Consider the following 53,417-nt stretch of genomic DNA (forward strand, 5'->3'; position numbering starts at 1 on the left):
AATAAGAAGTGCTCGACTATGGACGGTCAAACGGGCATTTTTATGGTGGTTCATCCGGGCTCTTTGGGGTCTGGAGAGGTGTGGTAACCACCATTTTCCAAAGATGTCCCGGATGAACAACGTACAGAGAGATCACAACTACCGCACCCGCGACATCCTGCTGGTGGAAGCGGTGGCCACGCTGGTGGCCGGCGTCTGCGGTGGCGTGGCGCAGACCACGCCGTACATCGGCCAGCCGGCGTACAAGCACATGGGTGCGCGCAGCGGCTACACGCTGCTGACCGGCCTGTTCGTCGGCATCGGCGGCATGCTCGGCATCATCTCCGGGCTGGTGCAGTGGCTGCCGCTGGCGGTGCTGGCACCGATCATCGTGTACGTGGCCATCGATATCACCACCCAGGCCTTCCAGGCCACGCCGCGTCACCACACCGGTGCGATGGTGTTCGGCTTCCTGCCGTCGGTGGCCTACCTGCTGGCGATCAAGGCACCCGGCTGGATCGCGCCGGACCAGCTGCCGCAGCTGCTGACCAAACTGGATGGCCACGGTCTGCCCGAGCTGGCGGTGATCTTTACCCTCGGCAACGGCTTCATCATCACCTCGATGCTGTGGATTTCGGCGGTGGCGGCGATGGTCGATGGCCGCCTGCGCCGTGCCTGCGGCTTCCTGCTGGTGGCTGCGGTGCTGACCCTGTTCGGCCTGATCCACTCGGTGGATCCGCGCGGTGGCATCTACCTGCCGTGGGAGCTGGACGGCCTGGCGCGCATCATCAGCTGGCAGTTCGCTGGTGCCTACGTGGCACTGGCGTTGCTGCTGGGGTTGCTTTCGCTGCAGAAGCAGCCGGTGCAGCCGCTGGGTGAAAACAACTGACCCAACGGTAGTGCCGGCCGCTGGCCGGCATCCTCATGGGCTTCGGTCGGATCGTGCAGCTGCCGGCCAGCGGCCGGCACTACCGCTCTCCATCCAGTTCCGGGTAGTGGCGGAAGATGCCGTTGGTGTTGAACGGCAACCGCCGCTCCGAGGCCAGATAGGCGGCGATGTTCGGCCGCTTTGCCACCCGCTCCTGCAGCGCACGCAGCAGGGGCAGGGTCGGCGCCAGTGCCTGCATGCGGCGCGGGAACATGTAGTCCAGTCCGCTCAGCAGCTGGAACAGCGACAGATCAACATAGGAATGCTCGCGCAGTGCGTGGCGGCCACCATTGGCGGCCAGCACCTGCTCGAAGTAGCCGAGGAACTTCGGCAGCCGTTCGCCACGCAGGGAGGCGGCCCGTGCCTTGGCTTCGGTCTTCTGCTCTTCGTAGTACTTCGATGCGGCGATCGGATGGTGGGTGTCGTGCACCTCGGCTACCAGATCAGCGATGGTCAGCTGCAACTGCAGTGCCTGCATCCGCCGCGAGGCCGCCTGCGGCACCAGGTCAAGCGGCGGGCCGAGAAAATCCAGGATCGCGGCGACCTGTGCAATGACCTGGCGGCCCGCCTTCAGGAATGGCGGCGCGAAGGGCTGCGCACCTTCACTGCTGCCATCGAGAAACGGCTGCATCACCGCATCGCCGTGCTCCCGCGCCATGTCGATGTAGTCGGCACCGGCATCCTCCAGCGCAAGCCGCACGAACTCGCCACGGCCCTGGATGCCGGTCCAGTAATACAGCGCGTACTGCATCGCAGTGCCTCCACAGAACAAGGCTCACAGCCTCGCGCGCTGCATGCAAAGCAAGTGTGAGCACGGCCTTGCTGCAGGCCTCAACCCGAACGGCAGCGGAACAGGCGGGGAACCGGCTGCAATCGGTGGGGTCACACCTTCATCATGCGTGTGAAACGAGGTGCTGCATCATGCAGAGTGGAAAGGCGGTATGGCCCTGGGTGTTGGGCGTGGTGGTGATCGGTGGTGCCGGTGGTTGGCTGTTCCGCGATCAGCTGAAGCGCCTGGCAGACGGTGTTTCGGTGCCGGTGCAATCAACCCCCGCCAGTACCGGCGCGCCGCCACAACCGCAGGCGGCCGCGGAACCCGCGCCAGCACCGCCCGCGATCAGGCATCCGCTGGATACCGAGGCCGCAGCCGATCCGGCGCTGCCGAAGCTGGCTGACAGCGATGCCGCGGCCTGGGGCGCATTGAGCCAGCTGTTCCAAGGCGAAGGTCCGCTGACCCTGCTGCTGCGCGATCATCTGATCCAGCGCCTGGTCACCCAGGTCGACAACCTGGACAAGCCCAGCGTGCCGCCGACTGCGCTGGCCGCGCGGCCGCTGCCGGGCAACCTGCAGGTCGAACCCGCCGAGGGCGGCGAACGCATCGCCGCCAGCAACGCGGCGCGCTACGCGCCCTACGTGCAGGCCTTCACCGCGCTGGACCCGGCGGCAACGGCCACCGCCTACAAGCGCTTCTATCCGCTGATCCAGCAGGCCTATGTGGACCTGGGCCGGCCCGACGGGTACTTCAACGACCGCCTGGTCGCGGTGATCGACCACCTGCTGGACACCCCGGAACTGGCCCAGCCCCCAGTGGTACAGCGCGATGAACGCGGCCGCTACCGCTTTGTCGATCCCACCCTGCAGTCGCGCTCGATCGGGCAGAAGGCGCTGCTGCGGATGGATGCCGCCCAGGCGCGGGCGGTCAAGCAGCAGCTGCGGGCGATCCGCAGCGCGATCACCCGCTGAGCCCGTTCACCGCGTGGAACTGATCGGGATCAACGCGCCGACCACACCGGTTCCGGCATGCTGGCCGAAGCCTGACTGGCCTCGGGGTGCAGTCGCAGCCACCCTTGAAACCGGGTGGGGCAACCGCATCTTTCCAGCATCGCCGGCGCGGGCCGGCCCTGATGACCGATGAGGATTCGCAATGCGGATGGACAAGCTCACCTCGCGTTTCCAGCAGGCGCTGGCAGACGCACAGTCGCTGGCCGTGGGCCGCGACAACAGCATCATCGAACCCGTTCACCTGTTCAGCGCGCTGCTGGACCAGCAGGGCGGCAGCACGCGTCCGCTGCTGGCCCAGGCCGGGGTGAACGTGCCGGTGCTGCGCGAGCGCCTGACCGAGGCGCTGGATGCGCTGCCGAAGGTGTCCGGCCAGGCTGGCAACGTCTCGATGGGCAACGACCTGGGGCGCCTGCTGAACCAGACCGACAAGCTGGCCCAGCAGCACGGGGATGCCTTCATTGCCAGCGAGTGGTTCGTGCTGGCGGCGCTGGACGACGGCGGCACGCTGGGCATGGCGCTGCGCGCCGCCAGTGCCGACAAGACCCGCCTGCAGGCGGCGATCGACAAGCTGCGCGGCGGCGAGAACGTGCAGTCGGAGAATGCCGAGGAACAGCGCCAGGCGCTGGAGAAATACACCATCGACCTGACCGCGCGTGCCGAGAGCGGCAAGCTCGACCCGGTGATCGGCCGTGACGAGGAAATCCGCCGCACCATCCAGGTGCTGCAGCGCCGGACCAAGAACAACCCGGTGCTGATCGGCGAACCCGGCGTGGGCAAGACCGCGATCGTGGAAGGGCTGGCCCAGCGCATCATCAACGACGAAGTGCCCGAAGGCCTGCGCGGCAAGCGCGTGCTGTCGCTGGACATGGGCGCGCTGATTGCCGGGGCCAAGTTCCGCGGCGAATTCGAGGAGCGCCTGAAGGGCGTGCTCAACGACCTGGCCAAGAACGAAGGCCAGATCATCCTGTTCATCGACGAACTGCACACCATGGTCGGCGCCGGCAAGGCCGATGGCGCGATGGATGCCGGCAACATGCTGAAGCCAGCGCTGGCACGCGGCGAGCTGCACTGCATCGGCGCCACCACGCTGGACGAATACCGCAAGTACATCGAGAAGGATGCTGCGCTGGAGCGTCGTTTCCAGAAGGTGTTCGTGGGCGAGCCGTCGGTGGAGGACACCATCGCGATCCTGCGCGGCCTGAAGGAAAAGTACGCCGTGCACCACGGCGTGGAGATCACCGATCCGGCCATCGTCGCGGCTGCGACGTTGTCCAACCGCTACATCACCGACCGCCAGCTGCCGGACAAGGCCATCGACCTGATGGACGAAGCCGCCTCGCGACTGCGCATGGAGATCGACTCCAAGCCGGAAGAGCTGGACCGCCTTGAGCGCCGGGTGATCCAGCTGAAGATCCAGCGCGAGATGCTGAAGAAGGAGAAGGACGAAGCCTCGCGGCAGCGCCTGGCCGACCTGGAGAACGACATCGACGGGCTGGAGCGCGAGTTCTCCGACCTCAATGAAATCTGGAAGTCGGAGAAGGCCGCGCTGCAGGGCGCGACCAAGATCAAGGAACAGGTCGAGCAGGCCAAGCTGGAGCTGGAGGCCGCGCAGCGCCGCCAGGATTTCGCCAAGATGAGCGAGATCCAGTACGGGCTGCTGCCGCAGCTGGAAAAGCAGCTGGCCGCGGCCCAGGAGGCCGAGCACAAGGACTTCAAGCTGGTGCAGGACCGCGTGACCGACGAGGAGATCGCCGAGGTCGTATCGCGCTGGACCGGCATCCCGGTCAACAAGATGCTCGAAGGCGAGCGCGACAAGCTGTTGCGCATGGAAGAGGTGCTGCACAACCGCGTGGTCGGCCAGGAAGAAGCGATCAAGGTCGTCTCCGATGCCGTGCGCCGTTCGCGTGCGGGCCTGTCCGATCCGAATCGCCCGGCCGGCTCGTTCCTGTTCCTCGGCCCGACCGGTGTCGGCAAGACCGAGCTGTGCAAGTCGCTGGCCGAATTCCTGTTCGACAGTGCCGACGCGATGATCCGCATCGACATGAGCGAATTCATGGAGAAGCACAGCGTGGCCCGCCTGATCGGCGCGCCTCCGGGCTACGTCGGCTACGAGGAAGGTGGCTACCTGACCGAGGCCGTGCGTCGCCGTCCGTACTCGCTGATACTGCTGGACGAAGTGGAGAAGGCGCATCCGGATGTGTTCAACATCCTGCTGCAGGTGCTGGACGATGGCCGCCTGACCGATGGACAGGGCCGTACCGTGGACTTCCGCAACACTGTCATCGTGATGACCTCGAACCTGGGCTCGCACCAGATCCAGGACATGAGCGCCGACGACAGTCCGGAGGCCTACACGCAGATGAAGGCGGCGGTGATGGGCGTGGTACAGGCGCACTTCCGTCCGGAGTTCATCAACCGCCTGGACGACATCGTGGTGTTCCACCCGCTGGACAAGCAGCAGATCAAGCAGATCGCGCGCATCCAGATGCGTGGGCTTGAGAAGCGGCTGGCCGAGCGCGGGTTGAAGCTGGCGGTCTCCGATGCGGCGTTCGACCTGCTCGGCAACGTCGGCTTCGATCCGGTCTATGGCGCGCGCCCGTTGAAGCGTGCAATCCAGTCGCAGCTGGAGAATCCGCTGGCACAGCAGATCCTGTCGGGTGCTTTCGTCAACGGCGATACCATCGAAGTCGGAAACGACGGCGGCCGCCTGGTGTTCGCCAAAGCGTGATTCACACGGGGCGCCGCCTGGCCGCAGCGCCCCGTTTCCTGCGAAGTATGCCGGGCCATGCCCGGCGCTCACTCAGAAGCGGTGCGTATAGCCGCTCATCAAGCCGAACTGGTTCGCCTTCTGCACGATCGGGCTGTCGGCGGCATCACCGAGCAGGCGCGTGCCTTCGGCCGAGATGTACCAGTTGCCGTTGCGGCCCACGCGGTGGCTCCACTTCAGGCCGACACCGGCACTGACCAGGCCGGCTTTTGGCTTGTGCTCGGCAAAGCCGGTACGCGCCGCCTGTTCCGGGCTGACGCCGTACCAGGTCTGCATGTAGCCGCGGTTGCCGTAGTCGGTGGACACGCTGCCGCTGACCACGCCGCCGGCCAGGTCGAACAGCGGCATGCTCAGGTTCAGATGGATCTGCTGGGTGGCCAGGCCGTTCTCTGCCTTGTCCTCGTCCTTGCGGGTGAACTGCCAGGAGCCGCTCAGCACGGCTTCGCCCAGCGTATAACCAGCCGAGACGCCGACCAGGGGACGGGCATCGATATCACCCATGCCGCGCAGGAAGTCGGAACCGCCGAGCAGCGAGTCCTTTTCCTTGCGGATGCCGCTGGCGCCGACATACGCGCGCACGCGGGTGTGCTCGCCGATGGAGGTGCCCCAGCCAATGCCACTGGTGCCCAGAAACCATCCACCCGGCGAGGTGACATCAAAGGACAACGACGGCGTCGCACGATACTCCTCGCTGCCGCTGTAGCGCGGCGCCACGCCACCGCCGGCAGCGACCTCGAAGGTCCAGTGGTCATCCTTGGCGTGGGCGATCGGTGCGGCGAACAGCGGCAACAGGGCCAGGCAGAGCAGGGCGGGGGAACGGCGGAGCTGGGACATGGAAACTCTCGACAATGGGAGGAAGGCAGCGCGCGCATCCGGCGAGTGCTGCAGGGTCGCTAGCGTGGCGATACGCCGGCGACCGATCCGTCCGCAGTTGTGCGGGAGTTGTAATCAACTGTAATCGCGCCCAGGGGCGTTCAGCTGGCAGCCAGCGGCCAGTGCATTTCCATGCGCGCGCCGCCCAACGTGGCGCGGCTGATGCGAAGTTCGCCGCCGTGGCGGACGGCAATGCGGCTGACGATGGCCAGGCCCAGGCCGAAGCCCCCGGTATCGCGGCTGCGGCTGTCATCCAGGCGGGTGAACGGGCGCATCACCTTCTCGCGATCGGCTTCGGCAATGCCGGGACCGTCGTCATCCACACGCAGGCAGGCACGGCCGCTGACACCGACCAGCGAGACTTCCACCTGCGAACGCGCATGGCGCAGCGCATTGCCCACCAGATTGCTGAGTGCCAGCTGCAGCAGGCGTGGTTCGGCATCCACCCGCGGCAACGCACTGGGCTGCACGCGCAGTACCACCCCGGCACGTTCGGCATCACGGCGCGCATCGGCCAGGCAGGCCTGCAGCCAGTCGTTGGCTTCGATGCGCTGCATCGGCTCGCCCTCGCTGGGATGCTCCAGCCGTTCATAAGCCAGCAGTTCGCTGACCAGCCGGTTGAGCTCGGCCAGGTCACCGTGCAGGCCCCGCGCCAGCCGTTCGCGGCGTTCGCGGTCATCGCTGTCCTGCATCAGGTCCAGGCCGAAGGCCACGCGCGCGATCGGCGTGCGCAGCTCGTGGGAGATCGCATGGGTCAGGTCGCGCTGGCGCTGCACCAGTTCGGCCACGCGTGCCGCCATGCGGTTGGAGTGGTCGACGATGACCCGGATCTGCGAGCGTGGCGAGACCTGGGCACGTGCCTGCAGATCGCCCGAACCGATGCGGTCGGCATGCCGGCGCAGCGCTTCCAGGTCGCGCCAGAGCAGGCGCACCCACGCGTACAGGCTGGCGCCCACCAGCAGCAGGATGCTGAGGTAGGCGGCGATGGTCATGTACGTCGTCATCTGCACCGCGCCAGGCAGGCGCAGGTGCAGCCAGCGGCCATCGCTGCCCTCGATGGGCAGCAGGACCTGCTGGTATTGATCGCGCACGATGAAACCATCGGCCTTCACGGCCACCTGTTCCTGCGCGTCGAGTGCGGGAGGTTTGTCGAGCAGGGTCAGGGCGATGCCGTAGTGTGGCTGCCACTGCTGCAGGCGCTCACGCTGCTGGTCGGCATCCAGGCCGGCCAGGCCACTGCGCAGGGCGTACACCTGACCACGCACCTGCTGGACGAAGACGCGATCCTGCACGGGCGTGTAGATGCCGTCCAGGATGTGGTTGAGGAAGAACACCGACACCAGGAAGCAGGCACCCGTGATAAACCACAACCACAGGAACAGCCGCTTCATGCCGTCCAGGCCGACGGATTGAACTGGTAGCCACGGCCCCACACGGTCTTGATCCGCCGCGGTTCGCGCGCATCATCGCCGAGCTTGCGGCGCAGCTTGCCGATGCTGACATCGACACTGCGGTCCAGGCCGTCAAAGCCGATGCCGCGCACCGCCTGCAGGATCTGGTCGCGCGAAAGGATCTGCCCCGGCTGGCTGGCCAGCAGCCACAGGATCTCGAATTCCGTGGTGCCCAGCTCGACCGGCTGACCGTGCAGGTGCACTTCGCGCTGCATGCGGTCGATCAGCAGTTCGCCATGCATCAGACGGCTGGGTGTACCGGTGTTGCTGCTGCCATGACGGCGGCGCAGCAGGGCGCGCAGGCGGGCCAGCAGCAGGCGCGGCTCGATCGGTTTGTGCACATAGTCATCGGCGCCCGATTCCAGGCCCAGCACCTGCTCGATGTCGTCTTCGCAGGCGGTCAGCATCAGGATCGGCACGTCGGAGAAACCGCGGATCTGCCGGCACACGTCGATGCCGCCGAGGCCGGGCAGCATCAGGTCCAGTACCACCAGCTCGGGCGCATGCTGGCGGCAGGCCGCGCCGGCAAGGTCACCGCGCGCCACATGCTGCACGGCGAAACCATGTTCGTGGAGATAGTCGCTGACCAGTTCGGCCAGGCGACGGTCGTCCTCCACCAACAAGACCTGGGTCGGGGTACCGTTGGCGGTGGGTGTCCAAGGGGATGGCTGCATGCGCGTGGGGCCTCCGTGCCCGGGCAGGAGCGCCCGGCGGCGAAGCCTATCAACGCCCCGTGACCGCTGCCTGAATCGCGGCCAACCTGATAACCCCCGGTATGGACGTCATCGCCAGCAGCTTTCAGCGGCCGGCGACGGCTGGCCTATGGTGGCGGTTTCCCCGGATGGAGCCTGGCGCAATGAGCGACCCGCAGTGGCAACTGGAAACCCTGGCCGTACACGGCGGCTACCGTCCCGACCCGACTACCCGCGCGGTGGCGGTGCCGATCTACCAGACGGTGGCGTATGCCTTCGATGACACCCAGCACGGCGCCGACCTGTTCGACCTGAAGGTACCGGGCAATATCTATACGCGCATCATGAACCCCACCACCGACGTGCTGGAGCAGCGCCTGGCCGCGCTGGAAGGCGGCATCGGTGCGCTGGCGCTGGCCTCGGGGCAGGCCGCGATCACCTATGCCATCCAGACCATTGCAGAGGCCGGCGACAACATCGTTGCCTCCAGCGCGCTGTACGGCGGCAGCCTCAACCTGCTGGCGCACACGCTGCCGCAATACGGCATCCAAGCGCGCTTTGCTGATCCGGCTGATCCTTCTGCGTTCGCCGCGCTGATCGACGAGCGCACCAAGGCGGTGTTCGTCGAATCGATCGGCAACCCGCGCGGCAACGTCACCGACATCGCTGCGATTGCGGAGGTCGCGCACGCCGCTGGCGTGCCGCTGATCGTCGACAACACCGTGGCCACGCCGTTCCTGCTGCGCCCATTCGAGCACGGCGCCGACATCGTGGTGCATTCGCTGACCAAGTACCTGGGCGGCCACGGCACCAGCCTCGGCGGCGCGATCATCGATTCCGGCCGCTTCGACTGGACCGCACAGCCCCAACGCTTCGCGCGGCTCAACCAGCCCGACCCCAGCTACCACGGCGTGGTCTATACCGAAGCCCTGGGGCCAGCGGCCTACATCGGCCGCGCGCGGGTGGTGCCGCTGCGCAATACCGGCGCTGCGTTGTCGCCGTTCAATGCGTTCCTGATCCTGCAGGGCATCGAGACCCTGGCCCTGCGCATGGAACGCATCAACGCCAACGCACTGGCCGTCGCGCAGTTCCTGAAGTCACACGCAAAGGTGGCTTGGGTGCGCTATGCCGGGCTGGCCGACGATCCCGAGCACGCCGCCGCGCAGCGCTATCTGGGTGGGCACGGCTCGGGCGTGCTGACCTTCGGCCTGCCGGGCGGGCGCGAGGCAGGCGCACGTTTCCTTGACGCGCTGAAATTGTTCACCCGCCTGGTCAACCTGGGCGATGCGAAGTCACTGGCCACCCATCCCGCCTCGACCACCCACCGCCAGTTGGATGCGGCGGAGCTGGCCAAGGCCGGCGTCAGTGAAGACACCGTGCGGCTGTCGATCGGCATCGAACATATCGGCGACCTGCGTGCCGACCTGGAGCAGGCCCTGGCCGGCGCCTGATAGCCACACGCTTGGTCGTCATCGCCACAGGCGATCACCACCGGCGCCGCGATGGGTTACGGTGGAACTGCCTCTCCAAGGCGTGGCAACGTGGCGATCCAGATCCCCGGTCGATGCGGGTCGACCGGGGATTTTTTTGTTTCCGGGGTCAGATCCGTTTTCCTGTGGAAAACGGATCTGACCCCATGCGCCGCCGTGTCGACCAAGGTCGACACCCACCAACAGCAGCCGGGACGCGCCCCGCCATCCAACGGAGAGTGAGCTTTTGCCGTTGCCGTTGACGTTGATTCGGCAGGTGCAGGGCTGCAAGCCCTGCCGCACGCACACCCCTCACACCACCGGAATACTGTGCTGGCCCAACCCGCGATACGGCGGCGTGGCCATCACCATCTCCGCCAGCGAATACGCCAGCTCGCGCTCGGCCATCACCGTGCCATCGGCGCCATGCTCCAGCAGATGCTTCACCTCGGCGTCGCTGTGCGCACGCGCCAGCAGGGTCAGGTCCGGGTTGATCGCCCGCAGCTTGGCCAGCGCCTCACCGGCTTCCAGCGGCTGCGGAATCGCCAGCACCGCGATCTTGGCCCGCTCCGGATGGGCCTCGGCCAGCACCCGGTCGGCAGCGGCACTGCCGCGGATCGCCGCCAGGCCCTTGGCGTGCGCCTGCTCGACGTGTTCCTTGTTGTCATCGATCACCAGCACCGGCACGCCACGGTCGCGCAGCACCTGCGCCAGTTCGCTGCCCACCCGGCCATAGCCGATCACGATGGCGTGGTCATGCAGGTCGCGCGACGGGCCGATCGCTTCGGGCGGCTCGGGTACCTGCGGAGACTGCTCCTGCTTGGCCTGCCAACGGTCGAGCAGGCCGAACACCAGCGGGTTGAGCATGATCGACACCAGTGCCCCGGCCAGCACCAGCGACTGGCCTTCCTTCGGCAGGATCTGCAGCGCCACGCCGAGGCCGGCGATGATGAAGGCGAACTCGCCGATCTGCGCCAGGCTGGCCGAGATGGTCAGCGCGGTGCTGGTCGGGTGGCCGAACGCACGCACGATGAAGAACGCGGCGGCCGACTTGCCGAACATGATGATCAGCACCGTGGCCAGCACCTGCCACGGGTGCTGCACGATGATGTTGGGGTCGAACAGCATGCCGACCGACACAAAGAACAACACCGCGAACGCATCGCGCAGCGGCAGCGAATCATGCGCGGCCTTGTGGCTCAGCTCCGATTCGTTGAGCAGCATGCCGGCAAAGAACGCGCCCAGCGCGAACGAGACGCCGAACAGCATCGCCGAGCCGAACGCCACGCCCAGCGCGATCGCCAGCACGGACAGGGTGAACAGCTCACGCGAACCGGTACCGGCGATGCGTTCCAGGATCCACGGGATGACCCGGCGCCCGACCACCAGCATCACCGCCACGAACAGGCCCAGCTGCACGAAGGTCCAGCCGATGTCGGCCAGCACGCTGCCCAGCGAGTGCGATTCCTTGGCCGCGTCGGGGCCGAACACGCCGGCCATCACCGGCATCATCACCAGTGCCAGCACGCAGGCCAGGTCTTCGACGATCAGCCAGCCGACCGCGATCTTGCCGCGCATCGTCTCCAGCAGGCGGCGTTCTTCCATCGCCCGTAGCAGCACCACGGTGCTGGCGGTGGCCAGCGAGAAACCGAAGATGACGCCATGGATGGCCGGCCAGCCCATCAGCGAGGCCACGCCCCAGCCGAGCAGGGTGGCCACTGCGATCTGCCCAATGGCACCGGGAATGGCGATGGCCTTGACCGCCATCAGGTCCTTCAGCGAGAAGTGCAGGCCGACACCGAACATCAGCAGCATCACGCCCAGTTCGGCCAGCTGGTTGGCCAGCGCCTGGTCGGCGACGAAGCCGGGGGTGAACGGACCTACGCAGATGCCAGCAACCAGGTAACCGACCAGGGGAGACAAGCGGAGCTTGTTGGCCAGCGCGCCGAAGATGAAGGCGAGCCCCAGGCCAACGGCCACGATGTTGATCAGGTCGGTGTCATGGTGCATCGGCACTCGCAGAAAGCAGGGGGATACCCCGATTTTCACCGAAGCGGCCAGATACGGCAAACCCGCCGTCCACGTGCCGTGGCCGGAGGGTTTGCCCACGCATTTCTCTTCTACCCCCGCCTTCGGAGCGCCCCTTCAACAAGAAGGGGCTCTCCTCCAGATGCGGCGAGGGGATGCCGGCCAGCGGCCGGCACTACCAGAGCGGCGCCGGGCAGGGCCCGGCACGCCCGTTACCGCTTACCAGGTGTACTTGATCCGCCCGTACACATACGCGCCGTTGAAGCCGAACGGCGAGTAGTTGCTGTACGGCAGCATGCCGAAGGTCGAGTTCTGCAGGTCTTCGGTGCGGTCCGGGTACTTGTCCAGCAGGTTGTCGGCGCCCACGGTCAGGGTCCAGTTGCTGCTCGGCTTGTAGCTGGCCGAGGCATCCACCACCCAGGCGTCGCCGTAGGTCTGGTCACGCAGCGCGGTGGCCGAGTTGCGCACGGTGAATTTGCCGTAGCGGGTGGCGGCCAGGCCCAGTTCCCAGTGGTCCGAACGCCAGGTGCCGCTCAGGATCGCCTTGTCGCGCGGGTAGCTGTCCTCGATGCGGCCAATTTCGTCGCGACCGATCAGCGACTGGGTCAGGCCCAGCGTTCCGAACACCGCCGGGGTGCCGCCAACGCGGCGCACTTCGGTGTCGTTGTAGCTGTATGCAGCGGTCAGCTCCAGGCTGCTGGCGTTGAACGGCACCGTATAGCTGGACACGAAGTCGACGCCACGGGTGCGCGTATCCAGGCCGTTGGTGAAGTAGGAGAACGCGGTCACCTGCGGCAGGCCCAGGGTGCCCAGCAGCGCGCTGGTGGCCGCGTTGGTGGTGATGCTGGACGACAATGCGATGCGGTCATCGATGTCGATCTGGTAGGCGTCGACGGTGATGTACAGGCGGTCGACCGGCTGCAGCACCAGGCCCAGGCTGTAGGAGGTGGAGGTTTCGGCCTTCAGCGGCGAGGCGCCCAGCGCCTGTGCGGCCGGGCTGGTGGTCGGGAAGGTACCGCGCTCGACGAACACGCCATTGAGGAACTGGCTGGTGACCGCCTGGTAGCCCTGCTGCGCCAGCGACGGTGCACGGAAGCCACTGGAGGCGGTGGCCCGCAGCGCGACCTTGTCGGTGAATGCATAGCGCGCCGACAGCTTGCCGGAGAAGCGGTCGCCGAAGTCCGAGTAGTCCTCGTAGCGGCCGGTGATGCCGGCCGAGAACTTCTCGGTCAGGTCCGCTTCCAGGCCAGCATAGACCGCGTAGTTGTGGCGGTCGGCATGCACTTCATTGGTCGGGGTGAAGCCCGCGAAGCCCTGCGCGCCGCTGCCGGTGTACGAGTTCAGTTCGCCCGGGTTCTGGTCCCACTTTTCCTTGCGGTACTCACCACCGAAGGACAGCGTGACCGGGTAGGCCAGGCCCCAGTCCAGCGACTTGGTCAGGTCGGCATTGAAGATGTCCTGCTGGTACTTCAGCGTGCCGTCATAGAACGAGCGCGGGCTGGTTGCGCCGAGGCTGTAGTTGATGCTGTTGCGGGTGTGGAAGTCGAGGGTGTTCTCACCGTGGTTCAGGCTCAGGTCCCAGGTCCAGCCGTTGTCGGTGTTGCCCTTGACCCCGGCCACCAGCGAGCGGTCCTTCGAATACTGGTTGATCTCCGGCACGAAGCCGTCGGGGTAGGTCTGTGCCAGCAGCGCGCTCTGCCCGCTGTGGTTGCGCGAACGGTAGAACGCGAACGAGGTGATGTCGCGGTTGCTGAGCAGCGCGCTGGCGTAGCCGGTCACGTGGTCGCTGAAGTCGAAGCTGGCGTTGGCCGACGCGGCGGTGGCATCCACGCGCGGGTCGCCGACGATGAAGGTCTTCTGGCCGATGCTGGGGAAGTTGCCGGTGTTCGGGGTGGTGCCGCGGTACGGGCCGGCGCGGTTGCTCTCGTCCTGCTGGCTGATCTGGCCAGCCACGTGCACGCGACCACGGCCGTTGCCGAACTCGACGCCGGTATCGCCGGAGAGCTGGTACTTGTTGCCGTCACCGGCCGAGTACTGGCCGTAGTCCACGGCCAGGCTGCCGCCACGGCCGCTGCCCTTGAGCACGATGTTGATGACGCCTGCAATGGCGTCCGAGCCGTACTGTGCCGACGCACCGTCGCGCAGCACTTCCACGCGCTCGATGGCGGCGATCGGGATCGCATTGATGTCCACCGCCGACGAGCCACGGCCGATGCTGCCGTTGACGTTGATCATCGCCGAGGTATGGCGGCGCTTGCCGTTGACCAGCACCAGCACCTGGTCCGGCGACAGGCCGCGCAGCTGCGCCGGGCGCACGCCACTGGTGCCGTCGGTCAAGGCCGGGCGCGGGAAGTTCAGCGAGGGCAGGGCGCGTGACAGTGCGGTGGCCAGTTCACCGGTGCCGGTGGACTGCAGCACTTCAGGGGTGATGATGTCGATCGGCGACTGCGATTCGGCGACGGTGCGGTCGGCCACGCGGGTGCCGGTGACGATCACCGTGTCCAGGGTGTTGGCGGCGGTGCCGGCCTGCTGGGCAGCGGCAACGAACGGAGAGCCACCGAGTGCGACAGCGACGGCGGCGGCGATCAGGCTGGTCTTGCGGGTCATCGGGATGGGGCTCCGGTTGGCGGGGGTGGCACCGGAATCGACATCACGGGGGTGAGGCGGACGGCGGTTGTTGCGGTGCGCAAGGCAGGAATTAACGGGATATTCAGTGCCTGTCAAATGGTTGCAACAGGAAAAAACGTTGCAGCAGCAACCATTTAGCGGCAGAGGGCAGCGGCGGGAGGTGGGGCCCGGGGGCTGCGCGGGGCCGACGAGGGAGAGAGTTGGCCTGCCGCCGCGCATCCCGGGGCGCGTCAAGTATTCGTTAACGCTAGAATTACGTCGCAGGAACAGTGCTCACCAGCACATTCCATCCGGTTATATGGACCCCTCCCCCGATGATCTCCCTTCGTAATTTCGCCTTGCGCCGCGGCGAGCGGCTGCTGTTGTCCAATGTCGACCTGACCCTGCACGCCGGTTACCGGGTGGGCGTGGTCGGCCGCAACGGTGCTGGCAAGTCCAGCCTGTTCGCGGCGGTGAAGGGCGAGCTGGAGGCCGACAAGGGTGACGTCGACCTGCCCGGCAAGGTCCGTATCGCCAGCGTGGCCCAGGAAACCCCGTCGCTGCCGGACCCGGCGCTGAGCTTTGTGCTGGGCGGGGATACCGATGTGGCTGCGGTGCTGGCTGAAGAGGCTGAAGCAACCGCGCGCGAAGATTGGGAGGCGGTGGCCAACGCGCACACGAAGATGGCCGAGATGGGGGCCTACGACGCCGAAGCGCGCGCCGGCAAGCTGCTGCACGGCCTCGGTTTCCCGGCCGAGACCCACCACCGCGCGGTGTCCTCGTTCTCCGGCGGCTGGCGCGTACGCCTGAACCTGGCCCGCGCGCTGATGATGCCCAGCGACCTGTTGCTGCTGGACGAACCGACCAACCACCTGGACCTGGACGCGGTGTACTGGCTGGAGCAGTGGCTGCTGAAGTACCCCGGCACCCTGCTGTTGATCTCGCATGACCGCGAGTTCCTCGACAACGTGGCCACCCACACCCTGCACCTGCACGGCGGCGGCGCCAAGCTCTACCCGGGCGGTTATACCGATTTCGAGCGCCAGCGCGCCGAACAGCTGCGCCAGCAGCAGATCGCGCACGAGAAGGAACAGGCCGAGCGCGCCCACCTGCAGAGCTTCATCGACCGCTTCAAGGCACAGGCCAGCAAGGCCGCGCAGGCGCAGAGCCGCATGAAGCGCCTGGCCAAGCTGGCCGGCACCGAAGCAGTGCGCGCCGAGCGCGAGTTCCGCATCGAGTTCGCGCCGCCGGCCAAGCTGCCGTTCTCGCTGATCCGCCTGAACCATGTCGAGGCCGGCTACGGCAAGGATGCAGTGATCCTGCACAACGTCGGCTTTGGTCTGGAAGCGGGCCAGCGCATTGGCCTGCTCGGCCCGAACGGTGCCGGCAAGACCACCCTGGTGAAGACCCTGGTGGGCGAGCTGGCGCCGATCGTCGGCGAGCGCATGGCGCACCCGGACCTGAAGATCGGCTACTTCGCCCAGCACACGGTGGAGTCGCTGCACGAAGGCCAGTCGCCGATGGAGCACTTCCGCGAGATCGCCCCGGACGCACCGAACCAGTCGTTCCGCGACTTCCTCGGCAAGTGGAACTTCCCGGGTGACCGCGCGTTCGAGCCGGTCGATGGCTTCTCCGGTGGCGAGCGCGCACGCCTGGCGCTGGCGCTGATCGCCTGGCAGCAGCCGAACGTGCTGCTGCTGGACGAACCGACCAACCACCTTGACCTGGAAATGCGCGAAGCGCTGGCCGAAGCATTGGCCACCTTCGAAGGCGCGATCGTGATGGTCTCGCACGACCGCCATCTGATCGGCCTGGTCTGCGATACCTACTGGCGCGTGGCCGATGGCGTGGTCGAGCCGTTCGATGGCGACCTGGATGCCTACGCCGCGTGGCTGCGTACCCGCCCGCAGGCGCAGGGCACCAAGGCGCGCATGGAACAGGTGGAAGAGCCGGTGGTGGTCAAGACCGCCCCGGTGGCGCAGGTGGTGCAGAAGAAGCCGGTGAACCCGCACAAGCTGGCCGCCGCTGAAGCCAAGGTGGCCGAGCTGGAAGGTGCCCTGGCCGAGCTGGACCGCCAGCTGGCCGACCCGGCCAACTACGCCGATGCCACGCGCATGGCCGTGCTTGGCCGCGATCGCGAAACCGCCGCCGCGCAGCTGGAAAAGGCCGAAGCCGCCTGGATGGAACTGCTCGAGTCCTGACCGGTAGTGCCGGCCGCTGGCCGGCAGCGCGATGCGCCCACAACGATCAAGGGATTGCCGGCCAGCGGCCGGCACTGCCTACCCGCCCTGTGCCTGCAGCCATTCGCGAAAGCGCCTGGCCGGCTCACGTTCGGCACGCGATCGCAGCCGCGTCAGCCAGTAGCGCCCCAGCTCCAGCGTGGTGCTGAACGGCTGCAGCAGGCGACCCTCGGCCAGTTCCTGCTCGAACATGCGCAGCGGCAGCAAGGCCACACCGGCGCCACCGGCGGCCGCCATCGCGACCGTCAACGAGGAATCGAATACCGGCCCGCGCGCTTCCACGCCGCTGACCCCGGCCGCCTGCAGCCAGCGCGGCCATTCGTCGCTGCGGTAGGAACGAAGCAGCGGCAGCGTGCCCAGGTCGCGTGGCTGTTTCAGGCGCCGCGCCAGCGCCGGTGCGCACAGCGGTGCAAACGGCGCGTCGAGGATCGCCGTGCACGCCTGGCCCTGCCAGTCGCCATCACCAAAGCGGATCGCCAGGTCCAGCCCTTCTCCGGCCAGGTCGATGCGGTTGTTGTGGGTCTGCAGGCGCAGCTCGATGTCCGGGTGCGCTGCCTCGAACGCGGCCAACCGTGGCAGCAGCCAGCCGGTGGCGAAGGTGCCGACCACGCCCAGGGTCAGCACTTCACGCGCAGGTCCGCCGGTGTAACGCGCGATGCTGGCGGAGATGCGCTCGAACGATTCGTTGAGCACCGGATACAGGGCCGCGCCTTCATCGGTGAGCGCCACGCCGCGCGGGAGGCGATGGAACAGGCGGATGCCGAGCCGGTCCTCCAGCCCACGGATCTGGTGGCTCAGTGCGGCCTGGCTGACACACAGCTCCAGCGCGGCACGGGTGAAGTTCTGGTGGCGGGCGGCGGCCTCGAAGGCGCGCAGCGCGTTCAGTGGCAGGGTAGGGTGCAACATCGCGCAGTCGTGAGCTGGAATGATGGATGATCCTAACGCTTCAACGAGACATTTCGGAAAATTAAGGGGTTGAATGCGTCAGGCATTAATTGAACTAATGTCTCTCGCAGATTTTTTGCGCTGGTCGCCCCCGATCAAGGCTTCAATAATCGAGCAGTCCCCCAGGAGAACCCGCATGCTCGCCCGTCGCCGATTCCTGCAGTTCAGTGCTGCCGCCGTGGCTTCCTCGCTTGCCTTGCCGCTGCTGGCACGTGCAGCGGGCAAGGCCACCGCCAACGCACCCACCGATGCCGCCATCACCGCCGCCAGTGATTTCGCCGCGCTGGAAAAGGCCTGCGCCGGACGCCTCGGCGTGACCCTGCTGGACACTGCCAGCGGTCGCCGCATCGGTCATCGCCAGGACGAGCGCTTCCCGATGTGCAGCACCTTCAAGAGCATGCTGGCGGCCACCGTGCTCAGCCAGGCCGAACGCATGCCGGCATTGCTGGACAGGCGCGTGCCGGTGGGCGAGGCCGATCTGCTCTCGCATGCACCGGTCACCCGCCGCCACGCCGGCAAGGACATGACCGTGCGCGATCTGTGCCGTGCCACGATCATCACCAGCGACAACACCGCCGCCAACCTGCTGTTCGGCGTGGTCGGTGGCCCGCCCGCAGTGACCGCGTTCCTGCGCGCCAGCGGCGACACGGTGAGCCGCAGTGACCGCCTGGAGCCGGAGCTGAACAGCTTTGCCAAGGGCGACCCGCGCGACACCACCACGCCGGCGGCGATGGCCGCGACCCTGCAGCGCGTGGTGTTGGGCGAGGTACTGCAACCGGCTTCGCGGCAGCAGCTGGCCGACTGGCTGATCGACAACGAAACCGGCGACGCCTGCCTGCGCGCGGGCCTGGGCAAGCGCTGGCGCGTGGGTGACAAGACCGGCAGCAATGGTGAAGACGCGCGCAACGACATCGCCGTGCTGTGGCCCGTAGCCGGGGGCGCCCCGTGGGTGTTGACGGCTTATCTGCAGGCAGGTGCGATCAGCTACGAGCAACGCGCTAGCGTGCTGGCACAGGTGGGGCGGATTGCCGACCGGTTGATCGGATGAGGTAACCGGGGTCATTCAAACGTGGCTTGCCGGATCGGTTCGGCGCGCGCATCCTGCGCGCGTTCGAACCACACGGAAGTCCCCCATGAGCCATGAACTGATCTACCTGCTGCTGATCTTCGCGCTGCTGGTGATCCCGCGCGCGCTGCAGCGTTTCAGCCTGCCCGCGCCGCTGACCTGCCTGCTGTTCGGCATCATCGGCATGCTCTGGCTGGGCGACCAGGCCCATGATGCGGTGATCGGCCTGCTGGCCACGCTGGGCATTTCCTCGCTGTTCCTGTTCGCCGGCCTGGAAGTGGACCTGCAGGCGCTGCGCCGTGGCATGTGGCCGCTGCTGGCGCACCTGGTGATCCGTACCGGCACGCTGTTCGGCGTGGGCTGGCTGGCCTGGCGTTATGCGGGGCTGCCGTGGCAGGCCGCCGGCCTGCTGGCGCTGGCGCTGCTGACGCCGTCCACGGGCTTCATCATGGACTCGCTGTCGCGGCTGGGCCTCAGCGAAGACGAGCGGTTCTGGGTGACCAGCAAGGCCATCGCCGGTGAACTGCTGGCGCTGGCGGCGTTGTTCATCGTGCTGCAGGCCGGTGATCCAGGGCACATGGCGTTGTCCAGCCTGGCACTGCTGGCGATGATGATCGGCCTGCCGCTGCTGTTCATCGCGCTGGGCCGCTGGGTGGCACCGCACGCGCCGGGCTCGGAATTCTCGCTGCTGGTGATGGTCGGCATGGTGGCGGCCTACATCACCTACCTGCTGGGCGTGTACTACCTGGTTGGCGCGTTCATCGCCGGCCTGGTCGCGCGCCTGCTGCACCAGCGCATGCCGCTGCTGGCCTCGCACGAGAACCTGCACGCGCTGCGCCTGTTCGCCTCGTTCTTCGTGCCGTTCTACTTCTTCAACGCCGGCACCAAGGTGCCCGCCGAAGCGCTGAGCTTCGAGGCGCTGGGGCTGGGCATCGTGATCACCCTGGTGGTGCTGCCGCTGCGCATCGGCGTGGTCTGGCTGCAGCGCCGGGTGATGTTCGGCGAGAGCTTCCGCAGCAGCTTGCGGGTCTCGCTGGCGCTGGCACCGACGCTGATCTTCACCCTGGTGCTGGCGGCGATCATGCGTGAGCGCTTCCAGATTCCGGCGGTGCTGTTCGGTGCGCTGCTGCTGTACGCGGCGCTGACCACGCTGCTGCCGTCGCTGGTGTTCCGTACACCGTTTGACGTTGATCCGGTGGAGCAGGAGCCGGCCGGCGAGGGCGAGGCCGCACCGGTGGCGGCGACCGAAGCACTGCCGGCAGCACCGTCTGCCGAGCGCTGAGCGGGACTGGCGCGCGGTTTGCGCCCATCGTCCATGGCCGTTAGGGTTGGGGCATGAGACCGATTGCCGTTGCCACTACCGCCGCCCTCCTGCTCAGCCTCGCTGCGTGCACGCAGCGCTCCGATACAGTCGCTCATGACCTGGCGACCGCACCGGCCGATGCGTTCATGGCCGCCGTCGCCGCACATTGCGGCCAGGCCTACGTCGGCAAGGTGGTGGAGGACACGCCTGCACCGACCTCCAAGGATCCGTTCGCCGGGCAGCGCCTGGTCATGCATGTGCGCGGCTGCGCCGACCCGGCGCACGAGCTGCGCATCCCGTTCCATGTCGGTGATGACCACTCGCGGACCTGGGTGCTGACCCGCACGCCGAACGGGCTGCGGCTGAAGCACGACCATCGCCACGAAGACGGCAGCCCCGACGCGATCACCCTGTACGGTGGCGACAGCACGCCGCCGGGCACCGCCGAGCGCCAGCAGTTCCCGGCCGATGCCGATTCGGTGGCGATGTTCCGCCGTGCCGACATGCTGGCTTCCACGCACAACACCTGGGCGATGGAGATCGATCCGGACCAGACGTTCGTCTACGAACTGACGCGCCCGGATGGCCGCCGCTTCCGCGTGCAGTTCGACCTGAGCAAGCCGGTCGACCTGCCGCCTGCACCGTGGGGCGACGACACAGCACCCGCGCCGTGATCCCGGGGTCGGATCCCTCCTGCGGAGGGCTCTGACCCCAACCCTGCACTCATCGCGTGCCGAAGCGCGCCCGGCAGCCGTTGCTCACCCACACCTGGCCACGCGAATAGCCCCAGCTGCGGCCTTCCTGGCAGGCGCTGCCCGACAGCTGCTGCTGCAGCACCGGCCGGCCCTGGCGCTCGTCCCAGTCGCAGGTCTGCGAGCGGTTGTTGTTGCTGCTGCAGGTGATCGAATAGTTGCTGTTGCCGCCTCCCCAGCCACCGCCACCACCGCCCCAGCCGCGGGCTTCGGCGAACTCCGCGCGGCAGCCGCTGCTGACCCACACCGCGCCGTTGCGCACGCCCCAGGTGCGGCCTTCGTCGCAAGGGCTGCCGGACAACTGGCGGACCAGGCGGGCATTGCGCCAGCCGACCGGGCAGCTGCGCTCGCGGTTGTTCTGGCTTTCGCAGCGGATGGTCTCGCCGGGCCGACCGTTGTTGCCTCCCCAGCCACCGCCATTGCCGCCGCCCCAGCCACCACGGGCCTCGACGAACTCGGCGCGGCAACCATTGGTGACCCAGATGCTGCCATTGCGGCTGCCCCAGGAGCGCCCTTCCTCGCAGGGGCTGCCAGACAACTGACGGACCAGCTGCGCGCCGCGCCAGCCGGTGTTGCAGACCCGTTCGCGGTTGCTCTGGCTTTCGCAGCGGATCACCCCGTTCTGCGCAGAGGCGGACGGGGCGGGCAGGGCAAGGGTGCCCAGCGCACCCAGGCTGAGGGTCACGGCCAGGCTGGCCAGGGACAGCGGTTTCATGTCGGCATCCCATACGGTGGCAGGTGCCCGACTATAGGGAGGGGGACGATCAAGCCGGTGTGACTGGCCGGATTTGCCCCAGCCGGGGCCTCGGCCGCAGAATACGAGGCTTTCCGGCCCCCATCCGGTGCCGGCGTTCTCCAGCGGAGCTTCCCCCCATGCGTACCCACTTCTGCGGCCTGGTCGACGAGACCCTGATTGGCCAGACTGTCACCCTCGCCGGCTGGACCGACGTGGCCCGTAACCAGGGCGGCGTCTGCTTCATCGATCTCCGCGATCATGAAGGCATCGTGCAGGTGACGGTGGAGGTCGACAATGCCGAAGTGTTCGCGGTGGCCGCGTCGTTGGGCTACGAGGATGTGCTGCAGGTGGAAGGCGTCGTGCGTGCCCGCCACGCGGTGAACGACAAGATGCGCACCGGCAAGGTGGAAGTGATCGCCACCGCCATCACCGTGCTGAACAAGGCTGCGCCGCTGCCGTTCCACGCCCACGAGAACCCGGGCGAGGAAACCCGCCTGAAGTACCGCTACCTGGACCTGCGCCGCCCGGAAATGCAGCGCATGCAGCGCACCCGCATCAAGCTGGTGCAGGCGCTGCGCCGCCACCTGGACGAAAAGGGCTTCCAGGACATCGAAACCCCGATCCTGACCAAGGCCACCCCGGAAGGCGCACGCGACTTCCTGGTGCCGGCGCGCATGCACCCAGGCGAGTTCTACGCACTGCCGCAGAGCCCGCAGCTGTTCAAGCAGATCCTGATGGTGGCCGGCTTCGACCGCTACTACCAGATCGCGCGCTGCTTCCGCGACGAGGCCCTGCGTGCCGATCGCCAGCTGGAGTTCACCCAGCTGGACATGGAATTCGCCTTCGTCCGCGAGCGCGACGTGCAGGATTTCGTCGAGGACATGATCCGCGCCATCTTCAAGGAAGTGGTGGACGTGCAGCTGGACGCCAGCTTCCCGCGCATGACCTGGGCCGAGGCCATGCGCCGCTACGGCTCGGACAAGCCGGACCTGCGCATCGCGCTGGAGCTGGTGGACGTGGCCGAACTGGTCAAGGACAGCGAGTTCCCGGTGTTCACCGGCCCGGCCAATGATGCCGAGGGCCGCGTTGCCGCGCTGCGCATCCCGGGCGGTGCGTCGCTGTCGCGCAAGCAGATCGACGAATACGCCGCGCATGCCGCCAAGTACGGCGCCAAGGGCCTGGCCTACATCAAGATCGCCGACAACGGCGAAATCAGCTCGCCGATCCAGAAGTTCTTCAGCGAAGCGTCGTTCGCCGCGCTGGTCGCCCACGTCGGCGCCGGCAACGGCGATATCGTGTTCTTCGGTGCCGGCGGCTACAACAAGGTCTCCGACTTCATGGGCGCGCTGCGCCTGAAGGCCGGCAAGGACTTCGGCATGGTCGCCGACGGCTGGGCGCCGCTGTGGGTCACCGACTTCCCGATGTTCGAGTGGGACGAGGAAGAACAGCGCTACGTCGCCCTGCATCACCCCTTCACCGCACCGGCCGTGGACGACATCGCCGACCTGCGCGCCAATGCCCGTACCGCCGTTTCGCGCGGCTACGACATGGTGCTCAACGGCAATGAGATCGGTGGCGGTTCGATCCGTATCCACCGTCCGGACATGCAGAGCGCGGTGTTCGAGCTGCTGGGCATCGGTGCCGAAGAAGCCCGTGCCAAGTTCGGCTTCCTGCTCGACGCGCTGAACTACGGCGCGCCGCCGCACGGCGGCATCGCCTTCGGCATCGACCGCATCGCCGCGCTGATGGCCGGCACCGAGTCGATCCGCGACGTCATCCCGTTCCCGAAGACCACTGGTGCACAGGATCTGATGACCGACGCGCCGTCGCCGATCGTCGACGCGCAGCTGGCCGAAGTGCACATCCAGGTTCGCCCCAAGACCAACTGATCAGGAGATCCAGGCAATGACCGAGTTTGCGTTTTCGCTGGAGTGGGAAAAGCTGGGCAATGAAGGCTCCGAGGCCAACCTGGTCACCGAGCGTGCACGCGTGTTCGGCGGTTGGCTGGTCCGCGTCGGTACCAACCCGGCCGCGATGGCCCTGACCTTCGTCGCCGACGGCGAAGGCCGTTGGGATGGAGAAGACTTCGGCGTCGAAGATTACGAGGACGACGAAGAGGAAGAGTACGACGAGGACGAGGAAGGCGAAGAAGACGAGGACGAAGAGGAATACGAGGAAGAGGACGAGGAAGACGAAGAAGCGGAATCGTCGGAAAAGGCTTGACCGCCCCTTCGCGCTGACGTCAACTTGCTGCATGTATTCCATCCGCCGCGCCACCGTGGACGACGCGCCGACCCTGTCGGCGCTGGCCGCCCGCACGTTCACCGAAACCTTCGGCCATCTGTATCCGCCGCAGGACCTGCAGGCCTTCCTTGAGGAGGCCTACACGGTCGAGCGCCAGCGCGTGATCCTGGCCCACCCGGATTACGCGGTGTGGCTGCTGGAGCTGGACGGGGAGGCGGTCGGCCATGCCGCTGCCGGCCCCTGTGGCCTGCCGCACCCGGACGTGAAGCCCGGTGACGGCGAACTCAAGCGCCTGTACCTGATCAAGACGCAGCAAAGCTGCGGCTGGGGCAGCCGCCTGCTGGAAACCGCGCTGGCCTGGCTGGAACACGAGGGCCCGCGCACCCTGTGGTTGGGCGTGTGGTCGGAGAACTTCGGCGCACAGCGCTTCTATGCCCGCTACGGGTTCGAGAAGGCCGGCGAATACCTGTTCCCGGTGGGCGACACGAACGATCTCGAATTCATCCTGCGCCGCGCACCGCGCGCGGCCTGATGTTCACTGCCGCTTGCTGCGCGCGCGTGTTCAATCACCGTACGTTCCTGCCCCGCTGACCGCCAGGCTGTTTGCATGACTCCCCCCGTATTGCTGTTGCATGGCATCTGGAATGCCCGCGCCTGGGTCGGGCCGCTGGCCTGGCGCCTGCGCGCGCGCGGCTTCCAGGTGCACGCGTTTGGTTATTCCTCGGTGTTCGGTGGCCCGGACGTGGCCGTGCCGCAGCTGCTGGAGCGGCTGGCCGATGCCGGCCCACTGTCGCTGGTCGGCCACAGCCTGGGCGGACTGCTGGCGCTGGAAGCGCTGCGGCGCAATCCGCAGCTGCCGGTGCAGCGCGTGGTCTGCCTGGGCTCGCCGCTGCGCGGCAGTGGCACCGCGCGCTCGTTGTCCGATCATGGCTGGGGCCTGGCGCTGGGCCGCAGCAGCGAGCTGCTGCTGGATGGCCTGCCGGACTGGCAGGGCAAGGCCGAGGTTGGGCTGATCGCCGGCTCAGTGCCGCATGGGCTGGGCAGCCTGCTGGGCGCGATGGACGACGCCTCCGATGGCACCGTGGCCCTGGCCGAGACCCGCCTGCCGGGCCTGGCCGATCATTGCGTGGTGCGCACCAGCCACAGCGGCCTGGTCGTGTCGCCGGATGCCGCGCGGCAGACCGCGCATTTCCTGCGCCACGGCCAGTTTGACCACAGCCGCGACGCCGCCGCCGCGTAATCTGGTAGGGGCGACCGCCTTGGCTCGGTGGGTGCGGACCGTCCTGCCTTGGTGGGTGCGAACCGTTGGTTCGCACGCTCTTCGCCGGGCCATGCGCGACGGCATCTCCGCCCTAGACACGGTTGCCGCCCCCGATCAGGTAGAATCCGCGCCTTGATCCTGAAGCAGCCAGACGGTAGCACCCATGGGTAGAGGCCCCTCCATCGAAGCCCGCAAGAACGCGTCCGACGCGAAGCGCGGCAAGATTTTCACCAAGATCATCCGCGAGATCGGCGTTGCCGCGCGCGGCGGTGGAGGCGACCCCAACAACAACCCGCGCCTGCGCGTGGCGATGGACAAGGGCCTGTCCGTGAACATGTCCAAGGACGTGATCGAACGCGCCATCAAGAAGGCCACCGGTGAACTGGAAGGCGTCGATTACGAGGAAATCCGCTACGAGGGCTACGCCCCGGGTGGCGTGGCCGTGATCGTCGACTGCCTGACCGACAACCGCGTGCGCACCGTGGCCGATGTCCGCCATGCGTTCAGCAAGTGCGGCGGCAACATGGGCACCGAAGGCTCGGTGGCCTTCATGTTCAAGCGCTTGGGCGTGCTCAGCTTCGCCCCGGGCGCCGACGAGGAAGCCATCACCGAGGCGGCCATCGAGGCCGGCGCCGATGACATCGTGGTCTATCCGGACGACGGCTCGATCGATGTGGTCACCAGTCCTGACGCGTTCAACGCGGTCAAGGATGCCATGACCGCTGCGGGCCATGTCGCCGACCATGCCGAGATCACCTTCCGCGCCGACAACGACATCAAGGTCGAAGGCGACGTCGCCCTGCAGGTCAAGAAGCTGCTGGACATGCTGGAAGACCTGGACGACGTGCAGGACGTGTACTCCAACGCCGAACTCGGCGCCGACGCCTACGCCTGAGCCGTCTTCGACGGCCTGGGCGCGGGCCGTTGAATGGTCACCGCGGACAGTCATGAGCCCATACGCCTGCCAGCGCATCCCGTTCCGCCCCGCCAGGAGTGCAGCATGACCCGCATCCTCGGCATCGACCCCGGTTCGCAGCGGACCGGGGTCGGCATCATTGATGTCGATGCCACCGGCCGCGTCAGCTACGTGCACCACCAGCCGCTGGTGCTGCTGGGCGCTGACGACTTCCCGCAGCGCATGAAGCTGCTGGTGCTGGGCCTGGCCGACCTGTGCCGCGAGTATGAGCCGCAGGAAGTGGCCATCGAACGCGTGTTCATGGCCCGCAACCCCGATTCGGCATTGAAGCTGGGCCAGGCCCGTGGCGCGGCGATCTCGGCGGTGGTGCTGCGCGACCTGCCGGTGCACGAATATGCTGCCAGCGAGATCAAGCTGGCGGTCGTCGGGCGCGGTGGCGCCGAAAAGCAACAGGTTCAACACATGGTCGGGCTCATGCTCAACCTGAAAATCAAGCTGCAGGCCGACGCGGCCGACGCGTTGGCGGTGGCGATCACCCATGCCCACGTAAGGGCGACGGCCAACCGCCTGGGGCTCAGTGCCCGCCAGGCATGGGGCCGCAAATGAGGAGCTGCACGCAATGATCGGTCGACTGCGCGGCATCGTCGCCTACAAGGCGCCGCCGTGGCTGGTGGTGGACGTGAACGGAGTGGGCTACGAACTGGAGGCGCCGATGAGCACCTTCTACGACCTGCCCGAGCTCGGCCGCGAGGTCACCCTGTATACCCACTACTCGCAGAAGGAAGACAGCGTCTCGCTGTACGGCTTCCTGCGCGAGGGCGAGCGGCGCCTGTTCCGCGACGTGCAGAAGGTCAGCGGCATCGGCGCGAAGATCGCGCTGGCCGTGCTGTCCGGCGTCACCGTCGAGGAGTTCGCGCGCATGGTCCAGGCCGGTGACATCACCGCGCTGACCCGCATTCCGGGCATCGGCAAGAAGACCGCCGAGCGCATGGTGCTGGAGCTGCGTGACCGCGCGGCCCAGTTCGGTGCCGGCGGCGCGCTGCCCACCGGCAGCGGCCCGGCCCCGGCCGATCCGCTGTCCGACGCCACCGTGGCCCTGCAGCAGCTGGGCTACAAGCCGGCCGAAGCCGCGCGCATGGCCCGTGATGCCTTCAATGAAGGCGACGAAGTGGCCACCGTGATCCGCAAGGCGCTGCAGTCGGCGCTGCGTTGATCCGCCTTCCTTTCCTTCAACAAACCGCCTGAGCTTCGCCAGGAGTCCCATGTCCAGCAGTCAAACCCCGCACGCAGCCGCCCCCGGCGGCCATGGCCACGCCCCCTCCGCTGGAGGACTGGCGCTGGTCATCGGTGCGATCGGCGTGGTCTTCGGCGATATCGGTACCAGCCCGCTGTACACCCTGAAGGAGGCGTTCTCGCCGCACTACGGGCTCAACAGCGACCACGATACCGTGCTGGGCGTGCTGTCGCTGGCGTTCTGGGCGCTGAACCTGGTGGTGACGCTGAAGTACGTCACCATCATCATGCGCGCCGACAATGATGGCGAGGGCGGCATCATGGCGCTGATGGCGTTGACCCAGCGCACGCTGCGCAACGGCTCGCGCTCGGCTTATGTGGTGGGCATCCTCGGCATCTTCGGCGCCTCGCTGTTCTTCGGCGACGGCGTGATCACCCCGGCCATGTCCGTGCTCAGTGCGGTCGAAGGCCTGGAGGTGGCCGCGCCCGGACTGCATGTCTTCATCGTGCCGGTCACCCTGGTGGTGCTGCTGGCAGTGTTCGCCGCGCAACGCTTCGGTACCGAGAAGATCGGCAAGGCGTTCGGCCCGATCATGGCGATCTGGTTCGTATCGCTGGCGGCGATCGGCATCTACAACATTGTCGATGCGCCCGAGGTGCTGAAGGCCTTCAACCCGTGGTGGGGCATCCGCTTCTTCATGGAGCACGGCTGGCACGGCATCTTCATTCTCGGTGCAGTGGTGCTGGCGGTGACCGGCGGCGAAGCGCTGTATGCGGACATGGGCCACTTCGGCCTGCGCCCGATCCGCCACGCCTGGTACTTCTTCGTGCTGCCGTGCCTGGTGCTGAACTACCTGGGGCAGGGCGCACTGGTGCTCAACCACCCCGAGGCCCTGAAGAACCCGTTCTTCGAGGCGGTGCCCTCGTGGGCGCTGTACCCGATGATCATCCTGGCCACCATGGCGGCGGTGATCGCCTCGCAGTCGGTCATCACCGGCGCGTTCTCGGTCTCGCGCCAGGCCATGCAGCTGGGCTACATCCCGCGCATGCGCATCAAGCACACCTCGCACGACACCATCGGCCAGATCTACATCCCGGGCATCAACTGGGGCATCGCGGTGATGGTGTTCGGCCTGGTGCTGGCGTTCCGCAGCTCGTCCAACCTGGCCGTGGCCTACGGCATCTCGGTGTCGGCCACGATGCTGATCGACACCCTGCTGCTGGCCGTGGTGGCACGTTCGCTGTGGCCGAAGTCGCGTGGCTGGCTGCTGCCGCTGTGCGTGGTGTTCTTCATCATCGACCTCGGCTTCGTCATCGCCAACGGCGCCAAGCTGCTGCAGGGCGCCTGGTTCCCGGTGGTGCTGGGCATCTTCCTGTTCACCATGATGCGCACCTGGCGGCGTGGCCGCGAGCTGCTGCGTGATGAGATCCGCAAGGACGGCATCCGCCTGGACACCTTCCTGCCGGGCCTGATGCTGGCACCGCCGGTACGCGTACCGGGCACCGCGGTGTTCCTCACCGCCGACCCGACCGTGGCCCCGCACGCGCTGATGCACAACCTCAAGCACAACAAGGTGCTGCACGAGCGCAACGTGTTCCTGCACGTGGAAACCCTGCCCATTCCCTATGCGATGGAAGGGCAGCGGCTGAAGATCGAGTCGGTGGGCGACGAGTTCTACCGGGTCTATGTGCGCTTCGGTTTCATGGAAACCCCGGACGTACCGCTGGCGCTGATGCGCTCGTGTGACCACGGTGGCATCTACTTCGACCCGATGGACACCACCTTCTTCGCCAGCCGCGAAACCATTGTGGCCACCGCCAACCGCGGCATGCCGATCTGGCGCGACAAGCTGTTCGCGCTGATGCATCGGAATGCCGCGCCCGCGACCGGCTTCTTCCGGATTCCGGGCAACCGCCTGGTCGAACTCGGCGCGCAGGTGGAGATTTAATCTCCGCCTGCGCTACGCCCCACACGCATTCCACCTCATCCCCCGCCTATCGGCGCGCCCCCTTGAAACGCAGGCGCCGTTGGCGCCGGCGTTCCGCGCATTCCACCTTATCCCCCCGCCTATCGGCGCGCCCCCTTGAACAACAAGGGGGCTCCGCTTGCGGAGGCACCGCGCGCCAGAAGCTGAGCCAACTCTCCCCCTCTGTTCCATCCACGCATGGCGTGGATCTGCCGTGTCGACCAAGGTCGACACCCACAAGAGCAGGCACAGGCCACGCCATCCAGACAGATCGCAGGAAACTGTCGAAGGCGGGGTGGGTCCGGTTGCGGGGGCGTGAGCCGCATGGATGCGGCGACCGAGCTTACATGGACGTACTTGCAGCGTCCCCCGCAACCGGACCCACCCCGCCATCCCCCAGGAAGCCAGCTTTGGCTGTTGCTCCGGCAGTTGCTGTTGCAGTTGCCTCTGCGGGCGCCGGGCGCAGCCCGCCCGAAACCCGCACTTTTGCCGCATAATCAGCACATGACCGACGACCGCATCATCGGCGCCGGCGCCACCCGCGAGGATGACGCCGCCGACGCCAGCATCCGCCCCAAGCGCCTTGCCGACTACCTCGGCCAGGTGCCGGTGCGCGAGCAGATGGAAATCTACATCCAGGCGGCCAAGGGGCGTGGCGACGCGCTCGACCACGTACTGATCTTCGGGCCGCCGGGCCTGGGCAAGACCACCCTCAGCCATGTCATTGCCAACGAACTGGGCGTGGCCCTGCGCGTGACCTCCGGCCCGGTGATCGAAAAGGCCGGCGACCTGGCTGCGCTGCTGACCAACCTGCAGCCGCACGACGTGCTGTTCATCGACGAGATCCATCGCCTGTCGCCGGTGGTCGAGGAAGTGCTGTACCCGGCGATGGAAGATTTCCAGATCGACATCATGATCGGCGAGGGCCCCGCCGCCCGCTCGATCAAGATCGACCTGCCGCCGTTCACCCTGATCGGCGCCACCACCCGCGCCGGCCTGCTGACCGCGCCGCTGCGCGACCGCTTCGGCATCGTCCAGCGCCTGGAGTTCTACAGCGTCGAGGAACTGACCCGTATCGTGCGCCGCTCCGCCAGCATCCTCGGCATCGACTGCACCGCCGATGGGGCAGGGGAGATCGCGCGCCGCGCGCGTGGTACCCCGCGTATCGCCAACCGCCTGCTCCGACGCGTGCGCGACTATGCGCAGGTCAAGGCCGGTGGCCACATCGACGAGCCCGTGGCCCAGGCCGCGATGAAGATGCTCAAGGTCGACCCGGAAGGCTTCGACGAGCTTGACCGGCGCCTGCTGAAAACGATGGTGGACTACTTCGACGGAGGCCCGGTCGGCATCGAATCGCTGGCCGCGGCGCTGTCCGAAGAGCGTGGCACCCTGGAAGACGTGGTCGAGCCGTACCTGATCCAGCAGGGCTTCCTGGTGCGTACCGCGCGTGGCCGCATGGCCACCCACAAGGCCTACCGGCACATGGGTCTGAAGCCGAAGAACCCGCCGCAGGACCTGTTCGCGGAGGTTCCCGATGTCGGTTGAGCCACTATTCAGTTGGCCGACACGCATTTACTGGGAAGATACCGACGCTGGCGGCGTGGTCTACCACGCCCGCTACGTGGCCTTCATGGAACGGGCCCGGACCGAATGGATGCGTTCGCTCGGCTACGGCCAGGAGCGCATGCGCGCCGAGCACGGGATGGTCTTCGCGGTGCGCTCGATGCAGATGGATTTCATCAGGCCGGCACGGCTGGATGACACCCTGCAGGTGAGCGCCCGTTTGGTCCAGCTGAAGAAGGCCAGCATGGTCTTCGACCAGCAGATCCTGCGCGACGGCGAATTGCTGCTGTCGGCCCAGGTCCGCATCGCCGCACTGGACGCGGCCAGTTTCCGCCCGCGTGGCATGGACGAGGCCGTCCTTGCCGTGCTGCAACCCCACCTCCACCCCGAATCCGAACACTGAGGAACAACGGATGATCGCAACGCTCCTGGCCCTGCAGGCCACGGTCACCGAGGCACTGCCGGCCGACGTCAGCAACGCCGCGACACAGACCCTTGCCCAGGCCACCACCGGCGGCGGCATCAACTACCTCGAACTGATGGCCAAGGCAAGCCTGCCGGTGAAGATCATCGTGCTGCTGCTGCTGGTCGGCTCGTTCGTCAGCTGGGTGATCATTTTCCGCAAGGCCCGCGTGTTCAAGCAGGCCACCCGCGAAGCCGACGAGTTCGAGAACCGCTTCTGGTCCGGCGCGGACCTGGGCAAGCTGTACAGCGCGGCCACCGACCGCAGCCGCAGCGTGACCGGCCTGGAAGCCATCTTCGAAGCAGGGTTCCGCGAATACACCCGCCTGCGTGACAAGCGCCGCCTGGATGGCCGCGCCCAGCTGGAAGGCGCGCAGCGTGCGATGCGCACCACCTATACCCGCGAAGTGGACCAGCTCGAGCGCAACCTGGAACTGCTGGCCAACATCGGTTCGACCGCGCCGTACGTGGGCCTGGTCGGCACCGTGTTCGGCATCATGGTGACCATGCACGACATGATCAGCAGTGGTGCGCAGGCTGGCATCGCCGCCGTCGCGCCGGGCATCTCCGAGGCACTGTTCGCTACCGCCATCGGCCTGTTCGTGGCGATCCCGGCGGTGTGGGCCTACAACCGCTTCACCACGCGCGTTGAGCGCATGTCGGTGCGGTTCGAGACCTTTGCCGAAGAGTTCAGCTCCATCCTGCAGCGCCAGAGCGCTGGCGACGAGTAAGCGCCTGACCCGGGAGTCCAAGCCATGTCCGCTGCCATCGGTCGCCGCAAGCGCCGCAAGCTGAAATCGGAAATCAACGTCGTTCCCTACATCGACGTCATGCTGGTGCTGCTGATCATCTTCATGGTCACCGCGCCGCTGCTCACCCTGAGCTTCGACGTCGACCTGCCGCAGTCCAACGCCAAGGCGCTGGAGAGCAAGCAGGACCCGGTGATCGTCTCGGTGCGGCAGGACGGCCAGCTCAGCCTGAAGCTGCCCGATGCCAAGGAACCGACCGCCGTGTCGGCCGAGGAACTGGAAGGCCGCCTGGCCGGCATCGCCGCCCAGGACAAGGGCGTGCGCGTGATCGTCGCCGCCGACCGTGCCGTGGCCTATGAAAAGGTCATCGCCGCGATGGATGTGATCAAGCGCGCCAAGGTAGACAAGGTAGGCCTGGCCACCGATGCACGCTGACGCCCTGCCACCCCCGCATCAGCGCGAACCCGGCTGGGGCCTGCCCCTGGCATTGGCGTTGCTGGTGCACCTGCTGGTCGCGCTGGTCTTCATCGTGGCCTGGTTCTGGTCGCCCGAGCGCAACACCGACGCCGCCGCCGGTGATCCGTCGGTCGAGGCCAGCCTGGCGCTGTCCGCGTCGGAGGCTTCCGCTGCGCGCCAGGCCCTGCGCCAGTCGGAAAAGCTGGAAGACCTGCCGCCGCCGGTGGCCGAGCCCATCCCGGTGCCGGAAGACACCATTCCGCCGCCGCAGCCGATCCCGGAACCGCGCCCGCAGGACGCGCCCACGCCGCAGCAGCAACAGGCGCAGGAGCGTGTCGCGCAGCCGGATACCAAGGACCAGGAAGCGGTGAGTGCGCTGGCCATCTCCCAGGAGAAGGCCAAGCAGGAACAGGAAGCCAAGCGCCGACAGGAACAGATCGACCTGACCGAACGCAAGCGCCAGGAAGAAGCCGAGCAGAAGCTGCGCCTGGCCAAGCAGCAGGAAGCGGACGAGAAGAAGAAGCAGGCCGAGCAGGAGCGCGTGGCCGCTGACAAGGCCGAGGCCGAGAAGCAGAAGAAGATCGCCGAGATCCGTGCCCGCCGCGAGCAGGCCGAGAAGGAAGCCAAGCTGGCCGAGCAGAAGCTGCGCCAGGTGGCCGCCGCGCGCAATGCCGCCGGCAGTGCCGCTGCCGGTTCCAGTGGTGCCTCGCAGCCGGCCGCCGGTGGCGGTGGCAACAGCGACGACCTTTCGGCCAAGTACGCAGCCGCCATCCAGGCCAAGGTGCTGTCGCAGTGGGTGCGCCCGGATACGGTGCCGTTGGGCCAGCGCTGCCAGATCACCATCACCCAGATTCCGGGTGGTACGGTGATGCAGGCCAAGGTCAGCCCGAACTGCCCGTACGACGAGGCCGGCAAGCGCTCGATCGAGGCCGCCGTGCTCAACGCGCAGCCGCTGCCGTACCGCGGCTTCGAGTCGGTGTTCGCACGCACGCTCAACTTCACCTTCACCGCCCAGGATCGCTGAGGCGGGCAGGGCAGGGTGGCTCTCCGCTGCCCGCGTCCACGGATGTCGCGCTTGCCTCTGGCAGGCCAGGTCTCGGCCGGGCAGGCTGTGGGCTGCTGTCGGACACCGCCCCGCAGGGCGGCGTGACGGGGCACATGGGCGCGATGTTAGCCACGACGTTAACGGTGCGTGAGAGGACGGGCTGGAACTGACCCGGAATTCACGTACCCTTGGTTCATGATTGCGAAGCGGTTCACTGCCGCTTTGTTATCCCTCGTTCCGGTTTCCCCCTATTGAGCGCTCCATGAAAAAGATGCCTCGCTGGCTTGCCGTGTTTGCGGCCCTGTTGCTGCCCTTTGCTGCCGTCGCGCAGCAGAAGGGGCTGGATATCGACATCATCGGCGGCAATGCTTCCGCGCTGCCGATCACCATCGTGCCGATGCCTTACCAGGGGTCGTCGGCTGCACCGCAGACCGACGTCGCCGGCGTGGTCCGTGCCGACCTGGAGCGTTCGGGCCAGTTCCGTACGCTGCCCGAAGCGCAGATCGTCGAGAAGCCGGTGCGCGGCGGCGACATCCAGTTCGCCACCTGGCGCGCGCTGAAGCAGAACTACATCGTGGTCGGCCGCGTGCTCGACGCCGGTGCCGGCGCCTACCGCGTCGAGTACGAACTGTTCGACGTACCCAAGGGCGAGCGCCTGCTGGGCCTGGCGATGACCGCCCGTGGCAACGCCATGCGCGACGTTGCCCACCAGATGGCCGACGCCATCTACGAAAAGATCACCGGTGTGCGCGGCGCCTTCTGGACCCGCATCGCCTACGTGACCGCCAGCGGCAAGGGCGACGCCATGCGCTACGCGCTGATGGTGGCCGACTCCGATGGCTTCAATCCGCAGACCATCGTGCGTTCGGCCGAGCCGCTGCTGTCGCCGTCGTGGAGCCCGGATGGCAGCAAGCTGGCCTACGTCAGCTTCGAGCGTGGCAATTCGGCCATCTACATCCAGAACATCGGTACCGGCGCGCGTGAGCTCGTCACCAGCTTCCGCGGCATCAACAGCGCCCCGGCGTTCTCGCCGGACGGCCGCAAGCTGGCCCTGACCCTGTCGCGTTCGGGCAACCCGGAAATCTACGTGATGGACCTGGGCAGCAAGCAGCTGACCCAGCTGACCAACCACTTCGCCATCGATACCGAGCCGACCTGGGCGCCGGACGGTAGCGCGGTGTACTTCACCTCCGACCGCGGCGGCCGTCCGCAGGTCTACAAGGTCGGCGCGGGCGGCGGCAGCGCCGAGCGCGTGACCTTCCAGGGCAACTACAATGCCAAGCCCTCGGTGTCCTACGACGGCAAGAAGATCGCCGTCGCCCAGGGCTCGGGCAACAGCTACAAGATCGCGATGATGGACAGCTCGCTGGGTTCGCCGCGCTGGAGCACGCTGTCCCCGGGCTCGCTGGATGAATCGCCGAGCTTTGCGCCCAACGCGAGCATGGTGTTGTACGCCGCCCGCGAAGGTGGCCGTGGTGTGTTGTATGCCGTCTCGGCCGATGCGCGGGTTCGCCAGCGCCTGGTCCTGGCCGATGGTGATGTGCGCGAGCCGGCATGGTCCCCATACCGTACCCAGCGCTAAAAGAGTGTTAATATTTTCGTTGTCTTGAACCCCTCATCGGCCTAGGAGCCACAAAGGTATCGCCATGAACAAGTCCACCCGCGTTCTGCTTGTTTCCCTGCTGTCTGTGGCCGTCCTGGCCGGTTGCTCGAAGAAGGTGAAGGAAGAGCCGGCAGCCCCGGTCGACACCGGCACCTCGACCACCACCCCGACCGGTCCGTCGACCTCGGGCCTGTACGGCCCGGGCGACCTGGATACCGACGCTTGCCTGCGCCAGCGCGTTGTCTACTTCGACCTGGACAAGGAAGACGTGAAGCCGGAATTCCAGGCCATCATGGCGTGCCACGCCAAGTACCTGCGTGACCGTCCGTCCTCGCGCATCACCCTGCAGGGTCACACCGACGAGCGCGGTTCGCGCGCGTACAACCAGGCCCTGGGTGAGCGTCGTGGCAACGGCGTCAACTCGGCCCTGCAGGCCAACGGTGGCTCGGCTTCGCAGCTGACCGTCGTTTCCTACGGTGAAGAGCGTCCGGTCTGCACCGAGTCGAACGAGTCCTGCTGGTCGCAGAACCGTCGCGTCGAAATCGTCTACACCGCGCAGTAATCCATGCGCATTGGCATCAAACTGATGCTGGTCGTTGCGGCAGCCCTCGTGGCTGCCGCACCGGCGCATGCACAGCGACAGAGCCTGGCTGACCGTGTCGGCGCGCTCGAGCAGCAGATGTACAACAACAGTGCCAACCAGGACCTGTTGAACCAGATCAACCAGCTGCGGCAGCAGGTCACCAGCCTGCAGGCCTCGATCGAGCAGTTGCAGCACGACAACGCCCAGCTCAAGCAGTCCGCCCAGGACCAGTACCTGGATCTGGACAGCCGCCTGAACCGGTTGGAAGGGGGCAATGCGGCCCCGGCCCTGCCGCCCGTTCCGGCGAGCGCGCCGAAGGCCGCACCGGCCCCGGCAAAACCCGCAGCGGCGGCCACTTCCGAGCGGCCGCCTTCCGTCCATGGTGATGCCGGCAGCCTTGCCGCCACCGGCGACGAGCGCACCTCCTACAACGTCGCCTTCGACTCGCTGAAGGCCGGCAAGTACGATGATTCGGCGCAGCTTTTCCTGAGCTTCCTGCAGCTGTATCCGAACGGCGTCTACGCGCCGAACGCGCTGTACTGGTTGGGCGAGAGCTACTACGCCACCCGCAATTTCCCGATGGCCGAGACCCAGTTCCGTGAACTGCTCGCGCGCTATCCGACCCACGACAAGGCCGCTGGCGGCCTGCTCAAGGTTGGCCTCTCGCAGTATGGCGAGGGCAAGGTCGACCAGGCCCAGCAGACGCTGGAGAGCGTCGTGGCGCAGTACCCGGGCTCGGACGCCGCGCGCACCGCCCAGGATCGGCTGCAGTCCATCCGCCTCGGCAAGCAGATCCGTTGATCCGCTGACCGGGCGTACAATGCGTACCCTGGCGCCGGGCTGATTTCCGGCAGCCTCCTGTAGAGCCGAGCCCATGCTCGGCTGCTTTCGTTTCCGGCGCCGATAAATCGGTCGCCCGTCCCATGAAGAATTGTTTGCCATGACCGCCGTTACCCCGTCCAACGCCGTCGCCACCCCCAGCGACATCGTGCAGTCGCCGCTGCCGCGCCTGAAGATCACCGAGATCTTCACCTCGCTGCAGGGCGAAGCCGATACCGCCGGCTGGCCGACCGTGTTCGTGCGCCTGACCGGCTGCCCGCTGCGCTGCCAGTACTGCGATACGGCCTATGCCTTCCATGGCGGCACCTGGTGGGACATCGACGACATCGTGGCCGAGGTGTTGGCCCAGGGCGTGCGCCACGTCTGCGTGACCGGCGGCGAGCCGCTGGCGCAGAAACGCTGCCTGGTGCTGCTGCAGAAGCTGTGCGACGCCGGCATGGACGTCTCGCTGGAAACCTCCGGCGCGCTGGACGTCAGCGCGGTGGACCCGCGTGTATCGCGCGTGGTCGACATCAAGACCCCGGGGTCGGCCGAAGCGGCGCGCAACCGCTGGGAAAACCTGCCGCTGCTGACCGCACGCGACCAGATCAAGTTCGTCATCTGCAGCCGCGGGGACTACGACTGGGCCAAGGCTCTGGTCGCCGAGCACGAGCTGGTGAAGCGCTGCACCGTGTTCTTCTCGCCCAGCAAGGGCGAGATCACCGCGCGGCAGCTGGCCGACTGGATCGTCGAAGACCGCCTGCCGGTGCGCTTCCAGATGCAGTTGCATAAAATCCTGTGGAACGACGAGCCGGGCCGATGAGCCCGCGCGGCGTTCCCTGATGTAGCTCCGGCGCGGGACAGCGTGCTGGCTTTCCCCTCCCAACCGGATGTTTTACCCATGAAGAAGGCAGTCGTGCTTCTCTCCGGCGGCATGGATTCAGCCGCCGTCATCGCCATGGCCCAGGAACAGGGCTTCGCCGTGCATGCCCTGAGCGTGCGCTACGGCCAGCGCCATACCTCCGAACTGGATGCTGCCGCCCGCGTGGCCAAGGCCCAGGGCGTGGTCGCGCACAAGATCGTGGACGTGGACCTGCGCAGCATCGGCGGCTCGGCACTGACCGACGACATCGACGTGCCCGAGGCCGGCGGTGCCGGCATTCCGGTCACCTACGTACCGGCGCGCAACACCATCATGCTGTCGCTGGCCCTCGGCTGGGCCGAAGTGCTCGGTGCCAACGACATCTTCTGCGGCGTCAACGCCGTGGATTATTCCGGCTATCCGGACTGCCGCCCCGAGTTCGTGGCCGCGTTCCAAGCGCTGGCCAACCTGGCCACCAAGTCAGGCGTGGAAGGTGCGGGCATCAAGGTACACGCGCCGCTGCAGTTCCTCAGCAAGGGCCAGATCGTCAGCGAAGGCGTGCGCCTGGGCGTGGACTTCGGCCTGACCGTGTCCTGCTACAACGCCGACGCCAACGGCGCCGCCTGCGGCCACTGTGATGCCTGCCGCCTGCGCGCGCAGGGCTTCGCCGAAGCCGGCGTGCCGGACCCGACGCTGTACGCCTGATCGCCTCTGGTAGTGCCGGCCGCTGGCCGGCTTCCCTGATGGGTGTGAATTCCCAGATGGTGGGTGCGAACTGCTCCTCGGTGGGTGCGAACCTTGGTTCGCACTCCCCGACCCGCCGGGTAGGTCTGACTCTGGTGGGTGCGAACCGTTGGTTCGCACTCCCTGACCCGCCAGGCATGGCCCGGCGCTACCGCTGCCGCAGCCACCCCGACGCTTCAATAAACATCCGCACCGCCTTCGGATCGGCATAGTCCAGCTCGATCATCCGCGCGACACCGGCTTTCTCGTCGGCTTGCTGGCGCATGTACTCCTGCGCGATGCGGTAGCCGGCGTAGTACCCCACATCACCCACCCCGAACGGATTACGGGCGCTGTTGTACAGCCAGTTGTCCAGATCCCCGCCGTCCATTTCAGCGACGAAACGCGTGCGGATTTCCGCTTCGTGCGCGGGCCCGTAGCTGTACAGCGGCAACGCCGGCCGACGCCCGCTCAGCCGTTCGGCCACATACTCCGCCACGCCTTCGCGCACCGCGTACTGCGCCAGGCTGCCGGTAGTCTCGCGCTGCTGGGTATGCACGTACTCGTGCAGGTTGTTCTGCGCGTTGTTCGCCCCCGGACGGCTGTCATAGAAGATCCGCAGGCGATCGCGCATTTTCGCCGGCAACTCGCTCACGTCCACGCGCTCATCGCCCAGCGCCATCTCCGCACCGATCAGTACCTTGTCACCCAGCGTGGTCCCGCCAGTACGCAGCACGCCCACGGCATAGGTGATGGTGGCCGGGCGCAGGGCGGGGTAGAACGTGCGGAAGGCGGCCAGGTCCCGTTCCAGTGTGGCGCTGGCCTGCTGCGCGTTGGCGGTCAATGGGCGTACCGACGTCCAGAAGCGCGGCCACGCACGCATGGCCTCGGCGTATTCGCGGGCGGTGTAGTTACGGACCTGCATCAGCGCATGCAGACCGGGGCTGCCTGGATCGATGTAGCGCTCCTGCACCAGTGCGACCTGGCGTTCAACGTCGGGCTCGGCGCGCACAGCGTCATAGGTGGCCCAGAAGCGGCCGATGTCGTCGGTGACGACCTGGGATGGGGCGGCCAGTGCCGTACAGGGCAGCAACAGGGCGGCAATGAGGCAGAAGGGCAGGCGCATCCGTGGCTCCGGGCAGGAATCACAGCTGGGATGCGCGTGAGGCCCATAAGGTTTAAGCGGGCTCACCAGATCGGGTAGTGCCGGCCGCTGGCCGGCAACCTCGACGCACCAGGGTTTCACTCGGCCCGGTAAAGTAGGGTAGAATGCCCACCCCGCCGAAAGGCTGGGGCAGTGCAATGGGCCGTTAGCTCAGTCGGTAGAGCAGAAGACTTTTAATCTTTTGGTCGAAGGTTCGAATCCTTCACGGCCCACCAGTGAAATCAATGACTTAAAGGCGCCCGAGTGGCGCTTTTTTCGTCAGCTCCGTAATTGACTCCAGAATTCTCGCCTGCCATCGGCGCCGTGACGAGACTCTCTAATCAGGCCCAGAAGCCCTTAGCTGCCTCGATAGGCACTGCTGATCTGCGCGTGAAATCTTTCTATGTATTTGATTTTTAAGGGGAATTTCATCTTCCTCGGTGCGTGGTATGCTCCATTCAACAAGGAACGTAGTCTTAGGGGGCGACCAATGAACGGATTGAAATGGCTGAACGTACGTGCCATTCCTTTTCCATAACTCGTGAGTTATATTGAATGTCCTGGACGATCAATGTAACGACCGATGCGAAGGAGTTCTTGGATGGACTCACTGCCGACGAAAAGGTGGAAGTGTTCGCAACTATCAAGCTGCTCAGGGAGGTGGGGCCGGCATTGCGTCGTCCCACCTCAGGAACTCTGCGTGACAGTGAACTGTCCAACCTGAAAGAGCTCCGCATCCGTTTTGAGCGTAAACAGTTCCGCATCATCTATGCGTTCGACTCTGAACAGAATGCAATTCTGCTCGTCGGTGGTGACAAGGTCCCACTTGGCGAGAAGCTCTGGTACCCCAAATACATTGCCAGGGCGAAGAAGCTCTACGAGGCGCATGAAGCCGAGATTGAGTTGAGGCGCCGACAAGCTACTCACAGTCCTCGTGGGAAGGTGGCCAAACGTGGAAAGAAGCAGGGGAAGTAAAATGGCAACGTTGAATTTTGAAGAAATCCTGGCCGCGCAGCCGCTCGCTGTTCAGCGTTCAATTGACGCTCGTTTCCATGAGCTAGTCTCTGCTTATCCGCTTGCTGACTTGCGCTGTGCCGCTGAGTTGACTCAGGGTGATGTGGCGACTCGGATGCAGATCAGTCAAGCCGCAGTGTCCAAGATGGAAGCTCGAGACGATGTCCTGCTTTCAACTCTTTTTCGCTTCGTGGAAGCGATCGGCGGAAAGCCACGCTTTTGTATTGAGCTAGCAGATCGTGAGTTCGAAGTCTGCCATTCCGAGCGTGGCGCATCTTCTGCGTTCCATCTACGGACACATCCGCGCGGTGCTTTTACTCCTGACGATATCTATGCCAACACTATGCATAGAGCCAGGGCTGGACGGGCTGCGAAAGTGTTCGGTGCATTGAATGGTGCATGGACTCACGGGCATGCAGCCTTACGTTCAGGCTGGATGAGTGCCGAGTCTTCATCCTCGGTCGCGGAGAACGATGTGTGCTATGCGTCGACTCCGGAACTTGGTCTCGCTGCATGAGAACTAGCCCATTACAGGTTGGAAAGGTCACTTACACGGATGTGAACATCCGTGCTACGCCTAATGTCGAAGCTGCCGCGATTGAGCGCGACCTGCCGATCGAGATCGAGGCCGCTGTGTTCTACTCGGCGAATGGGCAGCATTTCGCCACATTGACTGTGACCCAGAAGGATGAGCAATTCGCGTACACGATAGAGGTGTCTGCATTCGCTCCCTTCACTATTGATGTCGTTGGTTGTGCCGAGGCTTACAAGACTGCCTTTAATCCAGGTGTAGTCGGTGTAAACGTGGTCCGTGTGATCTACTCCTCAGTGAGGGACATGATCGCAGGCGTGACGGCGCGCGCGCCGTGGGAGATCGCGTGCATGCCCACCATGATCATTGAGCCTCGCGACATTAGCCTGAACTATGAGCAGGACGGCAGAGAGGAGATCCTTCGATCTCAGTTCGGAATGACGGACGAGAAGATAGATGAGCTGAATAAGGCAAGGGCAGCTCAGAAGGCTAGTGCCCAGAAGCCATCTGCTCAGAGGTCAAAGCGTAGGATGCCCTCAGTACCGGCTCAGTCCGAATAGTGGTACTGGGTGAGTTGAGCGTGAAATAAGGGCGGCCTTGGGCCGCCCTTTGTGTACTTGGTGTCCTATGGGAGAGCGACAATCCCATGCTCTAGAGATCTTTGATCGTTGAAGGCTTTACGCGTGGAACGCTCTTGTCGTAGACCTTCATCATCGCATCGGTGACGCCCAGCGCATCTTGGCGTTCAGCGCGGTTGCCGGCCGTGTCGGTACCGCCCTTTCGCTTGAGGTCGTGGAGGCTGAAGCGCTCCTCGACCGAGATGACCCCGGCGCTGATCGCTAGTTGGATGAAGCGCTGCCAGGTGCTGTCCAGGCTCGTCTTCTGCAGCGGCTCGCCGTGTTCTGCGAGGAAAAGGAAGCGCAGGTCGGCGCGAAGCTGCACGGGCAGCCCGTGGTGCTTGATGATGCCGTCGCGGCGCGCAATGGCAGCATCCCAGGCGCTACGCAGTCGCGGCGTCCATTCCACCAGATTATCCCGGCTGCGCTTCCGTCGATTGGTGTGCAAGCCCTCGGCCGTCCCTTGTGCTTCGGTCAGGGTGAGGGTCTCAATGCCACGCAACCGACAGAGGTAGCCCAGCTCCATGATCATCCATAGATACTGTGGCACCGAGCCCTCAGTTCTCGCTGGTCGCTGGCTGCGCTCCTGTGCGAAGTTAAGCAGCTTGATGTATGCATCATCGGTGGGCAGTCGCTGCCGCTTGCGCTCCTTCGCCTGTTCCAGGCCCTGCGCGGGGTTGTGGTTCACGATGCCCCGATTCAATGCCCAGCGGAAAACGAGCCGTGAGTAGCGCAGCACCTTGTTTGCTTTCGTGGGTGTGCCTGCCGATTCAATCCGATCAATAAGGCGCTGGAAATTGTGATTCCGCAGTTTGTTGACTTGGAGCTTGCCGAACGGCACGCCCAGGTTCGTGGGGTAGCCCACTAGGACATTACGCGCCGACTCGTAGTCCGTACGCGTGCCAGCCGCGAGCCCCTTGAACTTGGCACTGTCGTGGTACTGAGTGCAGACCCATTCCACAGTTCCGGTGCCTTCTGCTGACTCCATGAGGCCATGCAGTTCGGAGAGCTTGGCTTCGGGACCCGCGACCGTTCGGCGAGTTTTCCGGGGCCCATCGATGCCAGTCGTGGCTTCGAAGATGTACCAGCGGCCACGGCCCGTCGAATCCCAGTAAACGCCCTTGGGGATCTTCGTCTGGTCGATGTGTGGCGGGATGGATGGATTGTGTTTTCGCGGTCGAGGTGCCATCAGATTACGTCAGTCCCATATGCATCGTTCGACGCCTGCTGCAGTCCGAGAGCGGCGTTCATTGCTGCTGCGGTGGTCCAGATGCCCCCCTTACCGTCGTACTTGTAGCGAATCCCTTCCCTGCGGGCCCATGCCTCTACCGTGGCAAGGCGTGGGCGTTCGCCCGGCCGGCAAAGCTCCTGTAGATCCTGGAATTGGAGCACTTCTCCAATCATGCAAACAGGTCCAGCTGGGCCGGCAGTGCCGGCGGCGGAGCAGCGACGGCCAAGGGCGTGGGTTGTATGCGGATCAGGCACTCTCCCTCGCCACGCATCTGCCAGGGTCTGCCGGCGATGGGCACAAGGTCGTGGTAGCCACCACCACCGCCCACACGGTCCTTGATCTTCACCTGGTAGTAGTCCCTGCCGCCGAACTGCGTGTGGTGCCCGGGATGCGGCCGAACGGAGACGACCGTGAAAACGGGAAGCAGACGGTTCCAGTCGCTGGCCCGGACTTCATCGTCGTAGTGCCAGGATCCATCCAGATTGCGGTCCATCGAGATAACCTGGTCGCCCACCTCGAAAGGCTTCAGGCTCTCGACATTGCCGTGCGCAGACTTGTGGATCGGGGGGAAGAAGTCGCGAATGGCGAAGAAGAGCCCGCGGCCGTTCGCGTCGGTGAACTCGGAAATGGGGAAGTAGGCAACGGCGATGCCTCCCTCACGCACGAGGTAGAAGGCAGTGCCGCACGGGGTCGGCCCGGCCGTCTCGTGCTTCCGCAGCGACTGGCGGGACCAGCCGCTTTCCAGCAGCTCGAGAACGACACGCTCTGCGAGATCCATACCGATCTCCAGGTGCATCACGCGATCGCGCTGTGCGTCAGCCATGAGCGCACCTCCGCCAGCACCAGCGCAGGCCTGCGCGGCTGATCGCCCACAGGGTGGCGATGCCGGCCGCAAACCCGGCCAGGGCGAACACGTGGACCATTGCAGCGGTGAGCAGCCGGTCAGCCATTGGTGGAATACCTCACGGCTGCCTGCTTTTGTATGCTGGGATCAAGGAGAGATGAAAAAGGGAGCACTGGATGCCAGCGAGTGGGAGTTGGCACGAGGACTGGGTCTTCGCAATCAGGGGCAGGACGGTGACGGCCAGGGTTTCGGTGGAGAGTCCAGGCCGTGGTGAGATCGTGGCGGTTCACGTGGTGTACGGCCCGAGTCTCAACGGTCTGGCGATTCCGGTGGTATCGCAGCAGGATGCGAAGGAGAAGACGGAGATTCTGCTCTGCGATCTGATGGGAAGAGACTGGTGTTGAGCTGAGCAGCTGGTCAGCCATGGGCGTGGTCACGCAGCGCTCCTTTCGCAAAGGCCGAGGTCAGAGGTACAGCCGCCGCCGCCCTGGGCTTGGAAGAACAGATCAAACTGGCGACCGCCTCGGCTGGTGCGGCTCCATTCGACCAACGTGTCGATCCGCGAGTAGGTGCCAGGGCGCTCCACGTCGGTGGGGTCGGTGACGGCCGGGAAGAACGTGGCGCTGCGGCGCTTGTTCGCCGAGGCGACGATTTCTTCCCACTGTCGGATGCGCTCGATGTGATCGGGGAACAGGTCCGCGATGTTCCGCAGCTCGCCCTTGCGGCAGTTGATGCAGGGCATGCAGCCGACGCGGCCCATGCCCAGGGCATAGAGCGGGTTGGGCTCAAGGCCGTGGCGGCGGTGTTGGTCCCATACCTGCTGAACCGTCCAATCGAAGATTGGCCGCCACACGTAGCAGCCGGATTCATGCCGATTGAAGCGCGGCTGCTTGGCACGGTTAGCGGATTCCTCCGCTCGGATGCCCAGCCACTGCAGCACAGGCCCGGCCTTCAGCATCGGCCCAACCACCTGGGTGGTGATCGGGATCGTCTTCAGTTCCTCGGTGCAGAACTGCGCCATCCTGGAAGGGAATCGCCCCTTGCTGATGCAGAGATCCAAGAAGGGGTTGCCTGTGGGCTCATGCAGCGCAGCGGCCTGCCGGACGATCTCATCAGGGATGCCTTCGCGCGGCCAGCGTTCAAGGATGAACGCGCGGTGCTGAGCCAGCTGCCGGGTGAAGTCCGCACGGACAGTTTCGACCTCGGGGCCGCCGGTCTTGTGCGCCAGCTCGGCGACGTAGTCGTAGACGCGCTTATCCTCGTTACCGGTGTCTGCGAACACGGCGCGGAAAGGCCGGCCCAGTTCGATAGCACGCAGGTACACCGCCGTGCTGTCCTTGCCGCCGGAGACATTCACCAGGTGCTGGATGCGGTCAGCCATTGCCCACCGCCTGGCCGTCGATCTTGGACGGCACCTCCTCCATGACAGCGATCCCCTCGCGGTAGATACGCACGTCGTTGTTGTAGTCGTGCTCGCCCTTTGTCTCAATCTCGCGGGTTCCAGGTGCGCCAGGATCGGCGGGCAGGTGCGAGCGCCACTGCTCAATCCGTCGCCGCAACAGTGCACGCACCGCGTCCAGGTCCACGGCCTGCGCGGGCTGCTGCGCGGGCGGGGCGGCGATGGTCGGGCACGGACCCTCATGGCCCGCTGCCAGAGTGCACGCCCAGCCGTTTGGCGGCAGCGCGCAGCGCTCGACCGGCAGGATCGACCATGCGTCCTCGTTCTCCGCTGCCAGTGCTTCGGCATCGGCGCGGCGAACCAGCCACAGCGCGGCGGACCTGTCTGCGGTCCACTCGGGGCCAACTTGCCCCCATGCCATGTATTTCTCGCCACTGCCGTTGGAGATCACAAATCCGCCGCTGCACACCGGCTCCCCCACCGGCTGGCGGGCAGCAATATCAAGTAGCGCAGCAACCATTTCCGGTTGGCTACCACTCAGGCCCAGCTGATTATTTCGAAGCAGGTTTGCGACGGAACTCGTGATTTCTGCGTCGTAATCGGCCTGAGACTTGACCTCCTGCGAAACCAAAACCATCGGCTGACCGTCTTCACCAACCGGCTGGCGGGCGGCGAGGGCGGCTTTTAGTGCGGCCTCAATGCACGTATGGTCTACGTCGACAGCATCTTCAGCAGTGTCATAGTAGGCACGGCACGCTGCATCAACCATTTCATCGCTGACCGATTCCCCCTGACCACCCGGGGAGGGCTGGGCGGAGAGGGCGGCTTGCCATGCTTCCCATGTCCGCTGAGCGTAGTCGCTGTGATAGCGCATCTGGCCGACCCACCAGCCCTTCTCGAGTGACCAGAATTTCCCCGCCCACGCCTCAAACCGCTCCCGCTCGGCCTGATCCCCCAGCCTCACCCTCCCACCGGGCTGCACGTCCGCCAGGGTTGTCTTCTCTTTGCTCATGCCTGCAGGTCCTTGCTGGGGTTGGGAAGGCGCGCCTGACGCAGCGATTCCCAAGTGAGGGGATAGGGGCCGCGCTTCACCCGCGCGTCGGCAGTGGTCATCGACACGCCCAGTTCGTCGGCGATCTGGCGCATCGTGTAGCGCTTGTTCTCAATCACGCGGGCGTAAAGCGCGGCCTTTGCTCTGCCAGCCTTGACGCGGTAGCGGTGGTGCCGCTCGCTCAGCGTGGGGTCCATTAGGGTGTGTCCGATCCGGAGGGGGCAGCTGTCGGCGTTGTCATTGCGGCGATTGCCAGTGGCCGCACAAACCATGCACCTGGGCCATCTTCTGTATCTCCCAACCACACCAGGCGCCAATCGGCGCCGGGGCCAGTGGGCTGCCACGCCCGCATCTCGTCCCAGTAGCGATGGTCACCGGCCTCCACCGCTTCCTCTGAGAACTCGCCCTCAACCACGACCAGGTCGAAGCCCTGCGCAAGGAACAGTGGGCGCAGCGATAGCTCGCGCCCATCAGCCCACATGGGCACGTCCGGATGGCACAGAATCTCGCCGTCGGCATTGCGCGGGGGAAGTCGGCTAGGGTGGTACATGCCGCGCCACGGGTCCGCCGGATCGACCACAGTGCGTGTCTGATTCCTGACCAACTCCAGCAGCTCGGTCGCCTGCGCCAGCCGGGCCCGGGTGGCGTCGCAGAGCGGCGTGTCGCCGTCCTGCATGCTGCTGCGCAGAGTCGCCACATAGGCGGTGACGGCGGCTTCGAACACGCGCAGGTCCTGCAGGCGAGGCAGGCGATGATGCAGATCACGCAGCGCGGTCTGGGCCTGTGTGAGCGTGATGACCTTTGCCTGGTTCGGCAGCCACACAGCCTCGACCGCGATCGCGCTGATCGTGTCGAACGCGTTGCGCAGGACGGGGCAGTTCGTGGGGAGTGTGGTGAGGGTCGCGGTCATCGGCGGGCCTGCTTGAATTGGGTGTCGGTGTTTACGAACGCGCCTGCGAGCGGGTGCGGTGTGGACGCCTGCTCGGCGCCAGCGGAGCGAAGGGGGAAGGGCGGGGCATGGCGATAGCGGCGGTTGGGGTCCGATGCGAACTTGCCGCCTTCGATGCGGATCACCTGGTACTCCGGGAACGCCTCATCCGGCAGCGCTTCGCGTGCCTCTTCCATCAGCGCGACAAAGCGTGCCTGCCACTCGATCGGCATCGACTGCAGGGTGCGTCGCGGCACCACGTGATAGGCGGCGCGGCTGACGCCGAATGCGTGCCATGCCGGGCCGTCGGAATAGCTGCTGCCGGGCCGGCCGGGTTCGGTAACGCTCGCTGCGTGCGAATCGCTGCTCATGGGTACCTCAGTCAATGTCATGGGCTGCCATGCGCTCTGCATAGCTGCCGTGGTTGGCTGCGTGTCGGCTCATCAGCGGGCGAAGCAGCGTGTGCCCCAGCACTTCGATGTGCCCGCCGGCTGCGAGGAATGCGTCCAGGTCGTCGGCCAACTGCTGCCGGTCGAATTCCCGGTGTCGGATCGTAGTCGCCGCGTCACTGACGCCTGTAATCGGCTCCACTGCGCAGGTCGGCTGCACTCGAGCAGGAGCCGCGCGCAGCGGGGCGATCGCATGTTGCGTGTGGCCGGACAGGCGCCAGATCCCTCGTACGCCCGAGCGGTGGCAGATGGCCTGGCCGCTGCGCGCCAGCCCCTTTAGCGTGTAGCCGATGGCCTGGTGGGTGCCGTTGATGCGGCCAGCGGTCTTGATCTGCTCGACCGTGGCGCCTTGCGGGAACATGGACAGGACCCTGCGCACTTCGGCAGCGCGGCCGGTCTGCTGTGGACGGGCGCTCATGCGCGGGCCCCGGCAATCAGTTCGCGCATGGCCCAGCCGTGGTGCATTACCTTGGATGAGCTGTCGGCGACAGCATCGGGGTTCTCGGTCAGGACCAGTGTGTTATCCAGCGGGTAGCTGCTGTGCCCATCCCAGTCTTCAATCACGGCCTGCAGGCCGAAGTGTTCGCGCAGCTCCTGCGCGTTGGCGTTTTTTCCGCACAGATGCGGCCCATAGATCACAACAGAACGGCTCATGCCTGGATTCCTCGCGTGCGGCGCGTAGCGCGGTTGATGGGGGAGGTCGACCGAACCCGCACGCCCTGGCGGTCGAGCCAGCGATGCGCGGCCTGTGCGGCCAGTCGGTTGAGGGAAAACGTGACGCCGCCGAGGGTGAGCGAGTGGTGCGATACCCCCACGCTCCGGCTGGCGCTGGCGGCGACCTTCAGGAGCGACTCGCGCGGCGCGGCGGTGTAAAGACCGGCCCATAGCCAGCCCTGGCACACCATCAAGACGAGTGACTCGCCCTGATGGCCGGTGGCGAATTGCTGCTCCACTGGCAGCACGGTGTGCACGCTCATGCGGTCAGCGCCAGGTCGCGGGCTTTGGCGATCTCGGCCTCGGCGGCGGCGATGCCGATGGCGGTCAAGGTCGCCTTGCGCGGCAGCTGCGGATCGTCGTACCTGATCAGCACGCGCTCATCCAGCCAGTTCATGACGCGGCGCGTGAACAGCTTCTCGGGGCGGTTGCGAGGTGCAAAGCCGTTCGCGGTGCGGTGTAGGGTGTGGTCGAATGCGCCATGCGCTGCGAGCAACGCGGCTTTTTCCTTCGGCTTCAGTGGAGCGGCCATGGGCAGTTCTCCTGGTCAGGCAGCGATGGGCGTGGAAGGGGACTGGGCGGCGATCTCGTTCAGGACCTCGCCGCGATGGCGGGCAAGCAGGGAGATCGGGATGCGCAGGTGGGCAAGGCTCGCGTCGGTCCAGCGCAGCTCGGCCAACGCGGCTCTCTCCTTCGGTACTGGTCGGGTCGCCAGGCCACAGCGATGGCATTCGATGTGCAGCAGCGGCGGGCAGGGGGCGCCCAGGCGATGGCCGGTCGGTGCGCCTTCGGTCACGACGATTTGCGGTCGGTGGCCGGGCGCGCACAGAGGCACTGAGTCGGGCAGCGGGCGAGCGGTCTGGCGCATGATCAGCCCCTCACCGAAGTGCTGAGCGCCCAACGCGCCTTGGCTGCATCGCGGTCCGTGTGCGCCTGGTGGATCTCCGCGATACGGAGCGGCACGACAACCGCAGCCACCAGCGCAACCGCTGCCCAAGCGAGGCGGAGGCGCCGGCTCATGCGGCACCGCCTTGGACGCGGGCGACGGCTCGCTGGCAACGAGGGCACGTCACCGGCTGCGATTCGCACACCGTCCAGCCGACCGAGCGGCGACCAGGCTGTGCGCCGCACATTGCTTTGCCTGCGAATCCAGAGCTGCGGCGCACTTCGGCTGCGGAGACCGCGTGCAGATTTCTGCCTTGCCCGCGCTCCAAACCGTTTGTGCACCTGCCGGCGAGTTTCGCCGCAACAACATCGAGAGGAGCGCTCATGCCCGCACCTCGGCTGACATGTCGCGCGAGCAGGCTTCCAGCCGGAGGCTGGCGACGCCCATGCGCCGGGAGCGGCGCAACTGATTGCGGTTGTGTTCGCCCTTGCTACGGACCCACAGGGTCCGAGCGGTGCTGTGATCGCGTGCTGCCACTGCCCGCAGGGCCTTCACGGCCAACAGGGGCAGCGGGCTCGGGGTTGGATCGGCGTAGCGATGAGACATGGCGCGCTCCTGTTCGAAGGAGGGCGCCGGCGGGTCAGTAGCCGAGGGGGCGGCTATCGCCGGTCAGGGGAGGGGCCGGCGAGTGGCGACCCGCCGGTCGCCCGCCAGCTGCAAAGCTGGCAGGACGGACTCTACAAACAAACTTGCGTGATCGTCAACAAGAAAACTTGCGCAATCGGGCGATCACCTCGTAAACCCTGACCTTCGGCCTTCTTGGGTCAAAGCTGAATGGGTCAACGGGTGCTAACCTCCGGGCCTTCTATGGAGGGAGGGGAGGTGTATGGAAGTGTTCTTCAGCACGCTGGGTGCGCTGGGTGTGTGGCTCGTGGCGCTGGCCGTGCTTGCTTTGGCCGTCATGGGGCTGCTTATGCCCTTGGCCGTGTTCGGCATCAAACCTCTTTTGCGGGTGCTCATTGAGGAGCAGCGCAGGAACAACCGTTTGCTCGCGAGGCAGGTGCTGCGGGATCAGGGTATTGAGCCGGAGGACGTGGCAGGAGTAGCCACGTCCAGAGATGATGGTGAGCCGCAGACGCTGCAGGACTTCATTCGCGAGCGTGACGGGCACAAGCCGTAAGGGAACCAATCAAGGGTGTGGCAAAACTGCGGCCATGTTCTTGATGAGCCCTGTTTGTTCGAGGGGGAAGCCCTCCATGATGGCTTCCCTTGCTTCTTCCATTTCGCACAGCAAGGCGCGCAGCTCTGCCGTTGATAGGTCGCTAAGACGCTGCCTCAGAACCAGGTGCTGGTCGACAAGCCACGCAAGCTGGAACGCGTCGCAAAGCATGCGAATTCGTCGAATATATGCCAAGGCGGTAGCGTCGCTTGGCTCATGTGCGTGGCACTGGCGCAGGCATCTTGCGTCGGGCGGCCGTGCTTGCTGCCGGACCTTGTTAGCGAGTGCCTGCGCGAGAGCTTCCAGTGCTGCCGCTTCCTTCATGATCAACCCCCTTTGAAATCTGGCGCTTCCGCAGGTGCGCGGTAAAGTCGACCACGTTGTCCGGCGTGACTGTCTTCTCCTGGCGGGCGGTCAGGTAGCTGTGAGCCAAGATGACAATCGAGGCGTCGCTGGCATCCTCTGGATCGAACGGCGATCCAAGAGCGAGACAGGCCAGGCGGACAAGTTGGTACGACGCGGCAAGCGTAGGGGCGTCGAGTTGCACGGTTTGAGACTGCGCAGCTCGGGGTGTTGAGAGCGCATTCAGTGGCTCATCCTTGTGCCAGCCAAGGAACTGCTCGACTGACATGCCGAACGCGCGTGCAAGCTCCACCATGTACCTGGGGCGGCGTGTCGGGGTATCTAGTAGCTGCTGGATGTGCTGGTACTTCACGTTGGGTGCGCCCGCAGCGCGGACACGGGCTGCCAGAGCCTCAACGCCAAGCCCGTGGACCTCCATCAGGCCCCGTGTGATTTCACCGATCAACATGCAAGCAATCTTGCACTGTTGATTCGCAAGAAAGATTGCGCTAGTTTATCGCAAGAATTCTTGTGAACGGGCATTTCATGACCCCTCTGCAACGGGCTATCGCGATCTGTGGGACCCAGAGTGAGCTGGCGCGGCGTGTGACCGGCAAGCCTGCGACTGGCTACGTCTATCACTGGCGAAAGAACGGTGTGACCGAGGAGGTGGCGATCGCCATCGAGAGGGCGGTCGCCTCGGCGATGGCCGAGAACCAGGATGCCGCAAAGCGGGCCGCCACCCTCGGGGGCAGAGTAACCGCCGACGAGCTGATACCGGGCGTGCGCTGGGAGCGTGATGCTGGTGGCACCATCGTCGGGTACTTCAAGCGCGTCAGCGGATCGCTGGGGGTAGCCAGTGCCAGCCCGTGACCCAGCGCTAATCGTCTCCATAGCTCGCTACGGCTGGGTGCGCGGCCACCAGCGCTACCGGCTTTTCCGCATCCGGCAGCAGATCCGCAAGAGCGGGGTGGTGATGATCCTCCTGGCCATGATTGCCGCTCTTGCGCTGGGAGTGCACGGGCGCCCACAGGATCGCAACAACCCCGCCTACTCCGGTGCGAGCGTCAAAGGATCGGATGGTTTGAAAGCGCATGCGCTGAGGGAGCGTGATGATCTCCGGCATGGCAGCAATGTTGATCGACGCACTGCTCAGCGCGGAACGATGAAATGCTCGGTGTTTCAGGGGGAGGGCGCATGACCTGCCTTCGCTCTGATCTTCACTGGCGGGATGCTTTGAACAATGCGGTCTCGTGCGCGCCAGGTGGCGTGCAAGACGCGGCTGCACACATAAGCAAACGCCGTGGTAAGTCCATCAGCACTGAGACGCTTCGGAAGAAGCTGCGAGGAATCGAGGGCGAGTCCGTCTCCATGGAGATGGCCGAGATCCTAACCGAGTACCTGCAGCGATTCGTAGGGACCCAGGCAATGGCTACCGACTGGGTCTGCTCACTGGCAGCTCAGTTCGGCCTGATGGTCGACTATGTGCCCGCACCACCTCTCGGTGGTTGGCCGGACGAGTTGGCCGCAATCCAAGCGAAGCTGCTGGAACTGCACAAACTGACGGGGCAATTGGCAGGCGCCGGTATTGATGCGCTCGCCGATCGACGCCTGACCGTCCCCGAAGCTGATCGTATCCAAGACCTCTCCCGGGAAGTCCGCACCCTCTGTTTCCGACTGGAGCGGAACGCATGCCGCGCTGCCGGCCTGCAAGGAACTGAGGACTGACGTGGCGATTCATCACGCCCCTCGATCTAAGTATCGATGGCGTGGTCCAGCCAGCGCTTCCGCGCGGCAAGCAATGGAGCTTGCAGCACTCGCGTTGACTGATGCGGTGCCAGGCTTGGTGGGCGACGAAGCATTGGCGGAGCGCGAGCGCATCCGCCGGCGACAAGAGCAGCAAGACAACCGGCAGCACTGCCTGCCTTTGGGGAACCCAGATGTATCAAGCAAGCATTGAATCGGCCCCATCCCCCCGGGTGGCTTGTGAAAGGCCGCATGCTGCCCACTCTACTGAATCCGCCCTGGAATCGAGAGCGATTCTCGATACCAGCGATGGGTCCTTCCTGGGCACTTCGGACGCGGGTAATCAGACGCGCATTTCCTGGGTAGATAGCGGCTCGGGAAACTACTGAATGTCTGAAAACTATGGCGATGTGCTGCAGCAGCTGCAGTCTGCCGGCCTGCTGGTCACCGAACTGGACACCACCGGGCGCATGGTCCGGTGCCGCGTCGAAGGTTCACGCGAGCGCCGGGGCTGGTACGCGCTCCACGAACTGAACACCTCGGCCGGCGAAGTGCTGGTCGTCGGCACCTACGGCGTCTGGCACGGCAACGAAAACGGCGCGACCAAGGTCGATCTGCGTAAGCGCGACAAGACCTTCTCCGATGAACAGCGCGAAGCGCTGCGCAACCGCCTGGCCGAGGATCGTCGCAAGGCGGAGTCCGCCCGGCAGACCCAAGCGAAGCGTGCGGCCGAGCGGGCGTCGTCCGCCTGGGCCAACGCGAATGCAGTCGGCGATGCTGACTACCTGGTCAGCAAGGGCGTGCAGGGCTTCGGCCTGCGCTATGGCACCACGGGTGCCGCACTTGTCCCGCTGCTGGACGTCAACGGCCAAGTGCATGGCCTGCAGGTACTGCGCAGCGCCAAGCTGGCGGCCGCAGGGCGCAAGCCGGCCAAGGAATACTGGCCGGCAGGCATGGTCAAGAAGGGTCACTTCCACCTGATCGGCGGAAGCCCGCAGTGGATCTTGCTGGTGGCCGAGGGCTATGCCACTGCGGCCACGCTGCACATGGCGACGGGGTACCCGGTTGCCGTGGCTTTCGATGCTGGCAACATGCTGGCCGTCGCATCGGCCTTGGCGAAGCGCTATCGCAGCATCAAGATGCTGCTGTGCGCCGACGACGACGTACTGCAGAAGTGCAGGCACTGCAGGAGTCGCC

General features: G+C 66.0%; 59 protein-coding genes, 1 tRNA gene and 1 pseudogene (1 of these 61 running past the window's edge). 35 read left to right on the forward strand and 26 right to left on the reverse strand.

The annotated features are described in order from the left end of the window. Positions 1 to 136 precede the first annotated feature (136 nt). A pseudogene (locus tag AC5P9N_RS17005) lies at positions 137 to 868 on the forward strand (hypothetical protein); the annotation flags it as partial. 79 nt (positions 869 to 947) lie between these two features. Here the strand turns inward: AC5P9N_RS17005 and AC5P9N_RS17010 are convergent. Further along, a complete protein-coding gene (locus AC5P9N_RS17010; protein WP_060380491.1) occupies positions 948 to 1,658 on the reverse strand; it encodes a glutathione S-transferase in 711 nt (236 codons plus the stop codon). Between the two features lie 170 nt (positions 1,659 to 1,828). Between AC5P9N_RS17010 and AC5P9N_RS17015 the strand changes: the two genes are divergently transcribed. Then, entirely contained in the window at positions 1,829 to 2,650 is an 822-nt protein-coding gene (locus tag AC5P9N_RS17015; protein WP_060381031.1) for a DUF3014 domain-containing protein, read from the forward strand. 181 nt (positions 2,651 to 2,831) lie between these two features. After that, positions 2,832 to 5,417, forward strand: coding sequence for an ATP-dependent chaperone ClpB (clpB, locus tag AC5P9N_RS17020; protein ID WP_164212718.1), 2,586 nt, complete (start codon positions 2,832 to 2,834; stop codon positions 5,415 to 5,417). Between the two features lie 72 nt (positions 5,418 to 5,489). Here clpB and AC5P9N_RS17025 read toward each other — a convergent pair whose 3' ends face one another. The 3 genes from AC5P9N_RS17025 to AC5P9N_RS17035 form a co-directional block, all read right to left on the reverse strand. Then, positions 5,490 to 6,290, reverse strand: a complete 801-nt coding sequence (locus AC5P9N_RS17025) for a MipA/OmpV family protein (RefSeq protein WP_005410774.1) — start codon at positions 6,288 to 6,290, stop codon at positions 5,490 to 5,492. A 140-nt stretch (positions 6,291 to 6,430) separates the two neighbouring features. Further along, positions 6,431 to 7,720, reverse strand: a complete 1,290-nt coding sequence (locus tag AC5P9N_RS17030; protein ID WP_024957833.1) for an ATP-binding protein — start codon at positions 7,718 to 7,720, stop codon at positions 6,431 to 6,433. Then, positions 7,717 to 8,454 (reverse strand): winged helix-turn-helix domain-containing protein, encoded by a 738-nt coding sequence (locus AC5P9N_RS17035; protein WP_043035115.1) that lies wholly within the window; start codon positions 8,452 to 8,454, stop codon positions 7,717 to 7,719. The genes AC5P9N_RS17030 and AC5P9N_RS17035 overlap by 4 nt, the downstream gene beginning before the upstream one ends. 182 nt (positions 8,455 to 8,636) lie before the next feature. On the opposite strand from AC5P9N_RS17035, the gene AC5P9N_RS17040 reads away from it, so the two are divergent. Beyond that, positions 8,637 to 9,923: an O-acetylhomoserine aminocarboxypropyltransferase/cysteine synthase family protein gene (locus AC5P9N_RS17040; RefSeq protein WP_005410771.1), complete on the forward strand. Its 1,287-nt coding sequence runs from the start codon at positions 8,637 to 8,639 to the stop codon at positions 9,921 to 9,923. Positions 9,924 to 10,253: 330 nt separating this feature from the next. Here the strand turns inward: AC5P9N_RS17040 and ybaL are convergent, their stop codons facing one another. Together ybaL and AC5P9N_RS17050 are read right to left on the reverse strand one after the other, a co-directional pair. Next, positions 10,254 to 11,951 carry a YbaL family putative K(+) efflux transporter gene (gene ybaL / locus AC5P9N_RS17045; protein ID WP_005414286.1) on the reverse strand — a complete coding sequence of 566 codons (1,698 nt, stop codon included), beginning with the start codon at positions 11,949 to 11,951 and terminating at the stop codon, positions 10,254 to 10,256. Between the two features lie 237 nt (positions 11,952 to 12,188). Further along, positions 12,189 to 14,576 carry a TonB-dependent receptor plug domain-containing protein gene (locus tag AC5P9N_RS17050; protein WP_043035114.1) on the reverse strand — a complete coding sequence of 796 codons (2,388 nt, stop codon included), beginning with the start codon at positions 14,574 to 14,576 and terminating at the stop codon, positions 12,189 to 12,191. Positions 14,577 to 14,911: 335 nt separating this feature from the next. Between AC5P9N_RS17050 and AC5P9N_RS17055 the strand changes: the two genes are divergently transcribed. Beyond that, positions 14,912 to 16,777 (forward strand): ABC-F family ATP-binding cassette domain-containing protein, encoded by a 1,866-nt coding sequence (locus tag AC5P9N_RS17055; RefSeq protein ID WP_005414284.1) that lies wholly within the window; start codon positions 14,912 to 14,914, stop codon positions 16,775 to 16,777. Positions 16,778 to 16,855: 78 nt separating this feature from the next. On the opposite strand, the gene ampR is transcribed toward AC5P9N_RS17055, so the two are convergent. Next, positions 16,856 to 17,722, reverse strand: coding sequence for a LysR family transcriptional regulator AmpR (ampR, locus tag AC5P9N_RS17060; RefSeq protein ID WP_005410767.1), 867 nt, complete (start codon positions 17,720 to 17,722; stop codon positions 16,856 to 16,858). A 175-nt stretch (positions 17,723 to 17,897) separates the two neighbouring features. Here ampR and blaL2 point away from each other — a divergent pair, with 175 nt between their 5' ends. The 3 genes from blaL2 to AC5P9N_RS17075 all read left to right on the forward strand — a co-directional run bounded on the left by blaL2 (position 17,898) and on the right by AC5P9N_RS17075 (position 20,804). Next, positions 17,898 to 18,809 (forward strand): L2 family extended-spectrum class A beta-lactamase, encoded by a 912-nt coding sequence (gene blaL2, locus AC5P9N_RS17065; RefSeq protein ID WP_012481073.1) that lies wholly within the window; start codon positions 17,898 to 17,900, stop codon positions 18,807 to 18,809. Between the two features lie 85 nt (positions 18,810 to 18,894). Beyond that, positions 18,895 to 20,109, forward strand: a complete 1,215-nt coding sequence (locus AC5P9N_RS17070; protein WP_005410765.1) for a cation:proton antiporter — start codon at positions 18,895 to 18,897, stop codon at positions 20,107 to 20,109. Positions 20,110 to 20,162: 53 nt separating this feature from the next. Further along, a complete protein-coding gene (locus tag AC5P9N_RS17075) occupies positions 20,163 to 20,804 on the forward strand; it encodes a hypothetical protein (protein ID WP_043035113.1) in 642 nt (213 codons plus the stop codon). A gap of 49 nt (positions 20,805 to 20,853) precedes the next feature. Here the strand turns inward: AC5P9N_RS17075 and AC5P9N_RS17080 are convergent, their stop codons facing one another. After that, complete coding sequence (locus tag AC5P9N_RS17080) at positions 20,854 to 21,597, reverse strand: DUF3011 domain-containing protein (protein WP_043035112.1); 744 nt, start codon at positions 21,595 to 21,597, stop codon at positions 20,854 to 20,856. 158 nt (positions 21,598 to 21,755) lie between these two features. Here AC5P9N_RS17080 and aspS point away from each other — a divergent pair, with 158 nt between their 5' ends. The 18 genes from aspS (at position 21,756) to queC (ending at position 38,086) form a co-directional block, all read left to right on the forward strand. Then, a complete protein-coding gene (gene aspS, locus AC5P9N_RS17085) occupies positions 21,756 to 23,507 on the forward strand; it encodes an aspartate--tRNA ligase (protein ID WP_043035111.1) in 1,752 nt (583 codons plus the stop codon). 16 nt (positions 23,508 to 23,523) lie between these two features. Further along, positions 23,524 to 23,841 (forward strand): hypothetical protein, encoded by a 318-nt coding sequence (locus AC5P9N_RS17090; protein ID WP_005410761.1) that lies wholly within the window; start codon positions 23,524 to 23,526, stop codon positions 23,839 to 23,841. Positions 23,842 to 23,872: 31 nt separating this feature from the next. After that, positions 23,873 to 24,394 (forward strand): GNAT family N-acetyltransferase, encoded by a 522-nt coding sequence (locus tag AC5P9N_RS17095; RefSeq protein ID WP_005410760.1) that lies wholly within the window; start codon positions 23,873 to 23,875, stop codon positions 24,392 to 24,394. A gap of 75 nt (positions 24,395 to 24,469) precedes the next feature. Next, the gene (locus AC5P9N_RS17100) at positions 24,470 to 25,102 is read left to right on the forward strand and encodes an esterase/lipase family protein (RefSeq protein WP_043035110.1); all 633 of its coding nucleotides are present in this window, start codon (positions 24,470 to 24,472) and stop codon (positions 25,100 to 25,102) included. Positions 25,103 to 25,286: 184 nt separating this feature from the next. Further along, positions 25,287 to 26,018 (forward strand): YebC/PmpR family DNA-binding transcriptional regulator, encoded by a 732-nt coding sequence (locus AC5P9N_RS17105; RefSeq protein WP_099484109.1) that lies wholly within the window; start codon positions 25,287 to 25,289, stop codon positions 26,016 to 26,018. A 105-nt stretch (positions 26,019 to 26,123) separates the two neighbouring features. Next, positions 26,124 to 26,645: a crossover junction endodeoxyribonuclease RuvC gene (gene ruvC, locus AC5P9N_RS17110; protein ID WP_005410757.1), complete on the forward strand. Its 522-nt coding sequence runs from the start codon at positions 26,124 to 26,126 to the stop codon at positions 26,643 to 26,645. Positions 26,646 to 26,658: 13 nt separating this feature from the next. Continuing rightward, positions 26,659 to 27,252: a Holliday junction branch migration protein RuvA gene (ruvA, locus tag AC5P9N_RS17115; protein WP_005410756.1), complete on the forward strand. Its 594-nt coding sequence runs from the start codon at positions 26,659 to 26,661 to the stop codon at positions 27,250 to 27,252. Between the two features lie 49 nt (positions 27,253 to 27,301). Next, positions 27,302 to 29,221 (forward strand): potassium transporter Kup, encoded by a 1,920-nt coding sequence (locus AC5P9N_RS17120; protein ID WP_005410755.1) that lies wholly within the window; start codon positions 27,302 to 27,304, stop codon positions 29,219 to 29,221. Positions 29,222 to 29,743: 522 nt separating this feature from the next. Continuing rightward, positions 29,744 to 30,784 carry a Holliday junction branch migration DNA helicase RuvB gene (gene ruvB, locus AC5P9N_RS17125; protein ID WP_005410754.1) on the forward strand — a complete coding sequence of 347 codons (1,041 nt, stop codon included), beginning with the start codon at positions 29,744 to 29,746 and terminating at the stop codon, positions 30,782 to 30,784. After that, a complete protein-coding gene (gene ybgC, locus AC5P9N_RS17130) occupies positions 30,774 to 31,205 on the forward strand; it encodes a tol-pal system-associated acyl-CoA thioesterase (RefSeq protein ID WP_062605806.1) in 432 nt (143 codons plus the stop codon). The genes ruvB and ybgC overlap by 11 nt, the downstream gene beginning before the upstream one ends. A 10-nt stretch (positions 31,206 to 31,215) precedes the next feature. After that, positions 31,216 to 31,995 carry a protein TolQ gene (gene tolQ, locus AC5P9N_RS17135; RefSeq protein WP_005410752.1) on the forward strand — a complete coding sequence of 260 codons (780 nt, stop codon included), beginning with the start codon at positions 31,216 to 31,218 and terminating at the stop codon, positions 31,993 to 31,995. A 24-nt stretch (positions 31,996 to 32,019) separates the two neighbouring features. After that, complete coding sequence (gene tolR, locus AC5P9N_RS17140; RefSeq protein WP_005410751.1) at positions 32,020 to 32,448, forward strand: protein TolR; 429 nt, start codon at positions 32,020 to 32,022, stop codon at positions 32,446 to 32,448. Then, a complete protein-coding gene (tolA, locus tag AC5P9N_RS17145; RefSeq protein ID WP_005410750.1) occupies positions 32,438 to 33,493 on the forward strand; it encodes a cell envelope integrity protein TolA in 1,056 nt (351 codons plus the stop codon). Before tolR ends, tolA begins: the two co-directional genes overlap by 11 nt. A 283-nt stretch (positions 33,494 to 33,776) precedes the next feature. Then, positions 33,777 to 35,096 carry a Tol-Pal system beta propeller repeat protein TolB gene (tolB, locus tag AC5P9N_RS17150; protein WP_005418511.1) on the forward strand — a complete coding sequence of 440 codons (1,320 nt, stop codon included), beginning with the start codon at positions 33,777 to 33,779 and terminating at the stop codon, positions 35,094 to 35,096. Positions 35,097 to 35,160: 64 nt separating this feature from the next. Next, a complete protein-coding gene (gene pal / locus AC5P9N_RS17155) occupies positions 35,161 to 35,679 on the forward strand; it encodes a peptidoglycan-associated lipoprotein Pal (protein WP_005410748.1) in 519 nt (172 codons plus the stop codon). 3 nt (positions 35,680 to 35,682) lie between these two features. After that, positions 35,683 to 36,501, forward strand: coding sequence for a tol-pal system protein YbgF (ybgF, locus tag AC5P9N_RS17160; RefSeq protein ID WP_005414274.1), 819 nt, complete (start codon positions 35,683 to 35,685; stop codon positions 36,499 to 36,501). Between the two features lie 139 nt (positions 36,502 to 36,640). Continuing rightward, positions 36,641 to 37,342: a 7-carboxy-7-deazaguanine synthase QueE gene (queE, locus tag AC5P9N_RS17165; protein WP_012481068.1), complete on the forward strand. Its 702-nt coding sequence runs from the start codon at positions 36,641 to 36,643 to the stop codon at positions 37,340 to 37,342. Positions 37,343 to 37,420: 78 nt separating this feature from the next. Continuing rightward, a complete protein-coding gene (gene queC / locus AC5P9N_RS17170; protein WP_012481067.1) occupies positions 37,421 to 38,086 on the forward strand; it encodes a 7-cyano-7-deazaguanine synthase QueC in 666 nt (221 codons plus the stop codon). Between the two features lie 187 nt (positions 38,087 to 38,273). Here the strand turns inward: queC and AC5P9N_RS17175 are convergent, their stop codons facing one another. Further along, positions 38,274 to 39,230: a DUF2268 domain-containing putative Zn-dependent protease gene (locus tag AC5P9N_RS17175; RefSeq protein WP_164212742.1), complete on the reverse strand. Its 957-nt coding sequence runs from the start codon at positions 39,228 to 39,230 to the stop codon at positions 38,274 to 38,276. Between the two features lie 178 nt (positions 39,231 to 39,408). Between AC5P9N_RS17175 and AC5P9N_RS17180 the strand changes: the two genes are divergently transcribed. The 4 genes from AC5P9N_RS17180 (at position 39,409) to AC5P9N_RS17195 (ending at position 41,354) form a co-directional block, all read left to right on the forward strand. Further along, a tRNA-Lys gene (locus AC5P9N_RS17180) sits at positions 39,409 to 39,484 on the forward strand. 319 nt (positions 39,485 to 39,803) lie between these two features. Continuing rightward, positions 39,804 to 40,223, forward strand: coding sequence for a type II toxin-antitoxin system RelE/ParE family toxin (locus tag AC5P9N_RS17185; RefSeq protein ID WP_495223843.1), 420 nt, complete (start codon positions 39,804 to 39,806; stop codon positions 40,221 to 40,223). Between the two features lies 1 nt (position 40,224). Further along, a complete protein-coding gene (locus AC5P9N_RS17190; protein WP_080355922.1) occupies positions 40,225 to 40,779 on the forward strand; it encodes a helix-turn-helix domain-containing protein in 555 nt (184 codons plus the stop codon). A 41-nt stretch (positions 40,780 to 40,820) separates the two neighbouring features. Then, the gene (locus AC5P9N_RS17195) at positions 40,821 to 41,354 is read left to right on the forward strand and encodes a hypothetical protein (RefSeq protein WP_146110230.1); all 534 of its coding nucleotides are present in this window, start codon (positions 40,821 to 40,823) and stop codon (positions 41,352 to 41,354) included. Between the two features lie 91 nt (positions 41,355 to 41,445). Here AC5P9N_RS17195 and AC5P9N_RS17200 read toward each other — a convergent pair whose 3' ends face one another. The 15 genes from AC5P9N_RS17200 to AC5P9N_RS17270 all read right to left on the reverse strand — a co-directional run bounded on the left by AC5P9N_RS17200 (position 41,446) and on the right by AC5P9N_RS17270 (position 49,519). Then, complete coding sequence (locus AC5P9N_RS17200; RefSeq protein ID WP_495223844.1) at positions 41,446 to 42,600, reverse strand: site-specific integrase; 1,155 nt, start codon at positions 42,598 to 42,600, stop codon at positions 41,446 to 41,448. After that, entirely contained in the window at positions 42,600 to 42,815 is a 216-nt protein-coding gene (locus tag AC5P9N_RS17205) for a hypothetical protein (RefSeq protein WP_239507155.1), read from the reverse strand. The genes AC5P9N_RS17200 and AC5P9N_RS17205 overlap by 1 nt, the downstream gene beginning before the upstream one ends. Then, positions 42,812 to 43,465: a hypothetical protein gene (locus AC5P9N_RS17210; protein WP_495223845.1), complete on the reverse strand. Its 654-nt coding sequence runs from the start codon at positions 43,463 to 43,465 to the stop codon at positions 42,812 to 42,814. Before AC5P9N_RS17210 ends, AC5P9N_RS17205 begins: the two co-directional genes overlap by 4 nt. Then, entirely contained in the window at positions 43,458 to 43,592 is a 135-nt protein-coding gene (locus AC5P9N_RS17215; protein ID WP_495223846.1) for a hypothetical protein, read from the reverse strand. The genes AC5P9N_RS17210 and AC5P9N_RS17215 overlap by 8 nt, the downstream gene beginning before the upstream one ends. A 327-nt stretch (positions 43,593 to 43,919) precedes the next feature. Then, entirely contained in the window at positions 43,920 to 44,867 is a 948-nt protein-coding gene (locus tag AC5P9N_RS17220) for a phosphoadenosine phosphosulfate reductase domain-containing protein (protein WP_495223847.1), read from the reverse strand. Continuing rightward, the gene (locus AC5P9N_RS17225) at positions 44,860 to 45,897 is read right to left on the reverse strand and encodes a hypothetical protein (protein ID WP_495223848.1); all 1,038 of its coding nucleotides are present in this window, start codon (positions 45,895 to 45,897) and stop codon (positions 44,860 to 44,862) included. The genes AC5P9N_RS17220 and AC5P9N_RS17225 overlap by 8 nt, the downstream gene beginning before the upstream one ends. Beyond that, positions 45,894 to 46,133, reverse strand: a complete 240-nt coding sequence (locus AC5P9N_RS17230) for a hypothetical protein (RefSeq protein ID WP_329766003.1) — start codon at positions 46,131 to 46,133, stop codon at positions 45,894 to 45,896. The genes AC5P9N_RS17225 and AC5P9N_RS17230 overlap by 4 nt, the downstream gene beginning before the upstream one ends. Further along, positions 46,133 to 46,846, reverse strand: a complete 714-nt coding sequence (locus AC5P9N_RS17235; RefSeq protein WP_495223849.1) for a hypothetical protein — start codon at positions 46,844 to 46,846, stop codon at positions 46,133 to 46,135. The genes AC5P9N_RS17230 and AC5P9N_RS17235 overlap by 1 nt, the downstream gene beginning before the upstream one ends. Next, positions 46,843 to 47,235, reverse strand: a complete 393-nt coding sequence (locus tag AC5P9N_RS17240) for a hypothetical protein (RefSeq protein ID WP_495223850.1) — start codon at positions 47,233 to 47,235, stop codon at positions 46,843 to 46,845. Before AC5P9N_RS17240 ends, AC5P9N_RS17235 begins: the two co-directional genes overlap by 4 nt. A 7-nt stretch (positions 47,236 to 47,242) precedes the next feature. After that, on the reverse strand, positions 47,243 to 47,731 hold the full coding sequence (locus tag AC5P9N_RS17245) for a hypothetical protein (protein WP_495223851.1): 489 nt from the start codon (positions 47,729 to 47,731) through the stop codon (positions 47,243 to 47,245). Then, the gene (locus AC5P9N_RS17250) at positions 47,728 to 47,967 is read right to left on the reverse strand and encodes a hypothetical protein (RefSeq protein ID WP_107380208.1); all 240 of its coding nucleotides are present in this window, start codon (positions 47,965 to 47,967) and stop codon (positions 47,728 to 47,730) included. Before AC5P9N_RS17250 ends, AC5P9N_RS17245 begins: the two co-directional genes overlap by 4 nt. Beyond that, positions 47,964 to 48,290 carry a hypothetical protein gene (locus AC5P9N_RS17255; RefSeq protein ID WP_495223852.1) on the reverse strand — a complete coding sequence of 109 codons (327 nt, stop codon included), beginning with the start codon at positions 48,288 to 48,290 and terminating at the stop codon, positions 47,964 to 47,966. The genes AC5P9N_RS17250 and AC5P9N_RS17255 overlap by 4 nt, the downstream gene beginning before the upstream one ends. Continuing rightward, on the reverse strand, positions 48,287 to 48,559 hold the full coding sequence (locus tag AC5P9N_RS17260) for a hypothetical protein (protein WP_495223853.1): 273 nt from the start codon (positions 48,557 to 48,559) through the stop codon (positions 48,287 to 48,289). Before AC5P9N_RS17260 ends, AC5P9N_RS17255 begins: the two co-directional genes overlap by 4 nt. Positions 48,560 to 48,574: 15 nt before the next feature. Then, the gene (locus AC5P9N_RS17265) at positions 48,575 to 48,823 is read right to left on the reverse strand and encodes a hypothetical protein (RefSeq protein ID WP_239684643.1); all 249 of its coding nucleotides are present in this window, start codon (positions 48,821 to 48,823) and stop codon (positions 48,575 to 48,577) included. Positions 48,824 to 49,294: 471 nt separating this feature from the next. Then, the gene (locus AC5P9N_RS17270; RefSeq protein WP_049460327.1) at positions 49,295 to 49,519 is read right to left on the reverse strand and encodes a hypothetical protein; all 225 of its coding nucleotides are present in this window, start codon (positions 49,517 to 49,519) and stop codon (positions 49,295 to 49,297) included. A gap of 280 nt (positions 49,520 to 49,799) precedes the next feature. Between AC5P9N_RS17270 and AC5P9N_RS17275 the strand changes: the two genes are divergently transcribed. Continuing rightward, complete coding sequence (locus tag AC5P9N_RS17275; protein WP_049460326.1) at positions 49,800 to 50,093, forward strand: hypothetical protein; 294 nt, start codon at positions 49,800 to 49,802, stop codon at positions 50,091 to 50,093. Positions 50,094 to 50,102: 9 nt separating this feature from the next. Here the strand turns inward: AC5P9N_RS17275 and AC5P9N_RS17280 are convergent, their stop codons facing one another. Next, positions 50,103 to 50,456 (reverse strand): hypothetical protein, encoded by a 354-nt coding sequence (locus AC5P9N_RS17280; RefSeq protein ID WP_495223854.1) that lies wholly within the window; start codon positions 50,454 to 50,456, stop codon positions 50,103 to 50,105. Then, entirely contained in the window at positions 50,410 to 50,943 is a 534-nt protein-coding gene (locus AC5P9N_RS17285; RefSeq protein WP_495223855.1) for a hypothetical protein, read from the reverse strand. Before AC5P9N_RS17285 ends, AC5P9N_RS17280 begins: the two co-directional genes overlap by 47 nt. Positions 50,944 to 51,020: 77 nt before the next feature. On the opposite strand from AC5P9N_RS17285, the gene AC5P9N_RS17290 reads away from it, so the two are divergent. The 4 genes from AC5P9N_RS17290 to AC5P9N_RS17305 all read left to right on the forward strand — a co-directional run. Then, on the forward strand, positions 51,021 to 51,347 hold the full coding sequence (locus tag AC5P9N_RS17290) for a helix-turn-helix domain-containing protein (protein WP_329813026.1): 327 nt from the start codon (positions 51,021 to 51,023) through the stop codon (positions 51,345 to 51,347). Continuing rightward, complete coding sequence (locus AC5P9N_RS17295; RefSeq protein WP_495223856.1) at positions 51,334 to 51,675, forward strand: hypothetical protein; 342 nt, start codon at positions 51,334 to 51,336, stop codon at positions 51,673 to 51,675. The genes AC5P9N_RS17290 and AC5P9N_RS17295 overlap by 14 nt, the downstream gene beginning before the upstream one ends. Further along, positions 51,672 to 52,202: a hypothetical protein gene (locus AC5P9N_RS17300; protein WP_049460323.1), complete on the forward strand. Its 531-nt coding sequence runs from the start codon at positions 51,672 to 51,674 to the stop codon at positions 52,200 to 52,202. Before AC5P9N_RS17295 ends, AC5P9N_RS17300 begins: the two co-directional genes overlap by 4 nt. A 428-nt stretch (positions 52,203 to 52,630) precedes the next feature. Continuing rightward, on the forward strand, positions 52,631 to 53,417 hold the beginning of the coding sequence (locus tag AC5P9N_RS17305) for a DUF5906 domain-containing protein (RefSeq protein WP_495223857.1). The gene runs 1,607 nt beyond the window's last position; only the first 787 of its 2,394 coding nucleotides appear in the window; it begins with the start codon at positions 52,631 to 52,633; its stop codon lies off the right edge, out of view.

The sequence above is a fragment of the Stenotrophomonas sp. YJH_SMC_6 genome (assembly GCF_059371335.1).

What these genes read in the sequence shown, in the direction of transcription:
- AC5P9N_RS17055 (WP_005414284.1), top strand. Translation starts at nt 14,912, where the DNA reads ATGATCTCCCTTCGTAATTTCGCCTTGCGCCGCGGCGAGCGGCTGCTG.
- AC5P9N_RS17185 (WP_495223843.1), top strand. Translation starts at nt 39,804, where the DNA reads ATGTCCTGGACGATCAATGTAACGACCGATGCGAAGGAGTTCTTGGAT.
- AC5P9N_RS17260 (WP_495223853.1), bottom strand. Translation starts at nt 48,559, where the DNA reads ATGGCCGCTCCACTGAAGCCGAAGGAAAAAGCCGCGTTGCTCGCAGCG.
- AC5P9N_RS17070 (WP_005410765.1), top strand. Translation starts at nt 18,895, where the DNA reads ATGAGCCATGAACTGATCTACCTGCTGCTGATCTTCGCGCTGCTGGTG.
- ampR (WP_005410767.1), bottom strand. Translation starts at nt 17,722, where the DNA reads ATGTTGCACCCTACCCTGCCACTGAACGCGCTGCGCGCCTTCGAGGCC.
- tolQ (WP_005410752.1), top strand. Translation starts at nt 31,216, where the DNA reads ATGATCGCAACGCTCCTGGCCCTGCAGGCCACGGTCACCGAGGCACTG.
- ruvB (WP_005410754.1), top strand. Translation starts at nt 29,744, where the DNA reads ATGACCGACGACCGCATCATCGGCGCCGGCGCCACCCGCGAGGATGAC.
- queE (WP_012481068.1), top strand. Translation starts at nt 36,641, where the DNA reads ATGACCGCCGTTACCCCGTCCAACGCCGTCGCCACCCCCAGCGACATC.
- AC5P9N_RS17220 (WP_495223847.1), bottom strand. Translation starts at nt 44,867, where the DNA reads ATGGCTGACCGCATCCAGCACCTGGTGAATGTCTCCGGCGGCAAGGAC.
- ruvC (WP_005410757.1), top strand. Translation starts at nt 26,124, where the DNA reads ATGACCCGCATCCTCGGCATCGACCCCGGTTCGCAGCGGACCGGGGTC.
- AC5P9N_RS17100 (WP_043035110.1), top strand. Translation starts at nt 24,470, where the DNA reads ATGACTCCCCCCGTATTGCTGTTGCATGGCATCTGGAATGCCCGCGCC.
- ybgF (WP_005414274.1), top strand. Translation starts at nt 35,683, where the DNA reads ATGCGCATTGGCATCAAACTGATGCTGGTCGTTGCGGCAGCCCTCGTG.
- tolB (WP_005418511.1), top strand. Translation starts at nt 33,777, where the DNA reads ATGAAAAAGATGCCTCGCTGGCTTGCCGTGTTTGCGGCCCTGTTGCTG.
- AC5P9N_RS17075 (WP_043035113.1), top strand. Translation starts at nt 20,163, where the DNA reads ATGAGACCGATTGCCGTTGCCACTACCGCCGCCCTCCTGCTCAGCCTC.
- AC5P9N_RS17040 (WP_005410771.1), top strand. Translation starts at nt 8,637, where the DNA reads ATGAGCGACCCGCAGTGGCAACTGGAAACCCTGGCCGTACACGGCGGC.
- AC5P9N_RS17215 (WP_495223846.1), bottom strand. Translation starts at nt 43,592, where the DNA reads ATGGCTGACCGGCTGCTCACCGCTGCAATGGTCCACGTGTTCGCCCTG.
- AC5P9N_RS17235 (WP_495223849.1), bottom strand. Translation starts at nt 46,846, where the DNA reads ATGACCGCGACCCTCACCACACTCCCCACGAACTGCCCCGTCCTGCGC.
- AC5P9N_RS17250 (WP_107380208.1), bottom strand. Translation starts at nt 47,967, where the DNA reads ATGAGCCGTTCTGTTGTGATCTATGGGCCGCATCTGTGCGGAAAAAAC.
- ybaL (WP_005414286.1), bottom strand. Translation starts at nt 11,951, where the DNA reads ATGCACCATGACACCGACCTGATCAACATCGTGGCCGTTGGCCTGGGG.
- AC5P9N_RS17245 (WP_495223851.1), bottom strand. Translation starts at nt 47,731, where the DNA reads ATGAGCGCCCGTCCACAGCAGACCGGCCGCGCTGCCGAAGTGCGCAGG.
- AC5P9N_RS17015 (WP_060381031.1), top strand. Translation starts at nt 1,829, where the DNA reads ATGCAGAGTGGAAAGGCGGTATGGCCCTGGGTGTTGGGCGTGGTGGTG.
- AC5P9N_RS17255 (WP_495223852.1), bottom strand. Translation starts at nt 48,290, where the DNA reads ATGAGCGTGCACACCGTGCTGCCAGTGGAGCAGCAATTCGCCACCGGC.
- blaL2 (WP_012481073.1), top strand. Translation starts at nt 17,898, where the DNA reads ATGCTCGCCCGTCGCCGATTCCTGCAGTTCAGTGCTGCCGCCGTGGCT.
- aspS (WP_043035111.1), top strand. Translation starts at nt 21,756, where the DNA reads ATGCGTACCCACTTCTGCGGCCTGGTCGACGAGACCCTGATTGGCCAG.
- AC5P9N_RS17225 (WP_495223848.1), bottom strand. Translation starts at nt 45,897, where the DNA reads ATGAGCAAAGAGAAGACAACCCTGGCGGACGTGCAGCCCGGTGGGAGG.
- AC5P9N_RS17010 (WP_060380491.1), bottom strand. Translation starts at nt 1,658, where the DNA reads ATGCAGTACGCGCTGTATTACTGGACCGGCATCCAGGGCCGTGGCGAG.
- AC5P9N_RS17105 (WP_099484109.1), top strand. Translation starts at nt 25,287, where the DNA reads ATGGGTAGAGGCCCCTCCATCGAAGCCCGCAAGAACGCGTCCGACGCG.
- AC5P9N_RS17240 (WP_495223850.1), bottom strand. Translation starts at nt 47,235, where the DNA reads ATGAGCAGCGATTCGCACGCAGCGAGCGTTACCGAACCCGGCCGGCCC.
- AC5P9N_RS17175 (WP_164212742.1), bottom strand. Translation starts at nt 39,230, where the DNA reads ATGCGCCTGCCCTTCTGCCTCATTGCCGCCCTGTTGCTGCCCTGTACG.
- AC5P9N_RS17280 (WP_495223854.1), bottom strand. Translation starts at nt 50,456, where the DNA reads ATGAAGGAAGCGGCAGCACTGGAAGCTCTCGCGCAGGCACTCGCTAAC.
- AC5P9N_RS17080 (WP_043035112.1), bottom strand. Translation starts at nt 21,597, where the DNA reads ATGAAACCGCTGTCCCTGGCCAGCCTGGCCGTGACCCTCAGCCTGGGT.
- AC5P9N_RS17275 (WP_049460326.1), top strand. Translation starts at nt 49,800, where the DNA reads ATGGAAGTGTTCTTCAGCACGCTGGGTGCGCTGGGTGTGTGGCTCGTG.
- AC5P9N_RS17120 (WP_005410755.1), top strand. Translation starts at nt 27,302, where the DNA reads ATGTCCAGCAGTCAAACCCCGCACGCAGCCGCCCCCGGCGGCCATGGC.
- AC5P9N_RS17090 (WP_005410761.1), top strand. Translation starts at nt 23,524, where the DNA reads ATGACCGAGTTTGCGTTTTCGCTGGAGTGGGAAAAGCTGGGCAATGAA.
- AC5P9N_RS17205 (WP_239507155.1), bottom strand. Translation starts at nt 42,815, where the DNA reads ATGATTGGAGAAGTGCTCCAATTCCAGGATCTACAGGAGCTTTGCCGG.
- ruvA (WP_005410756.1), top strand. Translation starts at nt 26,659, where the DNA reads ATGATCGGTCGACTGCGCGGCATCGTCGCCTACAAGGCGCCGCCGTGG.
- tolA (WP_005410750.1), top strand. Translation starts at nt 32,438, where the DNA reads ATGCACGCTGACGCCCTGCCACCCCCGCATCAGCGCGAACCCGGCTGG.
- AC5P9N_RS17300 (WP_049460323.1), top strand. Translation starts at nt 51,672, where the DNA reads ATGACCTGCCTTCGCTCTGATCTTCACTGGCGGGATGCTTTGAACAAT.
- AC5P9N_RS17050 (WP_043035114.1), bottom strand. Translation starts at nt 14,576, where the DNA reads ATGACCCGCAAGACCAGCCTGATCGCCGCCGCCGTCGCTGTCGCACTC.
- AC5P9N_RS17025 (WP_005410774.1), bottom strand. Translation starts at nt 6,290, where the DNA reads ATGTCCCAGCTCCGCCGTTCCCCCGCCCTGCTCTGCCTGGCCCTGTTG.
- AC5P9N_RS17035 (WP_043035115.1), bottom strand. Translation starts at nt 8,454, where the DNA reads ATGCAGCCATCCCCTTGGACACCCACCGCCAACGGTACCCCGACCCAG.
- queC (WP_012481067.1), top strand. Translation starts at nt 37,421, where the DNA reads ATGAAGAAGGCAGTCGTGCTTCTCTCCGGCGGCATGGATTCAGCCGCC.
- ybgC (WP_062605806.1), top strand. Translation starts at nt 30,774, where the DNA reads ATGTCGGTTGAGCCACTATTCAGTTGGCCGACACGCATTTACTGGGAA.
- tolR (WP_005410751.1), top strand. Translation starts at nt 32,020, where the DNA reads ATGTCCGCTGCCATCGGTCGCCGCAAGCGCCGCAAGCTGAAATCGGAA.
- pal (WP_005410748.1), top strand. Translation starts at nt 35,161, where the DNA reads ATGAACAAGTCCACCCGCGTTCTGCTTGTTTCCCTGCTGTCTGTGGCC.
- AC5P9N_RS17190 (WP_080355922.1), top strand. Translation starts at nt 40,225, where the DNA reads ATGGCAACGTTGAATTTTGAAGAAATCCTGGCCGCGCAGCCGCTCGCT.
- AC5P9N_RS17095 (WP_005410760.1), top strand. Translation starts at nt 23,873, where the DNA reads ATGTATTCCATCCGCCGCGCCACCGTGGACGACGCGCCGACCCTGTCG.
- AC5P9N_RS17210 (WP_495223845.1), bottom strand. Translation starts at nt 43,465, where the DNA reads ATGGCTGACGCACAGCGCGATCGCGTGATGCACCTGGAGATCGGTATG.
- AC5P9N_RS17030 (WP_024957833.1), bottom strand. Translation starts at nt 7,720, where the DNA reads ATGAAGCGGCTGTTCCTGTGGTTGTGGTTTATCACGGGTGCCTGCTTC.
- AC5P9N_RS17290 (WP_329813026.1), top strand. Translation starts at nt 51,021, where the DNA reads ATGACCCCTCTGCAACGGGCTATCGCGATCTGTGGGACCCAGAGTGAG.
- AC5P9N_RS17270 (WP_049460327.1), bottom strand. Translation starts at nt 49,519, where the DNA reads ATGTCTCATCGCTACGCCGATCCAACCCCGAGCCCGCTGCCCCTGTTG.
- AC5P9N_RS17200 (WP_495223844.1), bottom strand. Translation starts at nt 42,600, where the DNA reads ATGGCACCTCGACCGCGAAAACACAATCCATCCATCCCGCCACACATC.
- clpB (WP_164212718.1), top strand. Translation starts at nt 2,832, where the DNA reads ATGCGGATGGACAAGCTCACCTCGCGTTTCCAGCAGGCGCTGGCAGAC.
- AC5P9N_RS17285 (WP_495223855.1), bottom strand. Translation starts at nt 50,943, where the DNA reads ATGTTGATCGGTGAAATCACACGGGGCCTGATGGAGGTCCACGGGCTT.
- AC5P9N_RS17230 (WP_329766003.1), bottom strand. Translation starts at nt 46,133, where the DNA reads ATGGACCCCACGCTGAGCGAGCGGCACCACCGCTACCGCGTCAAGGCT.